General features: G+C 71.9%; 59 protein-coding genes, 4 tRNA genes and 1 riboswitch (2 of these 64 cut by a window edge). Of the genes, 23 read left to right on the forward strand and 40 right to left on the reverse strand.

Annotated features, from left to right (window positions below):
- Together PZ894_RS22625 and chrA are read right to left on the reverse strand one after the other, a co-directional pair.
- On the reverse strand, positions 1 to 73 hold the 5' end (the start) of the coding sequence (locus tag PZ894_RS22625; protein WP_275748266.1) for a DsbA family protein. 533 nt of this gene lie to the left of the window's left edge; 73 of the gene's 606 nt are visible here — the first part of the coding sequence; the start codon lies at positions 71 to 73; its stop codon lies beyond the left edge, outside the window.
- Entirely contained in the window at positions 70 to 1,209 is a 1,140-nt protein-coding gene (chrA, locus tag PZ894_RS22630) for a chromate efflux transporter (protein ID WP_275748267.1), read from the reverse strand. Before chrA ends, PZ894_RS22625 begins: the two co-directional genes overlap by 4 nt.
- 18 nt (positions 1,210 to 1,227) lie before the next feature.
- On the opposite strand from chrA, the gene pepN reads away from it, so the two are divergent.
- Positions 1,228 to 3,771 (forward strand): aminopeptidase N, encoded by a 2,544-nt coding sequence (pepN, locus tag PZ894_RS22635; RefSeq protein WP_275748268.1) that lies wholly within the window; start codon positions 1,228 to 1,230, stop codon positions 3,769 to 3,771.
- A gap of 55 nt (positions 3,772 to 3,826) precedes the next feature.
- Here pepN and PZ894_RS22640 read toward each other — a convergent pair whose 3' ends face one another.
- Positions 3,827 to 4,213 carry a DUF5130 family protein gene (locus tag PZ894_RS22640; RefSeq protein WP_275748270.1) on the reverse strand — a complete coding sequence of 129 codons (387 nt, stop codon included), beginning with the start codon at positions 4,211 to 4,213 and terminating at the stop codon, positions 3,827 to 3,829.
- Positions 4,200 to 4,553: a hypothetical protein gene (locus PZ894_RS22645; protein WP_275748272.1), complete on the reverse strand. Its 354-nt coding sequence runs from the start codon at positions 4,551 to 4,553 to the stop codon at positions 4,200 to 4,202. Before PZ894_RS22645 ends, PZ894_RS22640 begins: the two co-directional genes overlap by 14 nt.
- Positions 4,554 to 4,660: 107 nt before the next feature.
- Here PZ894_RS22645 and PZ894_RS22650 point away from each other — a divergent pair, with 107 nt between their 5' ends.
- Positions 4,661 to 5,713 carry a mechanosensitive ion channel family protein gene (locus PZ894_RS22650; RefSeq protein ID WP_275748274.1) on the forward strand — a complete coding sequence of 351 codons (1,053 nt, stop codon included), beginning with the start codon at positions 4,661 to 4,663 and terminating at the stop codon, positions 5,711 to 5,713.
- A gap of 13 nt (positions 5,714 to 5,726) precedes the next feature.
- Here PZ894_RS22650 and PZ894_RS22655 read toward each other — a convergent pair whose 3' ends face one another.
- Positions 5,727 to 6,152, reverse strand: a complete 426-nt coding sequence (locus PZ894_RS22655) for an OsmC family protein (protein ID WP_275748275.1) — start codon at positions 6,150 to 6,152, stop codon at positions 5,727 to 5,729.
- A gap of 109 nt (positions 6,153 to 6,261) precedes the next feature.
- Between PZ894_RS22655 and PZ894_RS22660 the strand changes: the two genes are divergently transcribed.
- Entirely contained in the window at positions 6,262 to 6,633 is a 372-nt protein-coding gene (locus tag PZ894_RS22660; protein WP_275748277.1) for a globin, read from the forward strand.
- A 4-nt stretch (positions 6,634 to 6,637) separates the two neighbouring features.
- Here the strand turns inward: PZ894_RS22660 and PZ894_RS22665 are convergent, their stop codons facing one another.
- Both PZ894_RS22665 and PZ894_RS22670 read right to left on the reverse strand, forming a co-directional pair.
- Positions 6,638 to 7,465, reverse strand: a complete 828-nt coding sequence (locus PZ894_RS22665) for an acyl-CoA thioesterase (protein WP_345799169.1) — start codon at positions 7,463 to 7,465, stop codon at positions 6,638 to 6,640.
- A gap of 62 nt (positions 7,466 to 7,527) precedes the next feature.
- On the reverse strand, positions 7,528 to 7,707 hold the full coding sequence (locus PZ894_RS22670; RefSeq protein ID WP_275748279.1) for a hypothetical protein: 180 nt from the start codon (positions 7,705 to 7,707) through the stop codon (positions 7,528 to 7,530).
- 115 nt (positions 7,708 to 7,822) lie between these two features.
- Here PZ894_RS22670 and PZ894_RS22675 point away from each other — a divergent pair, with 115 nt between their 5' ends.
- Both PZ894_RS22675 and PZ894_RS22680 read left to right on the forward strand, forming a co-directional pair.
- Complete coding sequence (locus tag PZ894_RS22675; RefSeq protein ID WP_275748280.1) at positions 7,823 to 8,452, forward strand: TetR/AcrR family transcriptional regulator; 630 nt, start codon at positions 7,823 to 7,825, stop codon at positions 8,450 to 8,452.
- Between the two features lie 88 nt (positions 8,453 to 8,540).
- Positions 8,541 to 9,755: an acetyl-CoA C-acetyltransferase gene (locus PZ894_RS22680; protein ID WP_275748281.1), complete on the forward strand. Its 1,215-nt coding sequence runs from the start codon at positions 8,541 to 8,543 to the stop codon at positions 9,753 to 9,755.
- A gap of 3 nt (positions 9,756 to 9,758) precedes the next feature.
- Here the strand turns inward: PZ894_RS22680 and PZ894_RS22685 are convergent, their stop codons facing one another.
- Positions 9,759 to 10,850, reverse strand: a complete 1,092-nt coding sequence (locus PZ894_RS22685; RefSeq protein WP_275748282.1) for a winged helix DNA-binding domain-containing protein — start codon at positions 10,848 to 10,850, stop codon at positions 9,759 to 9,761.
- A gap of 50 nt (positions 10,851 to 10,900) precedes the next feature.
- Here PZ894_RS22685 and PZ894_RS22690 point away from each other — a divergent pair, with 50 nt between their 5' ends.
- Entirely contained in the window at positions 10,901 to 11,407 is a 507-nt protein-coding gene (locus PZ894_RS22690; RefSeq protein WP_275748284.1) for a MarR family transcriptional regulator, read from the forward strand.
- Positions 11,408 to 11,446: 39 nt separating this feature from the next.
- On the opposite strand, the gene PZ894_RS22695 is transcribed toward PZ894_RS22690, so the two are convergent.
- Complete coding sequence (locus tag PZ894_RS22695) at positions 11,447 to 12,790, reverse strand: hypothetical protein (RefSeq protein ID WP_275748286.1); 1,344 nt, start codon at positions 12,788 to 12,790, stop codon at positions 11,447 to 11,449.
- A 186-nt stretch (positions 12,791 to 12,976) separates the two neighbouring features.
- On the opposite strand from PZ894_RS22695, the gene PZ894_RS22700 reads away from it, so the two are divergent.
- On the forward strand, positions 12,977 to 14,392 hold the full coding sequence (locus PZ894_RS22700) for an ISL3 family transposase (RefSeq protein WP_275748287.1): 1,416 nt from the start codon (positions 12,977 to 12,979) through the stop codon (positions 14,390 to 14,392).
- Here PZ894_RS22700 and ettA read toward each other — a convergent pair.
- The 5 genes from ettA to PZ894_RS22725 all read right to left on the reverse strand — a co-directional run bounded on the left by ettA (position 14,379) and on the right by PZ894_RS22725 (position 21,374).
- A complete protein-coding gene (gene ettA, locus PZ894_RS22705) occupies positions 14,379 to 16,061 on the reverse strand; it encodes an energy-dependent translational throttle protein EttA (RefSeq protein ID WP_275748288.1) in 1,683 nt (560 codons plus the stop codon). The genes PZ894_RS22700 and ettA overlap by 14 nt on opposite strands.
- Positions 16,062 to 16,178: 117 nt before the next feature.
- The gene (gene ssb / locus PZ894_RS22710; RefSeq protein ID WP_275748290.1) at positions 16,179 to 16,601 is read right to left on the reverse strand and encodes a single-stranded DNA-binding protein; all 423 of its coding nucleotides are present in this window, start codon (positions 16,599 to 16,601) and stop codon (positions 16,179 to 16,181) included.
- A 173-nt stretch (positions 16,602 to 16,774) separates the two neighbouring features.
- Entirely contained in the window at positions 16,775 to 18,430 is a 1,656-nt protein-coding gene (locus PZ894_RS22715; protein WP_275748291.1) for a GTPase, read from the reverse strand.
- Between the two features lie 89 nt (positions 18,431 to 18,519).
- On the reverse strand, positions 18,520 to 20,247 hold the full coding sequence (locus PZ894_RS22720; RefSeq protein ID WP_275748293.1) for a dynamin family protein: 1,728 nt from the start codon (positions 20,245 to 20,247) through the stop codon (positions 18,520 to 18,522).
- Positions 20,244 to 21,374 carry a PrsW family intramembrane metalloprotease gene (locus PZ894_RS22725; RefSeq protein WP_275748295.1) on the reverse strand — a complete coding sequence of 377 codons (1,131 nt, stop codon included), beginning with the start codon at positions 21,372 to 21,374 and terminating at the stop codon, positions 20,244 to 20,246. The genes PZ894_RS22720 and PZ894_RS22725 overlap by 4 nt, the downstream gene beginning before the upstream one ends.
- A gap of 81 nt (positions 21,375 to 21,455) precedes the next feature.
- On the opposite strand from PZ894_RS22725, the gene PZ894_RS22730 reads away from it, so the two are divergent.
- Positions 21,456 to 22,880, forward strand: a complete 1,425-nt coding sequence (locus tag PZ894_RS22730; protein ID WP_275748297.1) for an aminopeptidase P family protein — start codon at positions 21,456 to 21,458, stop codon at positions 22,878 to 22,880.
- 98 nt (positions 22,881 to 22,978) lie between these two features.
- On the opposite strand, the gene PZ894_RS22735 is transcribed toward PZ894_RS22730, so the two are convergent.
- Positions 22,979 to 23,317 (reverse strand): transglycosylase family protein, encoded by a 339-nt coding sequence (locus tag PZ894_RS22735; protein WP_275748299.1) that lies wholly within the window; start codon positions 23,315 to 23,317, stop codon positions 22,979 to 22,981.
- A riboswitch (cyclic di-AMP (ydaO/yuaA leader) is annotated at positions 23,316 to 23,461 on the reverse strand. Its footprint overlaps the gene before it by 2 nt.
- A 146-nt stretch (positions 23,462 to 23,607) precedes the next feature.
- Between PZ894_RS22735 and PZ894_RS22740 the strand changes: the two genes are divergently transcribed.
- A complete protein-coding gene (locus tag PZ894_RS22740; protein WP_275748301.1) occupies positions 23,608 to 24,006 on the forward strand; it encodes a PGPGW domain-containing protein in 399 nt (132 codons plus the stop codon).
- Positions 24,007 to 24,027: 21 nt separating this feature from the next.
- On the opposite strand, the gene PZ894_RS22745 is transcribed toward PZ894_RS22740, so the two are convergent.
- Entirely contained in the window at positions 24,028 to 25,461 is a 1,434-nt protein-coding gene (locus PZ894_RS22745) for a lytic transglycosylase domain-containing protein (protein ID WP_275748303.1), read from the reverse strand.
- A gap of 172 nt (positions 25,462 to 25,633) precedes the next feature.
- On the opposite strand from PZ894_RS22745, the gene PZ894_RS22750 reads away from it, so the two are divergent.
- Positions 25,634 to 25,707: transfer RNA gene (locus PZ894_RS22750), tRNA-Arg, on the forward strand.
- Between the two features lie 12 nt (positions 25,708 to 25,719).
- Here PZ894_RS22750 and PZ894_RS22755 read toward each other — a convergent pair.
- From PZ894_RS22755 to PZ894_RS22775, 5 genes are all read right to left on the reverse strand, one after another.
- Positions 25,720 to 26,577: a hypothetical protein gene (locus PZ894_RS22755; RefSeq protein WP_275748305.1), complete on the reverse strand. Its 858-nt coding sequence runs from the start codon at positions 26,575 to 26,577 to the stop codon at positions 25,720 to 25,722.
- 23 nt (positions 26,578 to 26,600) lie between these two features.
- On the reverse strand, positions 26,601 to 27,254 hold the full coding sequence (locus tag PZ894_RS22760; RefSeq protein ID WP_275748306.1) for a response regulator transcription factor: 654 nt from the start codon (positions 27,252 to 27,254) through the stop codon (positions 26,601 to 26,603).
- Between the two features lie 140 nt (positions 27,255 to 27,394).
- A complete protein-coding gene (locus PZ894_RS22765; RefSeq protein WP_275748308.1) occupies positions 27,395 to 28,441 on the reverse strand; it encodes an adenosine deaminase in 1,047 nt (348 codons plus the stop codon).
- A 21-nt stretch (positions 28,442 to 28,462) separates the two neighbouring features.
- Complete coding sequence (locus PZ894_RS22770) at positions 28,463 to 29,200, reverse strand: thioredoxin domain-containing protein (protein WP_275748309.1); 738 nt, start codon at positions 29,198 to 29,200, stop codon at positions 28,463 to 28,465.
- Entirely contained in the window at positions 29,200 to 29,673 is a 474-nt protein-coding gene (locus PZ894_RS22775; RefSeq protein WP_275748311.1) for a MauE/DoxX family redox-associated membrane protein, read from the reverse strand. Before PZ894_RS22775 ends, PZ894_RS22770 begins: the two co-directional genes overlap by 1 nt.
- A gap of 100 nt (positions 29,674 to 29,773) precedes the next feature.
- Here PZ894_RS22775 and orn point away from each other — a divergent pair, with 100 nt between their 5' ends.
- From orn to PZ894_RS22790, 3 genes are all read left to right on the forward strand, one after another.
- A complete protein-coding gene (gene orn / locus PZ894_RS22780; protein ID WP_275748313.1) occupies positions 29,774 to 30,427 on the forward strand; it encodes an oligoribonuclease in 654 nt (217 codons plus the stop codon).
- A 42-nt stretch (positions 30,428 to 30,469) separates the two neighbouring features.
- Positions 30,470 to 30,545, forward strand: a tRNA-His gene (locus PZ894_RS22785).
- 93 nt (positions 30,546 to 30,638) lie between these two features.
- The gene (locus PZ894_RS22790; RefSeq protein WP_275748314.1) at positions 30,639 to 31,499 is read left to right on the forward strand and encodes a helix-turn-helix domain-containing GNAT family N-acetyltransferase; all 861 of its coding nucleotides are present in this window, start codon (positions 30,639 to 30,641) and stop codon (positions 31,497 to 31,499) included.
- A 65-nt stretch (positions 31,500 to 31,564) separates the two neighbouring features.
- On the opposite strand, the gene PZ894_RS22795 is transcribed toward PZ894_RS22790, so the two are convergent.
- Positions 31,565 to 33,619, reverse strand: a complete 2,055-nt coding sequence (locus PZ894_RS22795; RefSeq protein ID WP_275748315.1) for an ATP-binding protein — start codon at positions 33,617 to 33,619, stop codon at positions 31,565 to 31,567.
- 89 nt (positions 33,620 to 33,708) lie between these two features.
- On the opposite strand from PZ894_RS22795, the gene PZ894_RS22800 reads away from it, so the two are divergent.
- From PZ894_RS22800 to PZ894_RS22810, 3 genes are all read left to right on the forward strand, one after another.
- On the forward strand, positions 33,709 to 35,280 hold the full coding sequence (locus tag PZ894_RS22800) for an NAD(P)/FAD-dependent oxidoreductase (RefSeq protein WP_275748316.1): 1,572 nt from the start codon (positions 33,709 to 33,711) through the stop codon (positions 35,278 to 35,280).
- Between the two features lie 86 nt (positions 35,281 to 35,366).
- Positions 35,367 to 35,439 (forward strand) — tRNA-Lys (locus tag PZ894_RS22805).
- 80 nt (positions 35,440 to 35,519) lie between these two features.
- The gene (locus PZ894_RS22810) at positions 35,520 to 37,010 is read left to right on the forward strand and encodes an FAD-dependent oxidoreductase (RefSeq protein ID WP_275748317.1); all 1,491 of its coding nucleotides are present in this window, start codon (positions 35,520 to 35,522) and stop codon (positions 37,008 to 37,010) included.
- Positions 37,011 to 37,056: 46 nt separating this feature from the next.
- Here the strand turns inward: PZ894_RS22810 and PZ894_RS22815 are convergent, their stop codons facing one another.
- From PZ894_RS22815 to PZ894_RS22840, 6 genes are all read right to left on the reverse strand, one after another.
- On the reverse strand, positions 37,057 to 37,356 hold the full coding sequence (locus tag PZ894_RS22815; protein ID WP_275748399.1) for a co-chaperone GroES: 300 nt from the start codon (positions 37,354 to 37,356) through the stop codon (positions 37,057 to 37,059).
- Positions 37,357 to 37,394: 38 nt separating this feature from the next.
- Complete coding sequence (locus tag PZ894_RS22820) at positions 37,395 to 37,649, reverse strand: DUF3618 domain-containing protein (RefSeq protein ID WP_275748318.1); 255 nt, start codon at positions 37,647 to 37,649, stop codon at positions 37,395 to 37,397.
- Between the two features lie 68 nt (positions 37,650 to 37,717).
- Positions 37,718 to 38,467: an ABC transporter ATP-binding protein gene (locus PZ894_RS22825; RefSeq protein ID WP_275748320.1), complete on the reverse strand. Its 750-nt coding sequence runs from the start codon at positions 38,465 to 38,467 to the stop codon at positions 37,718 to 37,720.
- Positions 38,464 to 39,132, reverse strand: a complete 669-nt coding sequence (cbiQ, locus tag PZ894_RS22830) for a cobalt ECF transporter T component CbiQ (protein WP_275748321.1) — start codon at positions 39,130 to 39,132, stop codon at positions 38,464 to 38,466. The genes PZ894_RS22825 and cbiQ overlap by 4 nt, the downstream gene beginning before the upstream one ends.
- Positions 39,132 to 39,476 (reverse strand): PDGLE domain-containing protein, encoded by a 345-nt coding sequence (locus PZ894_RS22835; protein ID WP_275748322.1) that lies wholly within the window; start codon positions 39,474 to 39,476, stop codon positions 39,132 to 39,134. The genes cbiQ and PZ894_RS22835 overlap by 1 nt, the downstream gene beginning before the upstream one ends.
- On the reverse strand, positions 39,473 to 40,180 hold the full coding sequence (locus PZ894_RS22840; protein WP_275748324.1) for an energy-coupling factor ABC transporter permease: 708 nt from the start codon (positions 40,178 to 40,180) through the stop codon (positions 39,473 to 39,475). Before PZ894_RS22840 ends, PZ894_RS22835 begins: the two co-directional genes overlap by 4 nt.
- Positions 40,181 to 40,270: 90 nt before the next feature.
- Here PZ894_RS22840 and bcp point away from each other — a divergent pair, with 90 nt between their 5' ends.
- The 3 genes from bcp (at position 40,271) to PZ894_RS22855 (ending at position 41,188) form a co-directional block, all read left to right on the forward strand.
- Positions 40,271 to 40,762 (forward strand): thioredoxin-dependent thiol peroxidase, encoded by a 492-nt coding sequence (gene bcp, locus PZ894_RS22845; RefSeq protein WP_275748325.1) that lies wholly within the window; start codon positions 40,271 to 40,273, stop codon positions 40,760 to 40,762.
- A 36-nt stretch (positions 40,763 to 40,798) separates the two neighbouring features.
- Positions 40,799 to 40,880 (forward strand) — tRNA-Leu (locus PZ894_RS22850).
- Between the two features lie 146 nt (positions 40,881 to 41,026).
- Complete coding sequence (locus tag PZ894_RS22855; protein ID WP_275748326.1) at positions 41,027 to 41,188, forward strand: hypothetical protein; 162 nt, start codon at positions 41,027 to 41,029, stop codon at positions 41,186 to 41,188.
- Here the strand turns inward: PZ894_RS22855 and rdgB are convergent.
- Genes rdgB through PZ894_RS22880 form a run of 5 tightly spaced genes read right to left on the reverse strand, consistent with a single transcriptional unit; the run spans position 41,176 to position 45,060 of the window.
- The gene (gene rdgB / locus PZ894_RS22860) at positions 41,176 to 41,805 is read right to left on the reverse strand and encodes an RdgB/HAM1 family non-canonical purine NTP pyrophosphatase (protein WP_275748327.1); all 630 of its coding nucleotides are present in this window, start codon (positions 41,803 to 41,805) and stop codon (positions 41,176 to 41,178) included. The two genes, PZ894_RS22855 and rdgB, sit on opposite strands and share 13 nt — an antisense overlap.
- Positions 41,802 to 42,527, reverse strand: a complete 726-nt coding sequence (gene rph, locus PZ894_RS22865) for a ribonuclease PH (protein WP_275748328.1) — start codon at positions 42,525 to 42,527, stop codon at positions 41,802 to 41,804. The genes rdgB and rph overlap by 4 nt, the downstream gene beginning before the upstream one ends.
- A gap of 19 nt (positions 42,528 to 42,546) precedes the next feature.
- Positions 42,547 to 43,350, reverse strand: a complete 804-nt coding sequence (locus PZ894_RS22870) for an ABC transporter permease (RefSeq protein WP_275748329.1) — start codon at positions 43,348 to 43,350, stop codon at positions 42,547 to 42,549.
- 1 nt (position 43,351) lies between these two features.
- Positions 43,352 to 44,161 carry an ABC transporter permease subunit gene (locus PZ894_RS22875; protein ID WP_275748331.1) on the reverse strand — a complete coding sequence of 270 codons (810 nt, stop codon included), beginning with the start codon at positions 44,159 to 44,161 and terminating at the stop codon, positions 43,352 to 43,354.
- Positions 44,158 to 45,060, reverse strand: coding sequence for an ATP-binding cassette domain-containing protein (locus PZ894_RS22880; protein ID WP_275748333.1), 903 nt, complete (start codon positions 45,058 to 45,060; stop codon positions 44,158 to 44,160). The genes PZ894_RS22875 and PZ894_RS22880 overlap by 4 nt, the downstream gene beginning before the upstream one ends.
- A 128-nt stretch (positions 45,061 to 45,188) precedes the next feature.
- On the opposite strand from PZ894_RS22880, the gene PZ894_RS22885 reads away from it, so the two are divergent.
- On the forward strand, positions 45,189 to 46,352 hold the full coding sequence (locus PZ894_RS22885; RefSeq protein WP_275748335.1) for a histidine kinase: 1,164 nt from the start codon (positions 45,189 to 45,191) through the stop codon (positions 46,350 to 46,352).
- The gene (locus PZ894_RS22890) at positions 46,331 to 47,026 is read left to right on the forward strand and encodes a response regulator transcription factor (protein WP_275748336.1); all 696 of its coding nucleotides are present in this window, start codon (positions 46,331 to 46,333) and stop codon (positions 47,024 to 47,026) included. The genes PZ894_RS22885 and PZ894_RS22890 overlap by 22 nt, the downstream gene beginning before the upstream one ends.
- A 159-nt stretch (positions 47,027 to 47,185) precedes the next feature.
- Here the strand turns inward: PZ894_RS22890 and PZ894_RS22895 are convergent, their stop codons facing one another.
- Positions 47,186 to 47,941, reverse strand: coding sequence for an MBL fold metallo-hydrolase (locus PZ894_RS22895; RefSeq protein WP_275748338.1), 756 nt, complete (start codon positions 47,939 to 47,941; stop codon positions 47,186 to 47,188).
- Positions 47,938 to 48,789: a glutamate racemase gene (gene murI, locus PZ894_RS22900; protein ID WP_275748400.1), complete on the reverse strand. Its 852-nt coding sequence runs from the start codon at positions 48,787 to 48,789 to the stop codon at positions 47,938 to 47,940. The genes PZ894_RS22895 and murI overlap by 4 nt, the downstream gene beginning before the upstream one ends.
- 111 nt (positions 48,790 to 48,900) lie before the next feature.
- Here murI and PZ894_RS22905 point away from each other — a divergent pair, with 111 nt between their 5' ends.
- Positions 48,901 to 49,905: an alkaline phosphatase family protein gene (locus tag PZ894_RS22905; RefSeq protein ID WP_275748340.1), complete on the forward strand. Its 1,005-nt coding sequence runs from the start codon at positions 48,901 to 48,903 to the stop codon at positions 49,903 to 49,905.
- Between the two features lie 3 nt (positions 49,906 to 49,908).
- Here the strand turns inward: PZ894_RS22905 and PZ894_RS22910 are convergent, their stop codons facing one another.
- Genes PZ894_RS22910 through PZ894_RS22920 form a run of 3 tightly spaced genes read right to left on the reverse strand, consistent with a single transcriptional unit; the run spans position 49,909 to position 51,600 of the window.
- On the reverse strand, positions 49,909 to 50,859 hold the full coding sequence (locus PZ894_RS22910; protein WP_275748342.1) for a pyridoxal-phosphate dependent enzyme: 951 nt from the start codon (positions 50,857 to 50,859) through the stop codon (positions 49,909 to 49,911).
- 11 nt (positions 50,860 to 50,870) lie between these two features.
- A complete protein-coding gene (locus PZ894_RS22915; protein WP_275748343.1) occupies positions 50,871 to 51,155 on the reverse strand; it encodes a MoaD/ThiS family protein in 285 nt (94 codons plus the stop codon).
- A 13-nt stretch (positions 51,156 to 51,168) separates the two neighbouring features.
- Complete coding sequence (locus PZ894_RS22920) at positions 51,169 to 51,600, reverse strand: M67 family metallopeptidase (protein WP_275748345.1); 432 nt, start codon at positions 51,598 to 51,600, stop codon at positions 51,169 to 51,171.
- A 97-nt stretch (positions 51,601 to 51,697) separates the two neighbouring features.
- On the opposite strand from PZ894_RS22920, the gene gdhA reads away from it, so the two are divergent.
- The gene (gene gdhA / locus PZ894_RS22925) at positions 51,698 to 53,044 is read left to right on the forward strand and encodes an NADP-specific glutamate dehydrogenase (RefSeq protein ID WP_275748347.1); all 1,347 of its coding nucleotides are present in this window, start codon (positions 51,698 to 51,700) and stop codon (positions 53,042 to 53,044) included.
- A gap of 55 nt (positions 53,045 to 53,099) precedes the next feature.
- On the opposite strand, the gene PZ894_RS22930 is transcribed toward gdhA, so the two are convergent.
- Both PZ894_RS22930 and PZ894_RS22935 read right to left on the reverse strand, forming a co-directional pair.
- Positions 53,100 to 53,567 (reverse strand): NUDIX domain-containing protein, encoded by a 468-nt coding sequence (locus tag PZ894_RS22930; RefSeq protein ID WP_275748348.1) that lies wholly within the window; start codon positions 53,565 to 53,567, stop codon positions 53,100 to 53,102.
- On the reverse strand, positions 53,567 to 54,060 hold the 3' portion of the coding sequence (locus PZ894_RS22935; RefSeq protein WP_275748349.1) for a DUF2017 domain-containing protein. The gene runs 91 nt beyond the window's last position; the window shows 494 of its 585 coding nt (coding positions 92-585); its start codon lies off the right edge, out of view — the gene reads right to left on this strand; it ends in the stop codon at positions 53,567 to 53,569. Before PZ894_RS22935 ends, PZ894_RS22930 begins: the two co-directional genes overlap by 1 nt.

Consider the following 54,060-nt stretch of genomic DNA (forward strand, 5'->3'; position numbering starts at 1 on the left):
GGATCCAGCGGGACGTGATCCACGCGAACGGGCAGGCCGGGTCGAACCAGAAGTCAGCGTTGGTCTTGGTCATGTCCATTGAAATCCGGACAGGCCGAGACCTATTCCCACGACGGCGCCCCCGGCGACGTACCACGCGCTGTTGAGGCGCGTGCGCCACAGCAGCACCAGCGTCACCGCGAAGATCGCGACCCCCCAGACGTCGGTGACAGAAGCGCGGGCGAGCTGCCACGAGACGCCGGCCATCAGCGCAAGCGACGCGGCGTTGAGGCCGTCGAGCACCGCTGCGGTCCACGCCGAGGACCGCAGCCGGCTCGTGATCCTGGTGAGCAGCCCGACGAAGACGAACGACGGCAGGAAGATCCCCACGGTGGCCAGGAACGCGCCCGGCAGGCCGGCGACGAGGTAGCCCAGAAACGTTGCGGTCGTGAACACCGGCCCCGGCGTGACCTGACCGATCGAGACCGCGTCGACGAGCTGCTGCTGGGTCACCCAGCCGAGCCGGCCGACGAGGTCGCCCTCGAGGAAGGCGAGCAGCACGTAGCCGCTGCCGTACAGAACCGAGCCGATCTTGAGGAACGTCAGGAAGAGCTGGGCGAGCTGGGCGGCGGTCGGGTCCGGGAACAACACGGCCAACGGGGTCAGCAGTGCCCCCGCACCTGGCCGCCGACGCGCGAACACGTGGGCGGCGGCTGCGACGCCCGCGCCGGCGACGAGCACGGCGAGCTCGTTCACGCCGAGGAGGTACGCCGTCAACGCGCCGGCGGCGAGCAGCCCCAGCCACCGGTTCCTCACCGCGACCGGCAGCAGACCGACGAGCGCCCAGGCGACGATCGCCAGCACCGCCGGCACCACGCCGTGCAGCACCCACTCGGCGCCGGGCGTCTCGCCGTGCTCGACGTACAGCCATGCGAGTGCGGTGACAACGACCGCCGCGGGCAGGATGAAGCACACGCCGGCGGCGAGCAGGCCGCGCCACCGCGCGCGGTCCCAGCCGAGGTGGATCGCGAGCTCCGTGGAGTTCGGACCGGGGATCAGGTTGGTCGCGCTCATCAGGTCGACGAATCGCTCGTCGGACACCCAGCCGCGACGCCGCACGACCTCCTCGCGCATCATCGCGACGTGTGCCACCGGCCCGCCGAAGGCGATCGTGCCGAGTCTCAGGAAGACCAGGGCGACCTCGCGGCCTTTTCCGGTCGGGGGAAGCACAGTGCAAGGATGACGCACATGCCTGGAACCAACCTGACCCGGGACGAGGCCGCCACCCGCGCCGCACTCCTGGACGTCACGTCGTACTCCATCGACCTGGATCTCACGACGGACGACAAGACCTTCGGCTCGACCACCACGATCCGGTTCACCTGCGCCGAGCCCGGCGCGGAGACCTTCGCGGACCTCGTCGAGGCCACCGTCCACGAGATCACGCTGAACGGGGTGCCGCTCGACCCGGCCACGGCGTACGCCGACAGCCGGATCGCGCTGTCCGGCCTGCAGGCCGACAACGAGCTCGTGGTGCGGGCGGACTGCACCTACTCCCGCACGGGCGAGGGGCTGCACCGCTTCGTCGACCCCGCCGACGACCGGGTCTACCTCTACTCGCAGTTCGAGGTGCCGGACGCCCGGCGCGTCTACACGACCTTCGAGCAGCCCGACCTCAAGGCGCCGTTCGCGTTCACCGTGACCGCCCCCGAGCACTGGAAGGTCGTCTCCAACTCGCCGACGCCGAAGCCGGAGGCCGTCGGGGAGAGCAAGGCCGTCTGGCGGTTCGCGCCCACCAAGCCGATGTCGACCTACATCACCGCGATCGTCGCGGGTGAGTACCACGAGGTCCAGCACGTCTACCACGGCAAGCACGGCGAGATCCCGCTCGGGCACTACTGCCGCCAGTCCCTCGTCGAGCACCTCGACGTCGACGAGCTCGTGAAGCTGACCGAGCAGAGCTTCGCGTTCTTCGAGGAGCAGTTCGACTACCCGTACCCGTTCGGCAAGTACGACCAGCTCTACGTGCCGGAGTACAACATGGGCGCGATGGAGAACGCCGGCTGCGTGACGCTGCGCGACGAGTACCTCCCCCGCAGCCGCCAGCCGCGCTCGTTCTACGAGTTCCGCGCCTCCGTCATCACCCACGAGATGGCGCACATGTGGTTCGGTGACCTGGTCACCATGAAGTGGTGGGACGACCTCTGGCTCAACGAGTCGTTCGCCGAGTGGGCCTGCTACTTCTGTGAGGCCGAGGCCACCGAGTTCACCGACGCGTGGACCGGCTTCACCAACGCCCGCAAGCAGACCGGCTACCGCCAGGACCAGATGCCGAGCACCCACCCGATCGCCGCGGACAACTACGACCTGCGCGCGGTCGAGGTCAACTTCGACATGATCACCTACGCCAAGGGCGCGTCGGTGCTCAAGCAGCTGGTCGCCTGGGTCGGACTGGAGCCGTTCCTCGCGGGCCTGCGCCAGTACTTCAAGGACTTCGAGTACTCCAACTCCGAGTTCAGCGACCTGCTCGCCGCGCTCGAGAAGTCCTCCGGCCGCGAGCTCACCGGCTGGGCCGCCGAGTGGCTGCAGACCGCCGGAGTCAACACCCTCGCGCCGTCCTTCGAGCTCGACGCCGACGGTCGCTACACCTCGTTCGCGGTCACCCAGGCCGCGCACCCCGAGTGGCCGACGCTGCGCCGGCACCGCATCGGCATCGGCCTGTACGACGAGGTGGGCGGCCGGCTGGTCCGTCGCACGTCGTTCGAGATCGACGTCGAGGGCGCGCGCACCGAGGTGGCCGAGCTGGCCGGCCAGCAGCAGCCCGACCTGCTGCTCCTCAACGAGGGCGACCTGACCTACGCCAAGATCCGTCTCGACGAGCGGTCGCTTGCGACCGTGGTCGGCGGGCTGTCGAAGCTCGACGACTCGCTGGCCCGGGCACTGGTCTGGGGCTCGACGTGGGACATGACCCGCGACGCGGAGATGTCGGCCACCGACTACGTCGCGCTGGTGCTCGCCAACATCGGCCAGGAGACCGATGCGTGGGGCGTGAGCCGCATCCCGACGTACGCCCTGCAGGCGGTCAACCAGTTCTCGGCACCCGCCAACCGCGCCGCGCTGCGCGCACGATTCGAGACCGGCCTGCGTGAGCTGCTGCTGGCGGCCGAGCCCGGCAGCGACCAGCAGCTCACCTTCGCCCGCACCTACGCGGCCGTCGCGCACAGCGACGAGGCGATCGCCGACCTGGAGGCGCTGCTCGACGGCGGCCTGGAGGTCGAGGGCCTCGCGGTCGACCAGGACCTCCGCTGGTCGCTGATCACCGCCCTCGCGGTCAACGGCCGCGAGGGCGACCGCATCGAGTCCGAGGCGGCCGCCGACAACACCATCTCCGGCCAGGAGCACGCCGCCGCCGCCCGCGCCTCCCGCCCGACCTCGGAGGCCAAGGCCGAGGCGTGGGACGTCGCGATGGTGCGCGACGACGTCGCCAACGAGACCCAGCGCAGCGTGGTGCTCGCCTTCCAGCGGGTCGGCCAGGACGACGTGCTCGCGCCGTACGTCGAGAAGTACCTGACCGCGGCCGAGACGATGTGGGAGGAGAAGGGCACCCAGCGGGCTTCGACCGCGCTGGAGTTCATCTTCCCGCGCCAGCTGGCCAGCCAGCACCTCCTCGATCGCGTCGACGCGTGGCTCGAGTCGTCGCCGGCCAACCCGGCCGCGAAGCGCTACGTCCGCGAGGGTCGCGCCGACGTGGCCCGCGCGCTCGCCGCCCAGGCTGCTGACGCCCGGGGCTGAGTCGGCGGGGCGTGCAGGAATCCCCGGTGCACCGGGGATTCTGGCACTCCCGGCCTCAGACCGTGTCGCCGTGCAGCGTCTCGGGCGTGCGCGCGTGGTCGGCCAGCATCTGGATGCCGCGGCGCAGGCCGCCGACCAGGTCGCCCTCGGCGAACGACGACCGCATCTGCAGTGCGGTGAGCTCGACCTCGTGATCGGTCAGCGAGCGGCGTACGACGCCGCCGGTGACGATCTCGAGGACGCGGGAGGCCGGATCGAGCAGGATCAGGATGCTGCGCGCCGGAGCGACCAGGGAGTTGTGCAGCTGCGTGGCGAACGCGCGGGAGTCGGCGGTCGCGCGACCGACGAAGACGCTGAACTCGAAGCGCGAGACCAGCTCGGCCCTGCGGATCGCCTCGTCGATCTGGAACCGCTCGGCCTCGTTGAACTCACCAACGCCCACTTGCGCCACCCGCCTTCGACTCCTCGCTGTCCGGGGCGGGCAGCTGGGCGGTGCCGGAGCGCGGTCCACCGAACCACTGGTCCTGGGTGGCGTGGCCACCCGGGGTGAAGCGCTCCCCCTTGACGATGCCGGGGATCACGACGAGCGCAGTGATCACGAGGAAGATCAGCAGCGGGACACCCACGAGGAGCAGCAGCGCCTCGGTGGGGTCGACCTCGGTCTCGGGAGCCCAGTTCTCCGGCACGTCGGCGCCGGCCGGCCCACCGGCGGCGAGGACGAGCGCCCCGGCGAGGAGCACGACGGAGGTACGACGGACGCGGCGGGCGAGCTTCGTGGTCACGCGAGGATCGTATCGGGTCAGACCGGTCACACCGGCCGCGGGGAGCGCCGTGAGCGGCACCGTCCGGCACTGCCGCAGTCTTGTCCGGTGCGGTAGACATGGGGCCCATGTTCGGCTTCCAGATGAGCGATCCCTGCGAGAGCGGCCAACAGCTGTGTGACGTCGTGGAGGACTGGACCGGCAACCAGACGCTCGCGAACATCTCCGACGTCGTGATCGGCAAGCCGCTCGCGCTGCTGTGGCTGCTGATCCTGTTCGTGGCCGTCCGCTGGGTCCTGCACCGGGTGGTGGACCGGCTCGTGGCGCGCGCCGAGGACGGCATGCTGCCGGACAAGATGAGCCGGTTCGGCCTGCGCGGCAAGGCGGCCCGCAACGCCGAGGCACGCGACCTGGCCACGCAGACCCGCCGGGTCCAGCGCGCCAAGACGATGGGCGACCTGCTCAAGAGCGTCATCACCGGCCTGCTGATCGCGATCTTCGGCACGATGGCGCTCAGCGAGCTCGGCGTGAACATCGCCCCGATCATCGCCTCCGCCGGCATCATCGGCCTGGCGCTCGGCTTCGGCGCCCAGTCGCTCGTGAAGGACTTCCTGTCCGGCATCTTCATGATCTTCGAGGACCAGTACGGCGTGGGCGACGTGGTCGACGTCGGCGAGGCCAGCGGCACCGTGGAGGCCGTCAGCCTCCGGGTCACCCGGCTGCGCGACCTCAACGGCACGGTGTGGTACGTCCCGAACGGCGAGATCCTGCGCGTCGGCAACATGAGCCAGAACTGGTCGCGTGCCGTGGTCGACGTCAACGTCGGCTACCACGAGGACATCCCCCGCGTCGAGGGCGTCCTGCGCGAGCTCGCCCACGACCTGTGGGAGGACGAGGACTTCCGCGGCCTCGTCATCGAGGAGCCCGAGGTGACCGGTGTCGAGATGTTCACCCCCGACGGCATCACGCTGCGCGTGCTGCTGAAGACGGCCCCGATGGAGCAGTGGGGAGTCGCCCGCACGCTGCGTCAGCGCATCAAGGCGCGCTTCGACCACGAGGGCATCGAGATCGCGCTCCCCCAGCGCGTCATCTGGCACCGCGAGCAGCCGACCCCCGACGCGCCCCCGAAGACGACGGCGGGCCCCTCCCCCGAGGGGAAGGAGCCCGCCGCCGGCGGCTGAGCTGCGCCGACTGTCAGGACAGCGCGGCGTCCAGCGTGATCGTGGTGCCCGCGAGCGCCTGGCTGACCGGGCAGCCCTCCTTGGCGGCCTCGGCGGCGGCGACGAAGTCCTCGTTGCTGATGCCCTCGACGACGCCCCGGACGGTCAGCTTGATGCCGGTGATGCCGGTGCCGGGCGTGAAGTCGACGGCGGCCCGGGTGTCGAGCGAGGTCGCCGGCGTACCCGCCTTGGCGAGGCCGTTGGAGAAGGCCATCGAGAAGCAGGACGAGTGCGCGGCCGCGATCAGCTCCTCGGGGCTGGTCTTGCCGTTCGCCTCCTCGGCGCGCGCGGGCCAGGACACGTCGTAGGTGCCGACGCCGGAGGACTCCAGCGTGACCTGGCCGGCGCCCTCGAACAGGGTGCCCTCCCAGTGCGTGGTGGCGGTGCGGGTCGTGGCCATGTGCTGATCACTCCTCGTGCAGTGGGGTGCGTGTGTGCTCGGAAGACCTTCGGCGCGAGTCTTGCACGCCGGTGTCGGAGCCTCACCGGGGCACCGTCAGAATGGACGCGTGACGTTCTACGAGGAGATCGGTGGCTTCGAGACGTTCCGGCGCATCGTCTCGAAGTTCTACGAGGGCGTCGCCGAGGACCCGGTGCTCCGGCCGATGTACCCCGAGGAGGACCTCGGACCGGCCGAGGAGCGCTTCCTGCACTTCCTGGTGCAGTACTGGGGCGGCCCCACGACGTACTCGGACAACCGGGGCCACCCGCGGCTCCGGATGCGGCACGCGCCGTTCGCCGTCACCCCCGACGCGAAGGAGCACTGGCTCCGCCACTTCCGCGCGGGCCTCGACGAGGTGGACCTGACCCCGGAGCAGGACCAGCAGTTCTGGGACTACGTCACGCACGCCGCCCAGTTCATGGTCAACACGTTCGAGTGACCGGTCAGCCCGGCTGCAGCGCCCTGAGCCGGTCGAGATAGGCGTCCGCGGGCGCCACAGAGCGCTCGGTGGCGCCGTCGAAGAACACGATCGTCACGCGGGCGCGCGCCAGGACGGTGTCGCCGTCGCCGATCACGGACTCGATGGTCGCCGAGCGCTGCCCGACGCGGGCGACCCAGCTCCACGCGTCGTACGCCTCCGGCCGGAAGAGGATCGGCACGCGGTAGTCGACGTCGGTCTGCGCGACGACCAGCGAGACGTGGTCGAGGCCCTCCCAGATCCGGGCGAAGCCGGAGATCCGGGCCTCCTGGAAGTACTCGAAGTACTTCACGTTGTTGACGTGGCCGTAGACGTCCACGTCGGAGAAGCGCACCTGCACCGGGTAGTGGAGCGCGTGGTCCGGTCGCATCGCGAGCGCCGGGCGCGGAGCGGGCTCCTCGGGCTCGAGGAAGAGGGAGAGCGACTCGCGCTCGCGGTCCCCGAGCCGGCGGGGGCGCTCGGTGGCGAAGACGTACGGCGTGAGCACGGTCTTGGCGCGCGCGTAGACCCTGCGGTCGCCGGCGGCGTCCTCGTGGAAGATCTCGTAGGAGATCGTGAACGCCGCGGCCCGGATCTCGGTCACCCACGACTCGATGCTGACCGGCCGGAACCCGAAGTGCAGGGGCGAGACGTAGGTGACCTCGTGCCGGACGACCACCACCCCCTCGGCCAGCGCGCCGGTGCTGGCCGCGGGCCCGTGGGTGCGGAGCATGTCGACGCGGGCCTCCTGGAGGTAGTCCACGTAGACGACGTTGTTGACGTGCCCGAGCAGGTCCATGTCGGCCCAGCGCATCGGGCATTCATAGCGGTGCCGCACGTGCCCGATGCTGCCAGACGCGGGCGTCGGTCCCGCCCTCAGTGGCTGGCGACGAGACCGCGGTAGTAGCTGCGGAACGACTCCCGCCGGGCGAGGCGGCTGCGGCGGTTGGTCACGACGAAGTCCGCGATGACGCCGACGGAGACGGCCGCCAGGACCGCGGCGAGCACGATGAACGCGATCGCGAGGGCGACGAGGGTGCTGCTGACGAGGGTCATGCCGAGACCTTTCTACATCTGTAGTTCTCTACTGATGTAGAAGCTACTCCCGGGCCGCCGCCGGGACAAGCGCGCGGAGTAGTGTCACCAGTCACAGCCGTGGCGAAGGAGCGATGTGCCGAGCACCCGGACCGCAGGGGTCACCGCGCCGGTCGCGCTCTCCCCGCGCCGCCGGGAGCTGCTGGACGCCGCACTGCACGTGATCGCCGACGAGGGTCTCAAGGGCCTCACCCACCGGGCGGTGGACCGCCGCGCCGGTCTCGCGGAGGGCAGCTGCTCGGCCTACTGGCGCACCCGCAGCGCGCTCCAGGCGGCGCTCACCGAGTACGTCGCCCATGCCCTGCTCGCCGACGTCGACCGGCTCGCCGAGCAGATGCGCGCCTGCGGACCCGACGAGCAGACCGGTGTGGAGGCCGCGCTGGAGCTCTTCCTGCGGTGGCTCGACCAGCGCGAACTGCTCGTCGCGCGACTGGAGCTCACCATGGCCGCGAGCCGGGACGCGGGGCTCGCCCGACTCCTCGCCGACCACCGCTCGCGGCTGGTCACGCTGGTCGAGGAGATCATGTCCGCGGCCGGCAAGGAGCACAGCGAGGAGCGCGCCGAGGCCCTGGTGGCGTCGTACGACGGCATCCTGCTCGCGGCCCTGCTCAAGCCGGCGCGGTCGCGCCGCGGGTTCCTCACCCGCTCGCTGGAGCTGCTCGGGACGTCGCTCGCCGGCGAGGCAACGCCCGCCGCGGGCGCGTGACCAACGCCGCACGAGACGGAACTGGAACTCGGTCTACTGTGGCCCGGTAGCAGCACCGACCCGCACGCCCTCGTCCTCAAGGAGACCCATGCCCGAGGCAGTCATCGTTTCCGCGGCCCGCACCCCCATCGGCCGCGCCAACAAGGGCTCGATGACCGAGTTCCGTCCGGACGACCTCACGGCGTTCATCGTCAAGACCGCGCTGGACAAGATCCCCGCCCTCGACCCGACCACGATCGACGACCACTACCTCGGCTGCGGCCTGCCCGGCGGCGAGTCCGGCAACAACATGGCCCGGGTCGTCAACGTGCTCAACGGGCTCGACGACGTGCCCGGCGCGACGATCACGCGCTACTGCTCCTCGTCGGTGCAGACCACGCGGATGGCGTTCCACGCGATCAAGGCCGGCGAGGGCGACGTCTTCGTCTCCTCGGGCGTCGAGACCGTGTCGCGCTTCGCGAAGGGAACCTCGGACCACTGGCCCGACACCCACAACCACGAGTTCGACGAGGCCAAGGCGCGCACCGACAAGACCGCCGAGGGGTGCCAGGGCTGGCACGACCCCCGCGAGGACGGGCTGCTGCCCGACGTCTACATCGCGATGGGCCAGACGGCCGAGAACGTCGCCAAGCTGCGCGGGCTGAGCCGCCAGGAGCTCGACGAGTTCGGCGTTCGGTCACAGAACCTCGCCGAGAAGGCGATCAACGCCGGCTTCTGGGAGCGCGAGATCACCCCGGTGACGACCCCGAGCGGCACCGTGGTCAGCAAGGACGACGGCCCGCGCGCCGGGGTCACCTACGACGGCATCAAGGACCTCAAGCCGGTCTTCCGTCCCGACGGCGTCGTGACCGCGGGCAACTGCTGCGCACTCAACGACGGTGCCGCGGCGGTCGTCATCATGTCGGACACGAAGGCCGCGGAGCTCGGCCTGAAGCCGCTGGCCCGGATCGTCTCGACGGGCGTCTCCGGCCTCTCTCCCGAGATCATGGGGCTCGGCCCGGTCGAGGCGACCAAGCGGGCGCTGGCCAACGCCGGCATGAGCATCGGCGACATCGACCTCGTCGAGATCAACGAGGCGTTCGCCGCACAGGTCGTGCCGTCCTACCAGGATCTGGGCATCGACCTCGACCGGCTCAACGTCAACGGCGGCGCGATCGCGGTCGGCCACCCGTTCGGCATGACCGGCGCCCGGCTCCAGAACACGATGCTCAACTCGCTGGACTGGCACGACAAGACCACCGGCCTGATCACCATGTGCGTCGGTGGCGGCCAGGGCATGGCGCTCATCCTCGAGCGCCTCTGACCCTCACTCCTCGCTGAACCCCGAGAACGCCTGGCCGCGGAACGCGGCCAGGCGTTCTGCTTGCTCCTCGACCCCGTCCGGGACACCGCTGCCATCCCAGACCGTGACCGCGATCTGGACCTTCCTCCCCCTGCTGCGCGGGCGCCAGCTGCCCACCACCTCGCCGTCCACGAGCACTCCCCCGGGGCGCCCGAGCGTGCGCCAGAGATCCTTGCGGGCCGCCTCGTCGGGGACGACGAGCTCACGGTCGCGGCCCTGGAGGAAGAGGTCGAACGGGCCGAGCAGGCGTACGCCGCGAGCCGGTGGCGGGTCGGTCAGCGCATCCAGGTCGGCGGCCAGCACATCGAGCCCGACGCCGTCTACCTCGACCGGCACGACGTCCTCGGGCCAGCGTCCCCGGACGTCGCGCACCGTGCTGTCGACGTACCCGGCGACCAGCTTCGGCGTCGCTGGGCCGAGGAACCTCAGCACCGCGCGCACCGGGTCGAGGTGCTCGGGCACCTGCTTCGCCGCTCCGCGCCAGCGCGGGATGCGGTGGAGCACCGGAGGCGACGTGCCGGGCTCGAGCTCCAGCCCCGCCTGCAGGCCGGCGAGACGGAACGGCTGCTCGTAGGTGTGGGTCGCCCGGCAGGGGTTGCACCAGCGCAGGTAGGGGTCGTCGAGGCGCTCGGTGAGCGCCGCAGACAGGTCGCCCTTCACGACGGGCGTCGCGGCGATGTCGCGCATCTCCCCCGCGATGTGGTCCAGCGCGTCGAGCACCGGGATGCCGGCCTTCTTGAGCTGTCGAGCGGCGTCGAAGATCCGTTTCGAGGCGTCGGCCTCGCTCCACGGCGCGACGGCGGCCGCCACCTGCGCGGCCTCGGGCCGGCGGTAGGCGTGCGGTGCACCGCGAAGCGTCCAGGCCAGGACGAGGTCGTCCGCCGGCAGCTCCGCGCCGCGGATCGCCAGCGCCCACGCGGCGCCGTCGGGGCCGGTGTCCTGGACCCCGAGGTCGAGGATCGCGGCGTCGCCGTGGATGCCCTCGCGGTCGAGCTGCTGCGCCGCCACCCGGAATCGCAGCACCTGTTCACGCGACACAGTCGTCGGCTCGCTCATGGGTCCCATCGTGCGTCATCCCTCGGACAGCCCGCCCTATAGTGCGAAGGGTGATCGACTCGGGGAACGGCCAGACCACGTGGCTGGACGAGGAGGAGCAGCGGTCCTGGCGCGCGCTGCTCATGGGGATGACCCTGCTCCTCGACCGCCTCGACGACGACCTGCGCCGTTGCTGCGCGCTCTCGCTCGTGGAGTACGAGATCCTGGTCCGGCTCTCGGAGCGGGAGGGTCGACAGATGCGGATGGCCCAGCTCGCCGACGCCCTCGCCCACAGTCGCAGCCGGGTCACGCACACCGTGACCCGCATGGAGAAGGCCGGCCTGGTCGAGCGCAGCAGCTCGCCCGAAGATGGCCGCGGCGTCATCGCGAGCATGACCGAGAAGGGCTACGACCTCCTGGCCCGCACCGCACCGATCCACGTCGGCGGCGTGCGCGAGCACCTGGTCGACCTGGCCACGCACGAGGACTTCCTCGCGATCGGCCGCGTCATGAACGCGGTCTCCGACAACCTCGTGGCGGCCCACCCCGAGATGGAGATCCGCGTGAAGGACGCATGAGCGCCGGCCCGCGGGGGTGCCGGCGTCGGAGCGGCCAGCTCAGCCGTGCCAATGCCTGTCGAGGCGTCCGGACTCGGTGAGTCGCATGACGAGGATGCCCTGCCCGAGCCGGTAGTTGCGCGGCGTCGCCGTGCCGACCACCACCACCCGACCGGCGCGGTCGACCGCCACGGCGTACGCACGCGCCTGCTGGTAGCCGCGCAGCGCCCTCACCAGCGCGCCCTTCCCGGCGAAGGCGGTGTCCGCTCGGCCGTCGACATAGCGGACCACGCCGACCCGGCGGCCGGTGTACCCGACGCTGACGATCCCACCGGCGGCGTCGGCGACGACGGCGGTCGAGCGCTCGTCCTGCCCGGCGGCGAGATCGGTGGTGGCGAGCAGACCGCCGGGCGCACCATCCGCGTCGTACCCGAGGAGCGCGAAGCGGCCGGCCACCCCGCCTCCGCTGACGACCGAGCCGTCGGACCGGAGCGCCAGCCCGTCCCCCATGACGTCGGAGCCGCGCGGCCCGTAGGTGACCTCGGTGTGGTAGCCGCCGTCGTAGTACGACGAGTCGAGCCGCCCGTCGGGCAGCAGCCGCGCCACGCCGTTCTCGGCGGGCTGCCCGATGCCCCGGAAGACTCCGACCTCGACCACGTAGCGGCCCTCGGCGTCGACGACGACCGACCCCGCGGACGTCCCGACGACCACCCCCTCCTGGCTGCCGTAGACGGAGAAGCGGGTGATGCCCTTCGCATCTCCGAAGCCCCGGTCGACGCGGCCGGCCGAGGTCAGTCCGATCACCAGTGCCCCCGACGGCCGCAGGCTGCGCCCGGTCACCACGATCCCGCCCGACGCCGTGCTGACGACGTCGCTCGCGGAGCTCCGCGGCCGCGTGTAGCGGCCGTGCCGACCGAACTTGCGGTCCAGCCGACCACTCTGGCCGAGCCGGAGCACCACCAGCTTCGAGCGCCCGACGGCATAGGCGTTGCCGGTGGCCGCGACGAGGATCCGGCCCCGGTCGTCGACCGAGATCGCGCCGGCGGCCGCCTCCTGCCGAGGCGTCGCGACGGCGACCCGGGCGATGCCCTTCCGACCGAACGCGCGGTCGAGGCGGCCGTTGGGCCGGTAGCGCAGGACGAGCACGTCGTTGCCGTCGACGCCGGCGACCAGCACCCTGTCCTTCTCGTCGACCGTGACCGCCGTGCCCTCCGCGTAGTCGCCGCCACCCTTGACCGCGGGCAGATGGGTGACGACGACACCCGGTGGGGTCTTCGGTGGCGTGGCGAGCGCCGCCGGGCGCACCGCCTGAGCCCGTGCCTGCGCCGGCATCGGCGTAGCGGCGAGTCCGGCGGCGACGCTCAGGATGCCGAGCAGGGCGGTGACCAAGCGGAGCCTTCGCATCCGGCGACCATAGTTGCGACCACTGGATCGCGCTCCGAGAACGGACAGGTGGTGCCCGAAATTGGGGCTCTTCCGAGTTGCGGTGGGGATGAGCGGCGCGCCGGTGGCGGCGTGAACGCCGGGTGAGAGGGGTCAAGGCCTCCAAGATCGGGAGCGACCAAGCACCCAAGCCGGAAGGCCTCGACGTTGTCCGAGCCTACGGCGCGTTCTGCTGCGCGCTGCCATCACGACCCCTACTGCTCCCGCTGTGATCTGCTCGTCGGGCTCGGCGGCCTGCACGTCACCGCTGTCGAGTTCGGCCACGACGCGGATGGGGTCGGCCTGCTGACGGTGGGGGTGGAGTCGCTGCCGGCACCGATGGGCTGCACGACTTGCGGGGTGATCGCGCACAGCCACGGCCGCCGCGACGTCACGCTTGTCGACGCGCCCTGCTTCGACCGGCCGGTGAAGTTGGTGTGGCGTAAGCGGACCTGGCGGTGCGGGGAGCCGTCGTGCCCGATCAAGGTCTTCACCGAGCAAGACGACCAGGTCGCTCGTCCACGTGCCCTGTTGACGACGCGGGCGTGCTGGTGGGCGATCAACCAGATCCGCCGCGAGCACGCCTCCATCCGCGGCATCGCCCGGCAACTCGGGACGACCTGGAACACGGTGTGGACCTCCATCGAGCCGCTCCTGGAGGAGACGGCCGACGACGAAACCCGCTTCACCGGCGTCAAGCGCCTCGGCGTGGACGAGCACGTGTGGCACCACGTCTCCGAGTTCCCGATCGAAGACGGCGGCCGCGGCCTCAAGCTGTTGACCGGGATGGTCGACCTCACCCCAGATCCCGAGTCCGGGAAGCCGAAGGCGCGGCTGCTGGACCTGGTCCCGGGTCGGTCGGGGAAGGCGTACAGCGACTGGCTCGCCGCACGTGGCGAGGACTTTCGTGACGGTGTCGAGGTCGCGACCCTGGACCCGTTCCACGGGTACAAGAACGCCATCGACGACCAGCTCGAGGACGCGACCGCGGTGCTCGACGCGTTCCATGTCGGAAAGCTCGGCACCCAAGCCGTCGACGAGGTCCGCCGCCGCGTGCAGCAGGAGATCCACGGCCACCGCGGCCGCAAGAGCGACCCGCTCTACGGGATCCGCACCATCCTGCGCTGCGGCGCCGAGAAGCTCACCGGCCGGCAACGAGCCCGGCTCGACAGGGCGATCGCCGCCGACGAGCGCCACGACGAAGTCCTCGTCGCCGGGCTGTGCGCCCAGAAGCTCCGATCGGCCTACAAGGCCACGAGCCCGGTCGAGGGCCGGCGGATCGCCGAGGAACTCATCCGGTCGCTGCCCACCTGCCCGATCCCGGAGATCAAGCGGCTCGGCAAGACGTTGAAGCAGTGGCGCGAGGCGTTCCTGGCCTACTTTGACACCGGCCGCGCCAACAACGGCTGCACCGAAGCGATCAACGGCCTCATCGAACTCCACCGCCGCGTCGCCCGCGGCTTCCGCAACCGCGAGCACTACCGGCTACGCATGCTCCTCATCGGCGGCGGCCTCGCTCACCCCACCTCAGGTAGGAAGAGCCGAAATGGCTCGACCGCGCTGAGGCCGGTCAGTCGCGGGTGAGGCGCCGGTGGGTGACCCGGTGGGGGCGGGCGGCCTCGATGCCGAGGCGCTCGACCTTGTTCTCCTCGTAGGCCGCGAAGTTGCCCTCGAACCAGAACCACTTCGCGTCGTCCTCGTCGTCGCCCTCCCAGGCGAGGATGTGGGTGGCGATCCGGTCGAGGAACCAGCGGTCGTGGGAGGTCACCACCGCGCAGCCCGGGAAGTCGAGCAGCGCGTCCTCGAGCGACGACAGCGTCTCGACGTCGAGGTCGTTGGTGGGCTCGTCGAGGAGCAGCAGGTTGCCGCCCATCTTCAGCGTCAGCGCGAGGTTGAGACGGTTGCGCTCGCCGCCGGAGAGGACGCCGGCCTTCTTCTGCTGGTCGGGTCCCTTGAAGCCGAACGACGCGACGTACGCGCGGGAGTTCATCTCGAAGTTCGCGACCTTGATGAAGTCCAGGCCGTCGGAGACGACCTCCCAGACGTTCTTGTCGGGCGCGATCCCGCCGCGGCTCTGGTCGACGTACGAGATCTTCACGGTCTGGCCGACGTTGAGCTCCCCGCCGTCCGGCGTCTCGCTGCCGGTGATCATCCGGAAGAGGGTGGTCTTGCCGACGCCGTTGGGCCCGATGACGCCGACGATGCCGGCGCGCGGGAGGGAGAACGACAGGTCGTGCATGAGAGGACGACCCTCGAAGCCCTTCGCCAGGCCCTTCGCCTCGAGCACCACGTCGCCCAGGCGAGGACCGGCCGGGATGTTGATCTCGGAGGTGTCGATCTTGCGGGCGCGGTCGGCCTCGGCGGCCATCTCCTCGTAGCGGGCCAACCGCGACTTGCTCTTGGCCTGCCGGGCCTTGGGGTTGGAGCGCACCCACTCCAGCTCCTTCTCCAGCATCTTGGCGCGCTTCGCGTCCTTCTGACCCTCGATCTTGAGGCGGTCCTTCTTGGTCTCCAGATAGGTGGAGTAGTTGCCCTCGTAGGGGTGGGTCTTGCCGCGGTCGAGTTCGAGGATCCACTGCGCGACGTTGTCGAGGAAGTACCGGTCGTGGGTGACGGCCAGCACGGCGCCGGGGTACGACGCGAGGTGGCCCTCCAGCCACTGCACCGACTCGGCGTCGAGGTGGTTGGTGGGCTCGTCGAGCAGCAACAGATCGGGCTGCTGGAGCAGCAGCTTGCACAGCGCGACGCGGCGGCGCTCGCCACCCGAGAGGTTGTCGACCAGCGCGTCGGGCGGCGGGCAGCGCAACGCGTCCATCGCCTGGTCGAGACGGCTGTCGAGGTCCCAGGCGTTGGCGTGGTCGAGGTCGGTCTGCAGGTCGCCCATCTCGGCGAGCAGCGAGTCGTAGTCGGCGTCGGGGTCGGCGAGCTGCTCGGAGATCTCGTTGTAGCGGTCGAGCTTGCGCTTGATCTCCCCCGCTGCCTCCTCGACGTTCTCGAGCACCGTCTTGCCCTCGCTCAGCGGGGGCTCCTGCTGGAGCATGCCGACCGTGGCGTCCGGGTCGAGGATGGCGTCGCCGTTGTTGGGCTGGTCGAGCCCGGCCATGATCTTGAGCAGCGACGACTTGCCCGTCCCGTTGGGTCCGACGACGCCGATCTTGGCACCGTGCAGGAACGAGAGCGTGACGTTGTCGAGGACGACCTTGTCACCGTGGGCCTTGCGCACGTTGCGCAGCGTGAAGACATAATCCGCCATGGTCCCGACCCTAGTGCGCCGGGCACGCTGAGCCCCGATCGGGGCCGCGGCAGCGGCCCCGTCGAGGGCGCCGTCACGGTCGGATGCGCCGCCCCGGGCTGTCGTCGACGCGGGCGCCTACGCCGCCTGACCCGGCGTCACCTCCTCCCCCGGACCGGACGTCGTCGACGCCGGCTCGGCGGGCTGGGCGCGGGTGAACTGGCTGGTGCCGCGGCTGAGGTCGTGACCGACGTGGACGGCGTCAATCTCGAACGTCAGCACCTCGACGTTGTCGGCGTTGACGTAGGTGCGGGTCTCCAGCCGGCCGTGCACGACGACGGGGTCGCCCCGGCGCAGCGACGCGGCGCAGTTCTCGGCGAGCCCGCGCCAGACGTTCACGGTGTACCACTGCGTCTGGCCCTCCGACCACGACTCGGTGCGTCGGTTGAACTTCCGCGGCGTGCACGCCAGCCGGAAGTTCCCGACGGGCACGCCGGCGGCTGTGCGCAGCGCGACGTCGCCGCCGAGCCAGCCTCGGATGGTGATGGTGCTGTCGGACATGTGGGTCTCCTTGTCTCGATCCAGGTGGACGGTTCGAGACAACGGGGCGGCGCCGACAGCGAGGGGCCGGTCGGAGCGAGCCTGGGGAGAACGCGGTCGCAAGACGACCTGTGGACGAAAAGCGGCTCGGCCCTGTCCGACGAAGCTCCCGCGGCGCTGCCTGCGCGGGGACCTCAGGCCAGCGCGCGTCCGACGCCCGCGCGGACGGCGGCGTACGCCGCGAGCTCGGCCTCGACCGGCTCGACGACCAGCTCGTGCGTGACCTCGTTGACGGCGTCGCGCAGGCGCTCGTCGGCCTGGCGGGACCGGGTGCGGGCGGCGCTGGCGACCGCGATCCGGGCGGCCACGCCGAGGACGATGCCGAGGACCACGCCACCGACGAGGAGCACGAGCGCGGCGGCCACGCCGAGCACCTGCGGGGTGTCGTTGTCCTGCAGCTTGCCCATGCCGGCGAGCGCGCCGGTCCAGCCGAGGCCCGCCAGCGCGGCGAGGAGCAGCAGCCACTGCAGGAGGCGCACCAGGGTGATCCAAGCGGGGAGCTTCGCGACGCCCAGGTCGGTGCCTGCCAGGGCCTGGTCGAGCCGGTCGCCGAGCTCGTCGAGTCGCGATGCCGCGGCCCGGCGCACGGCCGTGACCCAGGGCGGGGTCATCCCCGACGTGAGCTCGTCGGCGAAGGTGCGCACCTCGTCGTCGACCCGGGCGCGCTGCACCTGGGTGGCCTCCGGGAGGGCGGTGCGAGCGCGGCCACTGAGCTGGCGGCCCTCCGCACCGAGGTCGAGCTCGAGGCGCTTGAGCGGGTCGGCCTTGATGCCCGACACCCAGCCCAGGACCGGCCAGCCGGTGGCTCGGTAGCCGCGCTGGCGCACCGACCTGTTGACCGCGTCGACGACGACGGGCACGCCGGCGGCCTCGGCGAAGGCGTCGTCGAGCGCCGCCACCCGCGCGGGCTCGACGACCCGGGTAGGTGCGTCGCCGTTGGCCTCGGCGAGCCTGCCGGCGACAGCGCGGATGTCGGCGTCGAGCCGGCCACGGGTCGCCTTCTTCTCGTCGGCCCGGCGCGCGATCTCCGCGCGCAGCTCGGGGACGCCGGTGCCGAGCCGGGCGCTGACCGGCAGCACCGGGACGCGCTCCAGCCCGTCCTGGTCGAGCAGCCGGCGGATGTCGTCGAGCATCGACTGCCGACGCTCCTCGGGCACCGTGTCGATGTGGTTGAGCACCACGAGCATGATGTCCTGCTGCTCGGCCGCCGGTCTGAGGTAGCGGTCGTGGATCGCGGCGTCGGCGTACTTCTGCGGATCGACGACCCACACGAGGATGTCGGCGAGTGCGATCAGCCGGTCGACCTCGAGGTGGTGGGAGACCTCGGTGGAGTCGTGGTCGGGCAGGTCGAGCAGCACGACGCCGTCGAGCTCGGCCTGCTGGTCGCGGCGCCCGCTGTCGAGCATGGAGTCACGGGTGGTCTGGTGTCGCGGCGGGATGCCCAGCCAGTCGAGGAGCTCGTCGGCACCGTCGCGGCCCCAGACGCAGGCGCTGGCCCACGACGTCGTCGGGCGACGTACGCCGACCGCGGACAGCTCGAGGCCGGTGAGGGCGTTGAACGTCGACGACTTGCCCGAACCCGTCGCACCGGCGATGCCGACCACCGTGTGGTCGGCCGACAGCCGGAGTCGCCCGGCGGCGCGCTCGACCACGTCGGCGCAGTCGTCGACGAGCGAGTCGTCGATGCGACCCCGCGCGGCCCTGGCCGCGTCGTCGAGACCGTCGATGCGGGAACCGATGTCGGTACCACGGGTGACCAGTCGGTCGGTCCCCTCGAGCAAGGACGTCATGTTCTCCCTTGACCCGCCCGCAGCGGGGCGTCGCCGGCGTACTCGTTGCACGCCCAGCCTAGGGCACGGCCCGCGCCCCGAGGCACGTCCTACTGCTCGCGGGTGAGCGGCGTCTCGTCGCGGCGGCTCTGCTCGAAGCGCCGGTCGTCGACCCTGCGGGCGGCGTCACGCACCTGGCGGTCGGCGTCGGGGTCGATCCCGAGCCCGTCGAGGAGGCCGAGGTGACGGCGCCGCTCGGAGTCGAACAGCGACCCGATGCGGCGCTCGAGGTCGCCGCGGCCCCGGGCCACTAGGGTGGCTGCCGACTCGGCGCCGAAGACCGCGTCGAGCAGGGGCCGGCCGACCTCTGCCCCGCCCGTCGCGCCCTCGGGCGCGCGGTCGGCGAGCACGAGCACCCCCAGCGTGACGGCCAGTCCGCGGGCGCCGTACGCGAGGTAGCGGGCGGTGCGCCGGTCGGCGTCGCCCGCCTTGACCAGGTCGGTGAGGTGCTGCTGCCAGGCGCGTACCTCCGCCTCGACGCCGCGGCGCAGGCCGCGGGATGCGCGCGCGAGGTCGTCGTCGGTGGCGGCGAGCAGGGAGCGGGCCGTGCCCAGCTCCTGCCACGCGGCGGTGGCGGTCGCGGCCGCCCGCTCGGCGTGGTCGAGCACCATCAGCTCGACCGCCGACTCGATCGCGACCGCGACCCGGTCTGCCTGCTGGCCGGTGCCCTTGACCGCGCTGACGAGGCGGTCGCGGATCAGGCCGACGCGTCCCTCGAGCGAGCGCAGCAGCTCACCGGTGCCGGCGAACTCCCGCCACCGCGCCGACACCTCGCCACGCAGCAGCGTGCCGTCGGTGGCCGCGGCGACCGCACGCTGCGCGGCCTCGTCGTACGCCGCGGTCGCGGCGTCGCGCAGCCCCGCCTCCGCTGCGATCTGGTGGGACACGGCGTCGGCGATCGTGTGCGCGTGGCGGGCGTGGCTGCGCACTGTGCCGTCGAGGGTCTGGCGCACGACCGCCGACCGGGCGTCGGAGTCCTCGGCGAGCGAGACCAGCCACGCCCGGACGTCGGCGACGGCGGAGGCGTCGAGCAGCCCCTCCGGCGAGACGGTCGACTCCGGCACGGTGAAGAGCGGGGAGTCCTTGAGCCCGCGGCTGGCGAGCATCCGGGCCAGGTGTGCCGCCACGGTCGTCACGGCGTCGGCAGGCGTCCGGTCGAGGACGATCGCCACCGCGGTCGACCGCTCCGCGGCCCGCTTGAGGTGCTCCCACGGGACCTGGTCGGAGTAGCGCGCCGCCGAGGTGACGAAGAGCCACAGGTCCGCGGCCGCCAGCAGCTGCGTGGCGAGCCTGCGGTTGTCCTCCTCGACCGAGTCCACGTCGGGCGCGTCGAGGATCGCGAGCCCGGGCGGCAGCGTGTCGGACGCGACGAGCTGGAGAGCGTGCCGATCGTCGGAGTGCTCCTGGACGCGCACCAGGTCGGGCAGCAACCGGTCCTGGCCGAACCACTGGGCGTCGTCGGGATGGTGCACCAGCACCGCCGAACGAGTCGTCGGGCGCAGCAGGCCGGGGTTGGTGACGCGCCGGCCGACGAGGGAGTTGACCAGCGTGGACTTGCCGGCACCGGTCGAGCCGCCGACGACCGCGAGCAACGGCGCCTCGATGGTCATCTGCCGGGGAAGGACGTAGTCCTCGAGCTGGTCGATCAGCTGCTGACGCGACCCCCGGAGCTCCGCCGCGCCCGCTACGTCGAGGGGCAGCGGAGCGGCCTGCAACGCGTCGTGCAGTCGCACGAGCGCGGTCAGCATGCGGGAGTCGCGGTCGGCGGACGCCGTCATCTCGTGGGTACCACCTGTCCGGGGAAGGCGATCGACGGCCGGAGGGCATCGATCCTCTGGAGGAACTGCTCGCCGCGCGCCGCGTAGTCCGGCGGCGGGGTGCCTCGCAGGTAACGGTAGTGGAGGAAGCCGAGCTCGATCGCGGCTTGCTGGTAGTCGCGCATCGCGCGCTCACCCGCGCGTCCGGCCCGCTCCCGCGCGAAGGCGCGGCTGCGGCGCCGCGCCGACAGGTCGACGACCCACCCGATGTCGGTCGCCGGCACCAGGCCGCGCGCGGCTGCGTCCGACAGCGCCGACGCGAGCATCCGACGCTCGGAGCGCCGCGACCACACGGCGAGTCCGATCACCGACACCAGCGCGGGCGCCATCAGCACGATGTAGGCGACGGCGAAGTGGCCGAGGCCGGAGGCGGTGGACGTGTTCCAGACGGCATGGGCGACCACGGCGGCGACGTACCCGGCCGCCGGCCAGAGCACGCGCCCGCTCCCGCGAGAGCTGACCGCCAGGCCGACGCCGATCCCCAGGAACGTCGTGAAGAGCGGGTGCGCGAAGGGACTGATCAGGCAGCGCAGCACGAACGTCGCGGTCACGGCGTCGACGCCGCCCGGACCCATCCCGTCGGTGCCGTTGTACGCCGCGGCCAGGTAGAGGATGTTCTCGGTGAACGCGAATCCGACGCCCACCATGCCCGCGTAGACGATGCCGTCGAGGACGCCGTCGAGCTCGGCCCGCCGCCACCAGAGCAGGAGGACCAGGAAGAGGCCCTTGCTGGCCTCCTCGGTGACCGGCGCGACGATCTCCAGCGTCTGCCGGTCGGTGAACCCGCCCACGACGCCACCGATGCCCTGCAGCACGATCGCCGCCGCGGTCGCGACGAAACCGCCCCACAGCAGCCCCGCCGCCAGCAGGGCGCGGGGCTCGGGCTCGTAGCGGTCCAGCCAGAGGTAGCAGGCGACGATCGGCCCGACCGGGACGGCCGCGAGCGCGGTCGCGAGCACCACGCTCCTCGGCGCCCCCGAGAGTGCCAGGATCGCCAGGATCACGAGCGCGCCGACGACCACCAGCAGGGTCACCACCACCGTGAACGCGACCGACGACGCGGCGCTGACACGGCGGCTTCCGGGCATGGCGGCAGCCTATCGGTGGCGGCCCCCGCGACCGGTCACGCGCCCGCGGGGCGACGGCGCCCGTCGGCGTACAGTGGCCGCGTGGACCAGAACGTGAGCGACAACGACACCACCCAGCCCCACACCGAGTCCCACGACCCGGCGGTGCCGGCGGCGTACGCCGCGTTCATGCGCGAGGGCTGGGGCGAGCGTGAGCTCGACCTGCCGCGCGCCGGCGTCGCGGGCCCCGCGGCGCTGCGCCGACAGCGCCTGGCCGAGGCGTTCCCGGGCGAGCGGCTGGTGCTGCCTGCCGGCACCTACAAGGTGCGCGCCAACGACACCGACTACCGGTTCCGGCCCGACACCGCCCACACCTACTTCTCCGGCAACCAGACCAGCGACGCCGTGCTGGTCGTCGCCGACGCCGAGGCCGTCCTCTACGCGCGGCCGCGCTCCTCACGCGAGACCGACGAGTTCTTCCGCGATCGGCAGTACGGCGAGCTGTGGGCGGGCCGCCGGCCGTCCCTGCGGGAGATGTCCGACTCGCTCGGGCTCGAGGTGCGGCACATCGACGAGCTCGACCGGGCGCTCCAGGGCACGGGCAAGACCCGGGTCCTGCGCGGGATCTCCACCCACGTCGACCGGATGATCGCCGCCGACGAGACCCGCGACAGCGACTTCGCCCGGGTCGCCTCCGAGCTGCGCCTGGTCAAGGACGACTGGGAGGTCGCCCAGCTCCAGGAGGCCTGCGACATCACCACGCTCGGCTTCGAGGACTCCGTCCGCGAATGGGACCGGGTGCTCGAGTTCGGCGAGCGCTGGATCGAGGGCACCTTCTTCCGTCGCGCCCGGGCGATGGGCAACGACATCGGCTACGACTCGATCGTCGGAGGCGGCCGACACGCGACCACGCTGCACTGGATCGACAACACCGGCCCGATCACGCCGGGCGAGCTCGTCCTCCTCGACATGGGTGTCGAGAACCGCTCGCTCTACACCGCCGACGTCACCCGCACCCTGCCGGTCGACGGCCGGTTCACCGATCTGCAGCGAGACCTCTACGACCTCGTGTACGCCGCGCAGCAGGCCGGCATCGACGCACTCCGTCCCGGGGAGCCTTTCCGCGCCGGTCACAACGCGGCGATGGAGGTGCTCGCGCACGGTCTCGCCGACCTGCGGCTGCTGCCGGTCCCGGTCGAGGAGGCGCTCGACCCGGAGAGCCGCGTCTACGCCCGCTGGACCCTGCACGGCACCAGCCACATGCTCGGCATGGATGTGCACGACTGCGGCCAGGCCGCACCGGAGGCGTACGCCGAGGGCACCCTCGCCGAGGGCATGGTGCTGACCGTGGAGCCCGGCCTGTACTTCCAGGAGGACGACCTGCTCGTCCCCGAGGAGCTGCGCGGCATCGGCATCCGGATCGAGGACGACATCCTCGTCACGGCCGACGGCACCACGAACCTGTCCGCCGCGCTCCCCCGCACCTCCACCGAGGTCGAGGAGTGGATGGGCCGCCTGCGCGGCTGACCCTCACCCACGAGCTGTAACGGGGTGTTGTGACCTCTGCTGACCCGTCACAACGGGCCGGAAGACGCCACAACACCCCGTTACAGCTGCGGTGCGGATCAGCGCAGGCCGAGCCGCGAGGTGCAGGCCGGCCAGGCGCCCCAGCCCTGCCCGCGCTTGATCCGCTCGGCGACCTTGATCTGCTCGCGCTTCGTGGCGCCGTGCGGGAGGCGGGCGAACCGGCGGCCGCCGTACCCCCGCCAGGTGCCGGGACTGATCTGCAGGCCGCCGAAGTAGCCGTTGCCGGTGTTGATGTGCCAGCGACCGCCGGACTCGCAGTGGGCCAGGCGCTCCCAGGTGCGCTTGGTGGCGGCCTCACCCGGCGCCTGGACGGCGACGACCGGGGTCAAGGTGGCCGCCGTCAGGGCGGCCGCGGACGCGAGAGTGCGCATGCGCATGTGATCTCCTCGACGCCTGCGGAGTTAGCTGTCGGGTTCGGGCGGAGTCGTGCCCGGCCGCCAGTGGCGGCTGCACCCCGAGGGTCGTCACGCGACCCGGAGACGTGGGTCCCCCGCTCCCGTCCTGGGTGGTGTCGGTGTCGACCCGGCGCCGGACGGGACTCGGCGTGACGACGGGCCGTCCCGGACTGCCGGGACCCTCACGACCGTAGGTCGGCAGCGGCCGTCGTCCAAACCGGCCACCGCTCGGACTCAGGTCGCTCTCAGGCCCGGCTGTCACCCTGCTCGACATGTCGCACTCGCTGTCCCCGCGCGCCCACGCCCTGCTGACCCGGGTGGAGCGGTGGTCGAACGCCGGCCCCGTGCGTGCCGTCGCCGTCAAGGTGCTCGTGACCGTGGGCGGTCCGCTGATCATCCTCGCGGGCATCGCGATGCTGGTGCTCCCGGGCCCGGGGCTCGTGGTGATCGCGCTCGGGTTCACGCTGCTCGCGCTCGAGTACTCGTGGGCGCGGCAGGTGCTCGGCGTCCTCGGACGCGGTCTGACTCGCCTGCGCGAGGCCGTCTTCCCGCGCGAGGCGACGCGCACCCGTCGTGCGCTCGGCGTGCTGACGACCGGGGCGTTCGTCGCGGGCAGCACCGCCCTGACCTCTGCGGTCACGGCCCTGGTCGGTACGCAGAGGGTGCTCTGACCGGGCCGGTGAGGGGGCCGGTCAGGGGCCGGTCACGGGCTCGCGGTAGGCGGCCTCCTCGATCAGGAGCACCACCGGAAGCTCGCCCTCGGCGGGGACGGACGTGGTGACCGTCACCTCGATGCCCACGAGGCCGGCGAGCTCGTCGGCGTTGGTCTCGACGGCACCGTCGCCGTCGAAGTCGGCCAGCGCGACGGCGGTGAGCACCTCCGCGCGGCCGACCTCCACGCGGACCTCGCCGACGCACCAGGCCGGCTCGACCTCGGTGCCGCACTCGGTGAGCGGCCCGGTGAGCTGCTGGGTCGGCGGCTCCGGCTCGGGAGTCGGGACCGGAGTCGGTGCCGGTGTGGGAGTCGGTGTGGGGACCGGACTGGCCGCAGGAGGCGAGGGCGTCGGTGCCGGCACCGGCGCCGCGGGCGGCACGACGGTCGGGGCCGTCGGTGGAGCCGCGGGCGGAGTCGCGGGTGGAGTCGGTGGCGCCGGCGGAGGGGCAGGCGGAGGGGCCGTGGGCGGAGCCGCCGGGGCGCCGCCCCGGCCGCCCTCGTCATCCGCGCCGCCCTCGTCTCCCGGGCCCTTCGGCTTGTCGGAGCCGCCCTGGGTGCGAGGCCCGTCGTCGCCGGCACCGTCGAGGGTCGGGTCGACGGGGTCGACGGGCAGCACCCCCGCCGCGACCGCGACCGTGTCGACGAGGTCCGGCAGCGCGACCGTCCCGCCGGCGTACTCGTGCGCGAGCACGAGCACGGCTGCGACGTACGACGTCGACGGGTTGTAGCGCAGCAGCGCTTCGCGGAGGTCCGTCGCCGTGGTGAGGTCACCGGGCGCAGCGCACAGGTACACCGCCGCGCCGAGGGCCGCGTCGTCGATGTCGTCGGCGGAGCGCCTGCCGTCGCCGTCGGCGTCCACGCCGATCGTCGCCCACGTCGAGGGCAGGATCTGCATCGGTCCGACGGCACGATCCCAGCGGGTGTTGCCGTCGACGAGGCCGCCGTCGGTGTCCGGCACGGCGGCGACCGCGCCGCGCCCGTTCAGCACCGGCCCCAGGGTGAGGGGATCCGAGACGCCGTCCGCACCCAGCAGCGCGCCGGCGTACCGCCCGTGGTCGGACTCGATCGAGCCGATCGCCGCGAGCAGCGGCCACGCCAGCCCGCAACCGGGGTCGACCTCGGCGACGACCATCGCCGCACGCTGGTACGCCGAGAGCGCGACGCTCGGGACCGGCCCCGGGTCCGTCGTGGTGGCGGCCTCGAGCACCGGTCGCGGGATCGCGGTCTCGATCGCCCCCTCCACCGACGGAATGGCGGGGAGCGGGGCGGTCACGGGATCCGGCGCAGCCACGGCCCCGTCGCTGGAGATCGGGGTGGCGCCGTCCCCGCCGGGGCTGTGGCCGGGCGCCGAGAGGCAGACGGCGACCAGCGTCCCGGTCGCCAGGAGCCTCGAGGTTCGGATCGTTCGCATGGTCTCGTCTGTTCTGTGCTGCGCTCCAGCGTCGCCGACGGCGCCAAGGACCCGGGCGCGCCGGCGAAGGTGTTACCTCATATCGAGGACCCGGCATCGGTGCGGCCCGCCGGTCGCGGTCAGGCATACTTGCGCCCGGTGGGAGCGCCGACGCGGCGTCCTCCCGCCTCCGGCCTCCGTAGCTCAGCTGGATAGAGCAGCGGCCTTCTAATCCGCTGGTCGCAGGTTCGAGTCCTGCCGGGGGCGCTGGTGGTCCTCCTAGCGGCGCACGATGCGTTCGCAGGAGCGCCGGGTCACGATGTCGCCGCGGTCGACCAGCGCCTTGTCGGCGCCGGCGCCGCAGTCGACCCGGTCGCCGCCACGACCGTCCCGCGCGTCCAGGGTGTCCGCGCCGTCGAGTCCGGTGAGGCGGTCGCGGCCGCCCTTGCCGACGAGCCGATCGGCACGGTCGCCCCCGCGGAGGTCGTTGGCCCCGCGGTTGCCGATGATCACGTTGCGTGCGAGCGCCGAGCCGTTCACGTCCTCGATGTCGGCCCGGTAGTTGTCCCGGTCTCCGGGGGTGCCGTCGTCGGCCTTGCCGTCGAGGCTCGCCCTGATCCGGCTGGCGACCACCCCGCCGAGCTGGAGGAGGTCGCGACCGGGGCCGCCCCCCAGCACGTCGCCCCCGTGGGGGTGGTCGCGGTCCGGGACCAGGATGTCCCTGCCCCGGCCGCCGGAAAGGACGTCGCTGCCCTCGTAGCTCTCGAGCGTGTCGTCGCCGTCCTGCCCGAAGATCCGGGTGGTCGTGCCGAGCGACTGGCTGTTGATCGAGGCCCCGTAGTCGTCCCCGTCACCGAGCAACAGCCCGAACCGCGGCGTCCCCGGCGTCGAGCAGTAGACGTAGTCACCGAGGAGCTCGCACTCGCCGTCGACCTGGGTGACGTCGGCGTCGTCGTGGAGGGCCGGGCGGGCGGTGGGGTTGTTGCCCCAGTTGACCCGCATCGTGTTCGGCTCCCCGTCGACGTCGGCGAACGCCACCATGTCGCCGTCGACCGCGACCACGCTGGCCCACGCCGGTACGGCGGACAGAGCCACCGCGGTGACCAGTCCCGCGACGCCCGCGCACCGCCACTTCATCGATCTGTGTCCTTCCACGAGGCTCAGTCCTCCGGCGTGAACCGGCGCATCCGGTCCGGTTCGAAGCCGTGCGTCATGCCCCACGCGACGGCCTGGGCCCGGCGGGTGACCGAGATCTTGCGGTACGCCGTGCGGATGTAGGTCTTGACCGAGTTGATCGAGAGGTAGGTGCGCTCGGCGATCTCCTGGTTGCTCAGGCCCTGGGTGATGAGCGCCAGCACCTCCGCCTCACGGGCGCTGAGGGCGACGTCGCGCCCCGGCCACTCACCACGGACGTCGTCGTCCACCGTCGTCGCGGACGCAGGAGGGGTCACGGTCTCACCGCGGTGCACCGCCTCGATCCCGGCCACGATCTGCTCGGCGTCCAGGCCCTTGGAGAGGTAGCCGGCCGCGCCGCGCTCGAGTGCCTTGCGGACCAGCTCGGGCTGCAGGTTCCAGCTGAAGATCACGATCCGGGCGTCGCCGCCCTGCACCAGGTCGTCGAGGTCGACGCCGTCGCCCTGCACCGCGGCGAACGTGTCGTAGAGCACGACGTCGACGTCGCGGACCACCGACATCGAGGTGTCGAGCTCGACCACCTGGACGCGCTCGCGGTGGGGAGCGAGCATCGTCGCGATGCCGGCGACCACGATCGCGTAGTCGTTGACCACGGCGACGCGGATCGGTGCGGGCGACATGGTCGCCACCCTATTCCTTGCGGCTTCGGCATTGTGACCGGTTCGACACGCGCGCCAATGCGCCCGATCCGGCGGCGCGCGCGATACAAAGGACGTGGCCCCGCTTGGTATGAGCTCGCGGGGCCTATTACTTGCCCGGCCTACCTGTCCGACCCGGCCGCGGACGCGACGTACTCGTCGATCTCGCCGAGGATCCGGTCCTTGACGGCGTCCTCCGCGAACGATGCGCGTACGGCGTTCCGCGCCAGGTCGGCGACGCCGGCCTCGTCGAGTCCGAGCAGGTCCGCGGCGATCTCATACTCCCGGCACAGCGTCGTGTTGAACATCGGCGGGTCGTCGGAGTTGACCGTGATCGTCACGCCCGCGTCGCGGAAGGCCCGGATCGGGTGCTCCTCCAGCCGGGTGACCGCGCGGGTGGCGACGTTGGAGGACGGGCACACCTCGAGCGCGACCCCGGTCTCGGCGAGATGGGCGAGCAGGGCGGGGTCCTGCGCGGACGACGTGCCGTGCCCGATCCGCTCGGCCCCCAGGAGTCGCAGCGCGTCCCAGACCGTCTCGGGCCCGGTCGTCTCGCCGGCGTGCGGCACGCTGTGCAGTCCGGCCGCCCGCGCGGCGTCGAAGTGCGGCTGGAACTGCGGCCTCGGCACTCCGATCTCGGGGCCGCCGAGCCCGAAGCCGACGAGGGCGTCGGTGCGGTGGTCGAGGGCGTAGGACAGCGTCGCGTCCGCCGACGGCAGCCCGGCCTCGCCGGGGATGTCGTAGATCCAGCGCAGCACCAGGCCGAAGTCGCGCTCGACGGAGACTCTCGCGTCCTCGATCGCCTCGGTGTAGGCCTCGATCGGCATGCCGAGGTCGGCGGCGTCGGGTCGCACGGAGGTGTACGGCGTGCAGGTGAGCTCGGCGTACCGCAGCCCCTGCCCGGTCGCCATCTCGCGTCCGATCTCGTGGGTCAGGTAGCGCACGTCCTCGGGGGTGCGGATCAGCCCGACCACCGCGAGGTAGACCTCGATGAAGTGCGCGAAGTCGCGGAACTCGAAGAACCGGCGCATCTCGTCGGGATCGCTCGGGACCGTCCCGGGGTGCCGCTCGGCCAGCTCCGAGACGATCCGCGGCGAGGCGGAGCCGACGTGGTGGACGTGCAGCTCGGCCTTCGGCAGTCGGGCGATGAAGTCGGCGAGGTTGGTCATCGCCGGATCATCGCAGGTGCCTCAGGAGACCCGCTCGACCAGGGCGGAGCCCAGGTCCTCGGCGGTCCGACCCTCCTGGAAGACCTCGCCGTTGAGCAGCACGGTCGGCGTGCTGTTCACGCCCGCCTCGGTCGCGGCGCTGGTGGCCCGGTCGACCCAGTCGCTGCCCTCGTCGCCCTCGATCGCCGCACGCACGGCGGCGTCGTCGGCGCCCGCCTCGACGGCGAGGTCGGCGAGCTCGGAGCTCTCGGGGAACGGACCGCGCTCACTCGGCTGGTTCTCGAAGAGCAGGTCGTGGAACTCCTTGGCGACCTCCGGGCCGGACTCCTCCAGCACGATCGAGAACGCGCCGCTCGCGCGGACGGAGTAGCTCGTGTCGTCGTCGCCGCCGAGCAGGTTGAAGGGGCGGTACTCGACCTGGACCTCTCCGTCACCGGCCAGCCTGGCGAGGTCGTCGCGCGTCGTCCGCTCGAGCTCCCCGCAGTAGGGGCACAGGAAGTCCTCGTAGATCACGATCTTGTTCGGGGCGTCGCCCGGACCGATGGTCAGTCCGAACTCGCTGCCCGCGGCCGGCGCGTCGACGTCCTTGGTGGTGTCGAGGCTGCGCGACAGCAGCCACCCCGCCAGCACGATGACGACGATGCCGGCGATGACGCCGCCGACCATCAGGTTCCGTCGGCGGCGCTCCTGCCGCTGCTGCTCCGCGAGGGCGGCGGCGGCCCGGGCGGCACGGTCGTTGGCGCGGTTCTTCTTCGACATCAGGATCCTTCGGACAACGAGGTACGGCGGAACAGGAGAGCGTCCAGCGAGAGCCGGGTCGACGGCAGCCAGGCGACGAAGACCGACGCGGCGAGCAGGAGCACGTCGCGCGCGATCTCCCACGGATACTGCGATGCGGCGTCCGGGTCGGCACCACCCCCGCCGAAGCACCCGCAGTCGATGTTGATGCCGCGGGCCCAGACCGAGGCGATGCCGACGATGAACGCCACGAACAACAGGGCGGAGATGGCGGCGGCTCCGCGGGTGAGCAGGCCGACGACGAGCATCACCCCGACGACGATCTCGATCACGGGGAGGAGCTGTCCGACCGGCGTCGCCAGGTCGCCCGGCAACAGCTGGTAGGCGCGGACCGCGGCGACGCTCTGGGCCGGGTCCGGGAGCTTGAGCGCCCCGGCGACGATCCAGACGACGCCGACCACCACGCGCAGCAGCAGGCCGAGCCATCCCCTCACGTCCTCGACCCTAGGGCCTGCTCCTGAGCCGGATCTGAGAGGCGAAGGTCCACTTCGCCGGATCACAGGTCCCTCCTGCCTCAGCGTAGGGTGACGTCTCGTGAACGACCGACTCGTCTGGATCGACTGCGAGATGACCGGGCTCGACCTCGGCCCCGATGCGCTCATCGAGCTCGCCGTGCTCGTCACCGACTTCGAGCTCAACGTGCTCGGCCAGGGTGTCGACATCGTCATCAAGCCACCCTCCGAGGCGATCGACCAGATGGGCGACTTCGTGCGCGACATGCACGACAGGTCCGGGCTGCTCCGTGAGCTGGACTTCGGCGTCACGCTCGACGAGGCGGAGGAGCGGGCGCTGGCCTACATCAAGGAGCACTGTCCCGAGGGCAGTCGTCCGCCGCTGGCCGGCAACACCGTGGCCACCGACCGGGCGTTCCTGGCCCGGGACATGCCGGCGCTGGAGACGTTCCTCCACTACCGGATCGTCGACGTCTCCTCGATCAAGGAGCTCTCGCGACGGTGGTACCCCCGGGCCTACTTCCAGGCCCCCGCCAAGGGCGGCAACCACCGGGCGCTCGCGGACATCCAGGAGAGCATCGAGGAGCTGCGCTACTACCGGGACGCCGTCTTCGTGCCGCCGCCCGGGCCGGAGAGCGAGGTCGCCCGGGCGATCGCGCTCCGCCACGGCGGCGCGCTCACCGGCTTCAGCGGTGCGGAGTCCCCGACCGAGACCGATTCCACGAACGCCGACTGATTCCTCTACACTTTCCGACGGCCCGGGATCCCCGGGCCCATGGTGGGTGTAGCTCAGCTGGTAGAGCACCTGGTTGTGGTCCAGGTGGCCGCGGGTTCAAGTCCCGTCACTCACCCCAGACTCTCGGAGCCCCGGTCGTACGACGGCCGGGGCTCGAGTCATTTCGTCGCCAGCCGTCGACACCCGAGATATCTCTGACTAAGGTCAGAGAATGGACGACACGGCGATGCTGCGCCGCTTCAACCGCACCTACACCCAGCGCATCGGCGTGCTGGAGGAGTCGTTCCTCGGCACCGGACGGCCGTTGGGTGTCTCCCGGCTGCTGTTCGAGATCGGGCCGGACGGGGCCGGGGTGCGCGAGCTGCGCGACCGGCTCGGGCTCGACTCCGGCTACCTGACCAGGTTGCTGCGCCGCCTCGACCGCGACGGCCTGGTCCGGGTGGCCGAGGACCCCGCGGACCGCCGGCGGCGGCTGGCGACGCTCACGGCCACCGGCCGGCGGGCCTGGCGAGAGCTCGACCAGCGGTCCGAGGAGCTCGCGGAGCGGCTGGTGGCGCCGCTGACGGCGCGGCAGCGGGCTCGTCTCACCGACGCGCTGGCGACGGCGGACCTGCTCGTGCGGGCCGCGACCATCGAGCTGCGCGAGGTGCCTCCGACGGACCCGACCGCGGTGGCGGCGGCCGGCCGCTACTTCGCGGAGCTCGACCGACGCTTCCCCGGTGGCTTCGACCCGGGCCGGCCCGACCACGCGGGCACCTTCCTGCTCGCGACCAGCGACGGCCGACCGGTGGCGTACGGCGGCGTCCGCGAGCTCGACGACGACCTGCTGGGAGTCGCCGAGATCAAGCGGATGTGGGTCGACGAGGCCTGGCGCGGCGCGGGCCTGGGTGCGCGGATGCTGCGCGAGCTCGAGGCATTGGCCCGCCGGCTCGGCCACGACCGGGTCGTCCTCGACACCAACGGCACCCTGACCGAGGCGATCGCGATGTACGCGCGCGCCGGCTACCGCCCGATCGCCCGCTACAACGACAACCCGTACGCCGAGGCCTGGTTCGAGAAGGACCTGTCCTAGACGACTCACCCAAGGGCTCGCACGCTGCGCGACGCTCGCCGGCACGACCCCTGGGAACAACTCGTCTAGGCGGGGACGAGGATCGGCAGCCGCACCCGGAAGGTGGTGCCTGCGCCGGGCTCGGACTCCACGGACATCGAGCCGCCGTGCTGCTCGACGATCGCGTGCGCGATCGACAGGCCGAGCCCGCTGCCCGGGATCGCCCGCTCCTGCGCGAGGGAGGAGCGGAAGAACCTGCTGAACAGCCGGTCCTGCTCGTGCGACGGGATCCCGATGCCGGTGTCCGCGACCTCGACGTCCACGGTCTCGGAGCCGACCCGCAGGCGCACGTCGACGCGCCCCTCCTCCGGCGTGAACTTCACGGCGTTGCCGACGAGGTTGATCACCACCCGCTCCAGCATGTCGCGATCACCGAGGAACGGCACCGGCTCGTCGGGGAGATCGACCTCGAGCACGAGCTCGCGCTTCTCCAGGGACGGGGCGACGACGGCGCAGGCGGCGGCCACCACCTTGCGCAGGTCGACGAGCCGGTCGGCCGTCCCGAGACCGCCCTCCTGGAGCCGGGAGAGCGTGAGCAGGTCGTCGATCAGCGACAGCAACCGCGAGCTGTTGGACGCGACCCGCCGGACGGCGGCGAGCTGCGCGGACTCGAGCTCGCCGTACTCCCCGTCCTGCAGCATCTCCAGGTAGCCGAGGATGCTGGTGATCGGCGTCCGCAGCTCGTGGCTTACGCTCGACACGAACGCGTCCTTGACCTGGTCGACCTCGCGGAGCCGCTCGACGGCCTGGCGCTCGGTCTCGAGCGCCTCGACGAGCCGGCCCTCGGCCTCGACGCGCTCGGTGATGTCCTCCGACGTGCTGACATAGCCGATCGTCGCGCCCCGGTCGTCGACCACCCGGTTGAGGGACATCGAGTGGTTGCGCACCTGACCGTCCTTGCGGACGAACTTCATGTCGGTCGGGCCGTAGCCGATGAGGGCGCCGGCGACGGTCGTGAAGTCGTCGGGGATCCCCAGCTCGGCGGCCTTCTCGGCGACGCCGTCGGCGTCGTGGAAGATCCGGGTCGGCAGCCCGTCGACCTCGTCGGCCGTGTAGCCGAGCAGCCGCTCCGCGCCGGGGTTGAAGAGCGTGACGCGGCCGAGCTCGTCGGTGCCGATGATCGCCACACCCTTGATGCCGTTGACGATCCGCTGCACCTTGTCGCGCTCGGCCGCGGTCTGGCGCGCGTTCTCGAGCTGCTCACCCACGCTGAGCACGAACGGGACGACGACCAGCGCGGAGGCGATGATGAAGGCGGCCAGCAGGACGCCCTGGACGTCGACGGGCAGGTCGTAGCGAGCGTCGACCTGCGCGAAGGGTCCGTGGTGGCGGGTCGTCAGCGCGATGGCGATCCCGAGCACGGTGAAGAGCTGCGCGATCGCCTCGTACGCGCCGCTGCGCATCGCACCCCACGCGAGCAGCGGCACCAGGAGGAACACCATCGCCGGAGAGTCGTCGAGCATGAAGACGACCGGTGTGACCGTGACGATCAGGATCCACTGCGCGAGCCGCTCGACGGTCCCGGCGAGCCCGCGGTGCGGCCGAAGCCGGCAGAAGAACGGCGTCACCGAGAGCTGCGACCCGAGGCTCGGCGTGCCGACGGCCAGCGCCAGAAGCCACGCGTCGCCCCAACCGGTCGCGAGGCTCGTGACGAGGGTCGCGACGACGACCACGAGCGCACCTGCGGTCGACGCGACGATGTAGCGAGCCAGGTCGGTGTTCGTGTAGAGCTCCGGCCGCCGGCGTACGCCGCCGGTCAGGATCCGCCACACGACCCAGGTCTCCGCCGTGATGCCGGCCGCGAGCCCCAGGGCGACCTCCGGCGGCCGACCGGTCCAGATCGTCAGGAACGCGATCGCCATCACGAGGGCCAGCACGACCGGCGTGGTCGGCCGACGGGACACCAACAGGGTCGAGGACGCGAGCGCGACCGGCCAGACGCCGATCGCGTAGCCGTCCTCGGGTGCGCCGTAGACGGCGAGCAGGCCGAAGAACGCGGTGAGCGCCAGCATGCCGAAGGCGGGCAGCAGCGACGGCTTCGGCGTCACCCCCACCTCGGAGATCTCGTGCAAGGTCGACATGTCGGGGCTGATCCTCTCGCGACTCGGCGGGATGTGCGGGCAAATCGCCGGTGCTCGGGCGGACGACCTTCATGGCCTAGGTTGGGCGGATGAGCGCACAGCGGAGGGCGTACGACGTCGTGGTCGTCGGCGCCGGACACAACGGGCTGGTCGCGGCGGCGTACCTGGCGCGGGCCGGGCTCTCGGTCCTCGTCCTGGAGCGCCTCGACCACACCGGCGGCGCCGCGGTCTCGGCGCGCGCGTTCTCCGGGCACCCCGCGCGGCTGTCGCGCTACTCCTACCTGGTCTCCCTCATGCCCCAGCGGCTGATCGCCGACCTCGGCCTCGACCTGCGACTCGCCTCACGATCGGTGGCGTCGTTCACCCCGACGGTCCGCGACGGCCGGCCGGGGGGCCTGCTCGTCGAGCGGCCGGAGGGCGCGCGCACCGCGGAGTCGTTCCGCCGGCTGACCGGAGGCTCGGTCGAGCACGAGGCCTGGGACCGCTTCTACGCCGAGGTCGGCGAGCTCGCCGCCGTCGTCGCCCCGACCCTGCTGGAGCCGCTCCCGCTCGAGAGGGAGGTCCGTGACCAGGTCACCCCCGGGATCTGGCGTGACTTCGTGACCACGCCCCTCGGCGAGACGATCGAGGCCCGGTTCGCCGACGACACGGTGCGCGGCGTGGTCGCGACCGACGCCCTGATCGGCACGTTCGCGTCGCTGCGAGACCCCTCGCTGGTGCAGAACCGCTGCTTCCTCTACCACCTCGTCGGCAACGGCACCGGCGAGTGGCGGGTCCCGGTCGGCGGGATGGGCTCGGTCACCGACGCGCTGACGCGGGCGGCGATCGACGCGGGCGCCGAGATCCTGACCACGGCCGGGGTCAGCGGGATCCACGCCGGCGACGGCGGGGCCGAGGTGGGCTGGGACGACGCAGACGGCCCGCACCGGGTGGAGGCCCGCCACGTGCTCTCCAACGTCGCCCCGTGGGTGCTCCGCATCCTGCTCGGCGAGGGCGAGGACCCGGCGAGCAAGCCCGTCGGCTCCCAGCTGAAGATCAACATGCTGCTCGAGCGGCTCCCGCGGCTGCGCTCGGGGGTCGACCCCGAGGTCGCCTTCGCCGGCACCCTCCACCTCGCGGAGGACTACAGCCAGCTCGAGGCGGCGTACGACGACGCGGCCGCCGGCCGGGTCCCCGCCGTCCTGCCCGGCGAGATCTACTGCCACTCGCTCACCGATCCCTCGATCCTCGGGGACGCGGCGGCGGGCACGCACACGCTCACCTACTTCGGGGTCCACACGCCCGCGCACCTGTTCGACGCCGATCCCGTGGCAGCGAAGGACCTCGCCGTACGCCGCGCGATCGAGTCGCTCGACCAGCACCTCGTCGACCCGATCGAGTCCTGCCTGGCCACCGACGCCTACGGCCGGCCCTGCCTCGAGGCGAAGATCCCCCAGGACATCGAGCGCGACCTCGCGATGCCCGGCGGACACATCTTCCACGGCGACCTCGACTGGCCGTGGGCGCCCCACCGCACCCGGCTCGACACGCCCGCCCAGCAGTGGGGCGTGCAGACCGACGTCGACTCCGTGCTCGTGTGCGGCTCCGGATCGAGGCGGGGCGGCGCCGTCTCCGGGCTCGGTGGACACTCCGCAGCACAGGCCGTCCTCGCGTCGATCTGACACCGTCCGCCAGGGACGCCCGCCGATTTTTTTCGAGGGTTCCGCGCTGGTAGAGTTCACGTCGCTCCCGGGCGACCAGGGGCAGGGCGCCATTAGCTCAATTGGCAGAGCAGCTGACTCTTAATCAGCGGGTTCGGGGTTCGAGTCCCTGATGGCGTACGGAGAGCCCGGCAGACCACGTCTGCCGGGTTTCGTCGTTGCAGCAGCATGACCGCCCACCTCGGGGGAACTGCTCGGGCATGGTGCTGAGATCCGTCTGGTGGGACCGCAACGAGCTACCCGAGGTCGAGCCCGGACGGCTCAGCGGCGAGTGGGACGTCATCGTCGTGGGCGCCGGGATCACGGGCGTGACCACCGCGGCGCTGCTGGCGCGCGCCGGGCGCTCGGTCGCGCTCGTCGAGGCGCGACGCGTCGGCTCGGGCACCACGGGCGGCAGCACCGCCAAGGTCAGCATCCAGCAGGGCACCCACTTCTCCCGGATCGCCCGGCGCCACAGGCCGTCGGTGCTGCGGTCCTACGCCGAGGCCAATCGCGAGGGCCTCGCCTGGCTCGACCGGTTCTGTCGCGAGCACGACGTCGCGTGCGAGGCCCGGACGTCCTACACCTATGCGACCACCGCCAAGGGACGGCGCTCCGTCCGCGCCGAGCTCGACGCCCTCCACGCAGGGGGCGTGGCCGAGGCCGCATGGACCGACGGCCCGCCGCTCCCCTTCCAGACGACCGGCGCCGTGCTCCTCCCCGACCAGCGCCAGGTCGACCCGGTCGCGCTCGTGGCCGCCCTGGCCGCGGACGCACGGCGACACGGCGCCGTCGTGATCGAAGGCGACCGGGTCCGCCGCGTCCACGGGCGGCACCCCGTCCGGGTCCGGACCGAGCACGGCGGCGCGAGCGCGCGGACGGTCGTCGTGGCGACCAACATGCCCATCCTCGACCGCGGCGGGTTCTTCGCCCGGGCGACCCCGCAGCGGTCGTACTCGATCGCCTTCCGCACGGACCGGCCGGCCGTCGACGGCATGTTCCTGTCGGCCGACGGCCCGACCCGGTCCCTGCGCGACGCCGACGGGGGCCGGCTGCTCCTGGTCGGCGGTGACGGGCACCGCACGGGTGCGGCCACCTCCGAGCAGCAGCACCTCGAGTCGCTGCGCGCCTGGACCCACGAGCACTTCCCCGGCGCCGAGGAGACCCGGGCCTGGTCGGCCCAGGACTACGCGCCGGCCTCGGGCCTGCCGTACGTCGGCCCGCTGCTGCCCGGCGCCGAGCACCTGCTCGTCGCGGGCGGCTACTCCAAATGGGGCTTCACCAACGGGGTGGCCGCCGCGCTGGCCGTCGCCGGACGGTTGCTCGACGGCCACCAGCCGTGGGCGAGCGTCTTCGACCCGTGGGCGACCCGCCGGCTCACCGGCCTCCCGGGAGCCGCGCTGGCCAACGGCGAGGTCGGCCTCGAGATGGCCGGCGGCTGGCTGCGTCCGCTGCGCCCACGACCAGGCTCCGGGCCGGCCGAGGGCGCGGGCCGGGTGCGCTACGACCGCCCGGGGCGGCCCACGGCGGCGGCCCGCGTCGACGGCGTCGAGCGCGACCTGTCGGCGGTCTGCACCCACTTGGGCGGCGTGGTCCGCTGGAACGACGCCGAGCACAGCTGGGACTGCCCGCTCCACGGCTCCCGGTTCGACGCCGACGGCGCGGTCCTCGAGGGTCCCGCGACCTGCGGGCTGCGGCGGCAACGGTCGTGACGCCGCCGGGCGCCGCGACGTGCGCCGCGACGTGCGCCGGCCCGGGCTACAGGTAGAGCCCGGTCGCCTCGTCGCCGACGCGCTCGGCGGCGACGGCGTGGACGTCGCGCTCGCGCATCACGACGTACAGCTCGCCGTGCACCTCGACCTCGGCCTTGTCGTCGGCGTCGAAGAGCACCCGGTCGCCGACCTCGACGGCACGGGCGTGCGGTCCGACGGCGACGACCCTCGACCAGGCGAGCCGGCGGGCGCCCATCGCGGCCGTGGCCGGGATGACGATGCCGCCGGAGGAGCGGCGCTCGCCGGAATCCTTGTCGAGCTCGACGAGGATCCGGTCGTGCAGCATCTTGATCGGGGTCTTGCTGGTCACCTGCACATCACCGGTCAGCTGACGACCTTCCGGACGACCACGAACAGCGCCACGACCCCGACCACGCCGCCGGCGACCGCGAGGATGTTGCCGGTGCGGGGCTGACCGGTGCGCGTGTCGACGAAGTGCGCCTTGATGCTGCTCACCTCGCGGCTCACGATGGTCTTCGGGTGCGCGCGGTAGAGGAGCTGGTCGATCGTCGTCGCCAGGCGCTCCCTGGTCTGCTCGATCTCGTGCTCGAGCGCGGACAGCTGCTGGTCCTGGCCCACCTGGTCTCCTCAAGTCCTGACGGCGTCGTGCGTCGCGTGGAAACGCTACCAACCAGCAGGTACCCGCACTACGGGCGGGGCATCGCGGTGCGCGGGTCGAACCCGAACGGCAGCTCCAGCCGGTGCGCGCGCATCAGCGCGTCGTCGGTGAGCACGTCGTACGTCGTGCCGTCGGCCACGACCGTCCCGCCACTGAGCACCACGGAGCGCGGACAGAGCTCGAGGGCGTACGGGAGGTCGTGGGTGACCATCAGGACGGTCACGTCGAGCGAGCGCACGATGTCGGCCAGCTCGCGGCGCGAGGCCGGGTCGAGGTTGGACGACGGCTCGTCGAGCACGAGGATCTCGGGCTCCATCGCGAGCACCGTCGCCACGGCGACCCGGCGCCGCTGACCGAACGAGAGGTGGTGCGGCGGGCGGTCGACGTACTCCTCCATGCCGACCTGCTCCAGCGCGCTCATCACCCGGCGGTCCAGCTCGGCGCCCGCGACGCCGAGGTTGCTCGGCCCGAACGCGACGTCGGCGCGGACCGTGCCCATGAAGAGCTGGTCGTCGGGGTCCTGGAAGACGACGCCGACCCGGCGCCGGATCTCGGGGAGGTTCGCCTTCTCGACCGGCAGGCCGCTGACCGCGACACTCCCCGCGCCCGCGGCGAGGATGCCGTTGAGGTGCAGCACGAGCGTGGTCTTGCCGGCGCCGTTGGGGCCGAGCAGCGCGACCCGCTCGCCACGATGGACGTGCAGGTCGACGCCGAAGAGCGCCTGGTGGCCGTCGGGGTAGGCGTAGGCCAGGCCGTGGACGTCGAGGACGGGAGTCACCGCGGCATTCTCCCGGTGTAGCCCCGGGAGAGCATCGCCAGGTGCACTCGCTCACCGCGCTCGTAGGACCGGATGAACAGCGCACCCGCCGAGCGCGCGAGCACCGGCCAGTGCCTGGGGTTGCGGGCGGAGAAGCCGCGCGACTCCCGAGCGACCTTCATCCGCCTCATCTCGTCGGTGACGACGTCGAGGTAGCGGACCATGAACGCCATGATCTGCACGAGCTGCTGCGGCAGCCGCAGCCGCTCGAGCCCGACGAGCAGGTCCTGGGGCTCGGTGGTCGCCGCGAGAGTGAGGCTGGCGAGCACGCCGAGCGTGCCCTTGACCAGCAACGCGATGCCGGCCTCGAGGCCGTGCTGGCTGACGCTGACGCCGAGCACCTCGGTCTGCGGCCCGGTGGCGACGAACGGCAGCAGCACCGCGAAGAGGACGAACGGCACCTCGACGACCGTGCGCTTGAGCAGGTACGTCGGGGGCACGCGGCTCACCCCGACCACGACGATCAGCGCGGCGAGGTAGACCGCGAACGCGGCGTACCAGTCCCGCGGCGTCGCCACCACCACGAGCATGAACCCCAGCAGCGCGAGGACCTTCAGGTGCGCCGGGGCGCGGTGGACCGGCGAGTGACCGTGGAAGTGCAGCGTGTGGCCGTGACCGGCGCCCATCAGTCCACCGGCTCGTGCTCCCGGTCGGTCGACCTGTCGGACGCAGGCGTCCGCCGGCGCACGACGTAGACGAGCCCGGCACCGAGCGCCAGCACGACGACGACTCCCACCACGCCGGCGAGCCCGCCGGAGAGGCGCTCGTTGCCCACGTCCTTGGTGGCGTATCCCGCGAACGGGCTGTCCTTCGACCCGTGCGCGGTCTCGGTGTCGGCGAAGCCCTTGTCCTCGGAGACCTTCGTCAGGCCGTCGGGTGATCCGGACGCGTAGAAGCTGACGATGCCGGCGAGGACGAGCGCGGCGACACCGACGCCGACGAGGACCCACTTGGTCGGCACGTTCTTCATGCGGAGGCTCCCGTCGTCTTCGTCGCGGTGCTGCGGATCTCGAGCTCGCGGCGCGCCAGGATCGGGCGGGCGCCGTACACCAGGTCGGGGCGCACGGCGAGGATGGCACCGACGGCGAGGAAGGTGATGATCCCCTCGCCGATGCCGATGAGCACGTGCACGCCGACCATCGCGGTCGCCAGCGTGTCGAGCGGGATGTCGGCGGTGCCGCCCGCGGCGTACAGCAGCACGAAGAGCAGCGACGCCACCGGGACCGAGACGAACGCGCCGATGCCGGCCTGGATCGCCGTCAGCGAGAGCCGCTTGGGCATCACGAGCTGGAGACCCTTGAAGACCAGCCAGCCGACGGCGACGGTCGTGATGCCCATCAGGGTGATGTTGGTGCCGAGCGCCGTGATGCCACCGTCGGCGAAGAGCAGGCACTGCACGATGAAGACGACGCTCAGGCAGAGCAGGCCCGTCCACGGACCGACCAGCACGGCCGCGAGCGCGCCGCCCATCAGGTGGCCGCTGGTGCCGGCGCCGACGGGGAAGTTGAGCATCTGCACGGCGAACACGAAGGCGGCGACCAGCCCGGCCATCGGGGCGGTGCGGTCGTCGAGCTCCTTGCGAGCCTTGACCAGCGCGACGCCGACCGCGGCCGCGGCGACCACGCCGGTCGCCACGGAGGTGGGTGCGTCGAGGAAGCCGTCGGGGACGTGCATGTGCGCTCCTGTCGGCGGGATAGGTTTGCGGGGCCGAGTTCGTGCCCAGCCTACGTTATTGCACATCGTTTGCGACAAGGAGTCCGCACCGTGACCGAGCGCCTCTCCCCCGGCGACACCGCCCCCGAGTTCACGCTGACCGACGACAGCGGCGCCGAGGTCGCCCTGGGCGACTTCCTCGGCCGCAAGGTGATCGTCTACTTCTACCCGGCGGCGATGACCCCCGGCTGCACCAAGCAGGCCTGCGACTTCACCGACACGCTCGACTCGTTCCGGACCGAGGGCTACGAGGTCGTCGGCATCTCGCCCGACAAGCCCGAGAAGCTCGCGAAGTTCCGGGCCCGCGACGGGCTCACGATCACCCTGCTGTCGGACCCGGACAAGACCGTGCTGAAGGAGTACGGCGCGTACGGCGAGAAGAAGCTCTACGGCAAGACCGTCGAAGGAGTCATCCGCTCGACGGTCGTCGTCGACGAGGACGGCAAGGTCTTCCTCGCGCAGTACAACGTCAAGGCCACCGGCCACGTCGCCAAGCTCCGCAAGGACCTCGAGCTCAACCTCGCCGACGAGGAGCCGCGCTGACTCCTCGGTCGGCGCGGAACTAGGCTGACGCTGCTCGCCGAAGTGGTGGAACAGGCAGACACGCGGCACTTAGGATGCCGTGCCTTCGGGCGTGGGGGTTCAAGTCCCCCCTTCGGCACCCGTCCGGACGCGGCGGGGTACGTCGCCGACGTCGGCCTGGCGGCTGCTCTCTTCTGCGCGGTCTCGCTCGTCACCGGATACGTCGTCCCGAAGGTCGCGGGCGTCCCGAAGTCACAGGCCGTCGCGTCGTCGATGGAGATCGGGGTGCACAACGCGACGCTGGCGATCTACGTCGCCGTCGAGGTCCTCGACAGCACCAGGATCTCGGTGCCGGCCCCGGTCTACTCGATCTTCATGTTCGCGTTCGCGACCATCTGGGGCCTCGTGCTCACCCGGCGACTGGTGCGCGCGCCTCAGGCGGTCTGACCCTCGGTCTCACCGAGGATCCGGGCGACGATCGGCGCCATCCGCCGCAGCGCCCAGCCGCGGTGGGAGATGGCGTCCTTGTCCTCGCGCGACAGCTCGGCCGTGGTCATCCCGGGCCGGTCGTCGGCCTCGAACAGCACGTCGTACCCGAAGCCACCGGCGCCCCGACACTCCCGGATCACCCGACCGGGCATGACGCCGGAGGCGCACTCCTCCCCGTCGTGGCCCTCGGCGTGCACGAACGCGACCGCACACATGAAGTGGGCGCAGCGACGCTCGTCCGGCACGTCGGCGAGCTGGGCGAGCAGCAGCCGGTTGTTGCGGGCATCGTCCTTCGGCGGGCCCGACCACCGGGCCGACAGCACGCCCGGCATGCCGTTGAGCGCGTCGACGCACAGCCCGCTGTCGTCGGCGAGCGACGGCAGCCCGGTGGCGGCGAACCCGGCTCGCGCCTTGAGCAGCGCGTTGCCCTCGAACGTCGCCCGGTCCTCGACCGGCTCGTCGTAACCCTCGACGTCGTCGATGCCGAGCACCTCGATGTCGGGAGCGTGCTCGCGGAGGATCCGCGCCATCTCCTCGATCTTCTTGCGGTTGCGCGAGGCGAGGAAGACCTTCACCGCGCCAGCGCCTCCTCCTGGAGCCGCGTCAGGTCGGCGCAGCCCTTCTCGGCGAGCGCGAGCAGCGCGTCGAGCTCGGACCGGTCGAAGGCCACTCCCTCCGCGGTGCCCTGGACCTCGACGAACTTGCCGTCGCCGGTCATCACGACGTTCATGTCGGTCCCGGCGCGGACGTCCTCGACGTAGGGCAGGTCGAGGCGGGGCGCGCCGTCGACGATACCCACGCTGACTGCCGCGACCGAGCCCGTGAGCGGCTCGCCGGCGAGCGCCCCGGTGGCACGCAGGTGCGCGACGGCGTCCGCCAGCGCGACGTACGCCCCGGTGATCGCGGCGGTGCGGGTGCCGCCGTCGGCCTGGAGCACGTCGCAGTCGAGCTGGATGGTGTTCTCACCGAGCGCCTTGTAGTCGACGACCGCACGCAGCGAGCGGCCGATCAGTCGGCTGATCTCGTGGGTGCGGCCGCCGATCCGGCCCTTGACCGACTCCCGCTCCGAGCGGGTGTTGGTGGAGGCGGGGAGCATCGCGTACTCCGCCGTCACCCACCCCAGGCCGGAGCCCTTCCGCCAGCGCGGGACCCCCTCCGAGGCCGACGCGGCGCAGAGCACCTTGGTGCGGCCGAACTCGACCAGCACGGAGCCGGCGGCGTGGTCGAGCCAGTGGCGCGTGATCGTGATCGGCCGCAGCTCGTCGTCGGCGCGGCCGTCCTCGCGGGAAGATCTCATGGGACAACCCTAGGGCCGCTCACTTCACCTCGGCCCGCAGCACCCGCCAGATGCCGAACGCGAGCGGCAGACCCAGCCAGACGACTCCCGACACGACCAGGTTCGCCCAGTCCTCGCCGGAGCTCGACCACTCCCAGATCGCGTTCTGCGCCGACTGGAAGTCCAGCCACGGCCGCAGGTCGCCGAACCAGCCGACCAGCTGCGCGCCGAGCTCGAACAGGCCGGGCAGCACCCACTTGTAGACGAAGAACACCACGATCGCCGCGGGGGTGTTGAGCAGCAGCGCCGCGAGGGCGAAGCCGCCGAGCATCGCCAGGACCTGCGTGAGGAGGAACGCCCAGAAGTCGGACCAGCCGAAGGTCCAGTCGGCGCTGCCCTCGATCACGCCGTAGAGCGCGTTGCACACCGCGCCGATCACGATCGACACCGCCACGGTGGCCAGCGTCAGGAGCACGCCGACGAGGGCCTTCGCCGCGATGACGAGCGGGCGCCGCGGCTCGAGGGCGAACGTCACCATCGCGGTGCGCTGCGACCACTCCGTGGTCAGCACCATGATGCCGAGGACCGGCAGCAGGAACGACGTGAGGAAGGCGGCCACGGCGACGAAGTCGCCGAGGGCGATCGACTCGTCCTGGGTCGTGACGACCGCGAGCACGATGATCTCGGCGGCCAGCACGATCAGGCCGATGACGGCGAGCAGCCAGAAGCCGGCGCGGGTGTCGTAGGACTTGCGCAGCTCGACGCGCACCAGACGCCAGAAGGGCGTCGGACTGGTGGAGGAGATGTCGATGGCGTGCCCGAGGTGGTGCGCGTCCGCGACCATCTCACTTCACCTCCGCGCGGAGCACCCGCCAGAGGCCGATCGCGAGCGGGATGACCAGCCAGATGAAGCCGGACACCGCGAACTGGGCCCAGTCCTCGCCGGTCATCGACGCGTCGATCAGCGGCGTCTGGGCGTCGGCGAAGTCGATCCACGGCTGCAGGTCCTCGAACCACCCGATCAGGGCGGCGCCGATGCCGAAGATCGTCGGCAGGACGAACGAGTAGACCATGAACAGCACGATCGCGGCCGGCGAGCTCAGCAACAGGGCCGCGAATGCGAAGCCGGTCAGCATCCCGACGACCTGGAAGAGCACGAAGGACAGCGTCTGGAGGACGCTGACGTCCCACTCGACCGCGAAGTCGGACAGCGCACCGTAGACCAGGTTGCAGACGAGGGCGAGCACGAGCGCCACGACCACGGCGACGACCGCCAGGGCGACACCCACCGCCAGCTTGGCGGCGATCACCCGCGGACGCCGCGGCTCGAGCGAGAACGTCACCATCGCGGTGCGCTGGCTCCACTCGCTGGTGAGCAGCAGGATGCCGATGACCGGCAGCAGGAGCGCGATCGAGAAGTTCGTCGACGTCAGGAAGTCGTTGTAGGTCAGCTCGAGGTCCTGGGCGACCGCCACGATGAGCTGGATGACCATCACCAGCCCGGTCAGGGCGGCGGTGGAGATCAGGAGCCAGGAGCCCGCGCGGGTGTCCCACGTCTTGCGCAGTTCCGTCGTGACGAGGCGGGAGAACGGCGTCGGTGCGGTGCCCGAGACGTCGAGCGTCGGCACGGAGGCAGCGGCGGTCGGGGTGCTCATACGACGGCCTCGCGCTGGGTCTCGGCGGTGAGCGCGAGGAAGAGGTCCTCGAGCCCGCCCTCGGCGGCGCGCAGGTCGGTCAGCACGATGGCGTTCTCGGCGGCGACCCGGCCGACGTCGACGGTCGCGGCGTCCACCCGCAGACCCTCACCCGCGCCGGTGACGGCGATGCCCTTCGCGGCCAGCGCGTCGGCGAGGACCTGGTTGTCCAGCGCGGTGACGAGCGTCGAGGCCGTCGTGGCGTCGCCGGCGAGCAGCGTCTTCTTGTCGCCCTGGGCGACGATCCGGCCGTTGCCGATGAGGATCATCTCGTCGGCGATCTGCTCGACCTCGTGCAGGAGGTGGCTGGAGAGCAGGACGGTCCCACCGCGCTCGGCGTACCCCTTGAGCAGGCCGCGCATCCACCGGATGCCGGCCGGGTCGAGGCCGTTGGCGGGCTCGTCGAGGATCAGCACGGACGGGTCGCCGAGCAGCGCGTGGGCGATGCCGAGGCGCTGCTTCATCCCGAGCGAGTAGTTGCGCAGCCTCCGCTTCGCCTCACCCGAGGTGAGCGAGACCATCTCGAGCATCTCGTCGACGCGCGAGGACGGCAGGCCCATCGTGCGGGCGCCGATCTCGAGGACCTCGCGACCGGTGCGACCGCCGTGCTGGGCGGAGGCATCGAGCAGCACGCCGACGTGGCGGCCGGGGTTCGGGATGTGCTGGTAGAGGTGGCCGCCGATCGTCGCGCGGCCCGACGTCGGCGGCGTGAGCCCGACCATGACGCGCATCGTGGTCGTCTTGCCGGCGCCGTTCGGACCGAGGAAGCCGGTCACCCTCCCGGGCTGGCAGACGAAGCTGACGTTGTCCACCGCGGTGAAGCTGCCGTACTTCCGCGTGAGTCCTTCAACCGTGATCATGGCGTCAGCCTGCCGCACGCCGACGGCCGGCGCATCGTCCCAGCGGCGCGTCGGCGATGACGAAAGTAGGGGGTCGGCGCCGCCCCGGGGCGACCCCGGTCCCGACCGATGGCTCCTAGAGTGACCGCGTGGACCGACCCACCCCCGAGGAGTACCAGCCGCCGCTGCGGCTGTGGAGCCACGTCTGGCGGGTCCTCCTCATGCTGGTGATGAGCGCGGTCGTGTGGCTGCCGGTGGCGGAGCACCAGGGCCACGTCTACGGGTGGTGGTGCTTCCTCGATGTCCTGCTGGGCGCCGCGGCGTACGTCGTCGTCTTCTTCCGGCGCCGCCATCCCCTGGCCATCGCGTCGGCCCTCGCCGTCGTCGGCGCGGTCTCGGGGGTGGCGGCGGGGCCCGCGACGCTGGCCGCCGTGTCCCTCGCCACCCGACGGCGATGGCGCGAGATCGCCCTGGTCGGTTCACTGAACTTCGCGTCGGCCCAACTCTTCTCGACCCTGACCAACCCCGCGGACGACCCGACGTGGCTGATGGTGGCCGCGAACGCCATCGCCACCGGCGCGATGCTCGGTTGGGGCATGTACATCGGGTCGCGCCGTGAGCTGATCTGGACGCTGCGCAACCGGGCCGAGCGCGCCGAGGAGGAGCAGGAGCTGCGGGTCGCGCAGGCACGCAGCAACGAGAAGGCCCGGATCGCCCGCGAGATGCACGACGTGCTCGCACACCGGATCTCGCAGATCTCGATGCACGCGGGGGCCCTCGCCTACCGGGAGGACCTCAGCGCCGAGGAGACGCGCGCCAGTGCGTCGGTGATCCGAGACCGTGCGCACGAGGCGTTGACGGACCTCCGCGACGTGCTCGGCGTGCTCCGCGACGACAGCGGCGAGCGCCGCAGCGCCCCGCAGCCGACGTACGCCGATCTCGCCTGCCTGGTCGCGGAGGCCCGGGAGGCCGGCATGCGGATCGAGCTGGAGGACCTGGTCGCGGACGGACCCGGCTCCACGATGCCCGACGCGGCCGGGCGCACGGTCTACCGGATCGTCCAGGAGGGCATGACCAACGCCCGCAAGCACGCGCCCGGCGCGCTCCTGACCGTCCGCATCACCGGCTCGCCCGCCGACGGGGTCGACGTGCTGCTGCGCAACCCGCTGGGCTTCGGCCCGACCCACACGCCGGGCTCGGGACTCGGACTGATCGGGCTGACCGAGCGGGCCGAGCTGCGTGGTGGGCGGTTGGAGGCCGGGCGCGACGGTTCGACGTTCGTGCTGCACGGATGGATACCCTGGGGCTCGTGACGGGCACGACGAGGGTCCTCGTGGTCGACGACGACCCGCTGGTGCGCTCGGCGCTCGGGCTGATGCTCGGCGGCCAGGGCGATCTCGAGGTCGTCGGCGAGGCGGCGGACGGGCACGAGGGCCTGCGCCTGGCGCGGGACCTGCGGCCGGACGTCGTGCTCATGGACATCCGGATGCCACGGCTCGACGGCCTCGCCGCCACGCGCGAGCTGCACGCCCGGCCCGACCCGCCCCGCGTCATCGTGCTCACGACGTTCGACGCCGACGAGCACGTCGTCGAGGCGCTCGCCGCCGGCGCCGACGGCTTCCTGCTCAAGGACACACCGCCGCCGGAGATCGTGGCCGCGATCCACAAGGTCGTCGGCGACGAGCCGATGCTGTCGCCGTCCGCCACGCGCACGCTGATCCGTCGGCTGCGCGACGAGCCGGAGGACACCGCCAGCGCCGCCGCCGCCCGAGCCGCCGACGCCGAGGCCCGGCTGGCGCTGCTCACCGACCGCGAGCGAGACGTCGCCCTGGCGGTCGGCAAGGGGCTCAGCAACGCCGAGATCGCCCGCACGCTGCACCTCTCCGTGCCGACGGTGAAGGCGCACGTGTCCCGGTTGTTCGACAAGCTCCAGGTCACCAACCGCGTCCAGATCGCCATCTGTGTCCACGACGCGGGACTCAGCTGAGGGCCCTGGGACTGAGCTCGCGAAGTCCAGACCCACCGCGCGCCGTCTCGGTGGTTGAGGAAGGCGCCCCGGCGCCTGTCTCGAAACCACCGCAGTTGACCGGGTTTCGGTGGTTTCGAGCGTCGGTTGCTAGCGCAACCTCATCAATCGCCGACGCTCTCAGATCTCGTAGACCGCCCCCGGTCGCGCGAGGTCGAGCGGCCCGGCGTACGTCGTGCGCGCCTCGGCCAGCGCGTCCTGCGGGTCGTACCACGGCGGGATGTGGGTGAGGACGAGACGCTTGGCGCCGGCGCGCGTGGCGGCGGCTCCGCCGTCGGCGCCGGTGAGGTGCAGGTCGGGCGGGACCGGCTCACCGGTGCGGAACGACGCCTCGGCCAGGAAGAGGTCGACGTCGCGGGCCAGGTCGTCGAGCACCGGCGTCGGGCCGGTGTCACCGGTGTAGGCGAGCGTCCCTCCACCGTCCGAGACGCGGAGCCCGTAGGCCGACACCGGGTGGGCGACCGGCACCGGCGTGACCGCGAAGGGTCCGATCCGCACCGGAACGTCCCACGCGCGGAAGTCGAACTCCGCCGTCATCCCGGGATCGGCCGGGAGGTCGTAGGCCCGGGCCATCCGCTCGGCGGTGCCGGCCGGTCCCCAGACCGGGATCCGCGGCTGGGCGCCGGCCGGGTGGTACTTGCGCATCACGTAGTAGCCGCACAGGTCGAGGCAGTGATCGGCGTGCAGGTGGCTGAGCAGGACGGCGTCGATCGCGAGCGGGTCGGCGTACCGGTGCAGCGCCCCGAGCGCGCCGTTGCCGAGGTCGAGCAGTAACCGCCAGGTGCGGCCCTCGTGCTCCTGCTCCAGCAGGTAGCAGCTCGCGGGCGAGTCCGGGCCGGGGTAGGAGCCGGAGCACCCGATGACGGTGAGCCTCATGCGAGGCCTCCGACGTACTGCGACGCCGCGACCATCTCCGGGCCGAGGAAGCGGCGGCCGATCGACTCGAACTCGCCCGGCGAGCCGGTGGTGAGGAACGTGTACGCCGGGTCGCCGCCGGGCCGCATCAGGTCGGTGGCGACGAGCATCTTGTAGACGTCCTTGGCGCACTCCTCGGCGCTGCTGACGAGCGTCACGTTGTCGCCCATCACGTAGGAGATCACGCCGGTGAGCAGCGGGTAGTGGGTGCAGCCGAGGATCACCGTGTCGACGCCGGCGGACGTGAGCGGGTCGAGGTACTCGTGGGCCACCGCGATCAGCTCGTCGCCGCCGGTGACCCCGGCCTCGACGAAGTCGACGAACCGCGGACACGGCCGGGTGACGAGCTCCACGTGCGGGGCGGCGGCGAACGCGTCGTCGTACGCCATCGACTCGGCCGTCGCGTGGGTGCAGATCACGCCGATCCGGCCGGTGCGGCTGGCCGCGACGGCACGTCGGGTGGCCGGCAGGATCACCTCGATGACGGGTACGTCGTACCGCTCGCGCGCGTCACGGAGCATCGCCGCGCTGGCGGAGTTGCAGGCGATGACCAGCGCCTTCACGCCGAGTGAGACCAGGTGGTCGAGGCACTCGAGTGCGTACTCGCGGACCTCGCTGATCGGCTTGGGACCGTAGGGCTGCCGGGCCGTGTCGCCGACGTAGACGATCGACTCGTGCGGGAGCTGGTCGATCACCGAGCGCGCGACGGTGAGGCCGCCGAAGCCGGAGTCGAAGATGCCGATGGGGGCATCCCGGCGCGGCAGGGCGTCTGCGAGTCGCTGGCGCGCCTCGACGTCGGCGTGGGTCAGGTCGTGCACGCACGCAAGGCTAGAGCGTCGGACCCCCGGCGCGGCGCGGCACGCGACCGACGTCACGCGGAGACGCGGGTCACGGCGCGCGGAGCAGGTAGCGTCACCGCCATGGCTCGTCGCTCCCTCCTCCTCCCCTCGTGCGCCCTGGTGGCGGCACTGCTCGCACCCGTCGGCGCCACGCACGCGGCGCCAGATCGTGGTGAGCCGGCCTCGGGCGCCCGCGTGCTCGCGATCTCCGTCGACGGCCTGAACCCGACCGCGATCAAGCGGCTCGGTGAGGACGGGACGCCGACGTTCCACCGGCTGCTGACGGAGGGCGCCGCCACGCTCAACGCCCGCACCGAGCGGGAGCAGAACGTCACCCTGCCCAACCACACCTCGATGCTGACCGGCCGCCGCATCGACGCGCGCCGCGGCGGCCACGGCGTCACCTGGGACGACGACCGGCCGTTCATGACCGTGCAGCGGGCCGCCCGGCACCCGGTCGGGTCGGTGTTCAGCGTCGTGGACGGCTCCGGTGGCGAGAGCGCGCTCTTCAGCACCAAGGAGAAGTTCCGGCTCTACGAGCGGTCGTGGTCGGGGGGCATCGACCGCGCCGAATACGACGTGAAGCAGCGGCGTCTGGTGCGCACGGCGGTCGCGGACCTGGTCGACAACGACCGGCCGTTCACCTTCCTGCACGTGTCGCTCCCCGACCGGTTCGGGCACGCGTACGGCGGGCTGTCACGCCAGTACCTCTCCGCCGTCCGCAAGACCGACCGGCAGCTCGGCACCGTGCTCGACACGATCGAGGCCAACCCGACCCTCGACGAGCACCTGACCGTGATCCTCACCGCCGACCACGGCTTCGTGCCGGGTCGCAGGACGCACACGCCCCGCGTGCTCGCCGACTTCCGCGTCCCGTTCCTGGTCTGGGGCGCCGGCGTGCAGCCCGGCGACCTCTACGCGCTCAACCCCGACTACCGGAACCCTCGGAAGACGCACCCGGGGTACGCCGCGGCGCGGCAGCCGGTCCGCAACGGCGACCTCGCCAACCTCGCGCTCGACCTGCTCGGCCTCGACGCCGTCCCGGGCAGCGAGCTGAACGCCGACCAGGACCTCGACGTCAGCTGACGCTCACGCCCAGAGCTGGCCCTCGAGGCGGTCCTCGGCCTCGTCGATCGTGCCTTCGTAGGCGCCGGTCGAGAGGTACTTCCAGCCTCCGTCGGCGACCACGAACGCAATGTCGGCGCTCTCGCCGGCCTTGACCGCCTTGGCGGCCTGGCCGAGGGCGGCGTGCAGGATCGCGCCGGTCGAGATGCCGGCGAAGATGCCCTCGAGCTCGAGCAGCTCGCGCACCCGGCGTACGGCGTCGCGCGGTCCGACCGAGAAGCGCGCGTCGATCAGCGACGCGTCGTACAACTCGGGGACGAAGCCCTCGTCGAGGTTGCGCAGGCCGTAGACGAGCTCGCCGTACCGCGGCTCGGCGGCGACGATCCGCACGTCGGGTCTGGTGGAGCGGAAGAACCGGCTGACGCCCATCAGCGTGCCGGTGGTGCCGAGCCCCGCGACGAAGTGGGTGATCGAGGGCAGGTCGGCGAGCAGCTCCGGTCCGGTGCCGCGCTCGTGGGCGAGGGCGTTGGCGGCGTTGCCGTACTGGTAGAGCATCACCCAGTCGGGGTGCTCGGCGGCGACCTTCTTCGCGACCCGGACGGCCTCGTTCGACCCGCCGGCGGCCGGCGACGACACGATCCTCGCGCCCCACATTTGCAGCAGCTGGCGGCGCTCCTCGGAGGTGTTCTCCGGCATCACGCAGACGATGCGGTAGCCCTTGAGCTTCGCGGCCATCGCCAACGAGATGCCGGTGTTGCCCGACGTCGGCTCGAGGATCGTGCAGCCGGGACGCAGGGTGCCGTCCTTCTCGGCCTCCTCGATCATCATCAGGGCCGGGCGGTCCTTGATCGATCCGGTCGGGTTGCGGTCCTCGAGCTTCGCCCAGAGGCGGACCTCGGGGCTCGGCGACAGCCCCGGGAGCCCGACCAGCGGCGTGTTGCCGACGGAGGCGAGGAGGTTGTCGTAGCGGACCATCCTCTGCTCGATCAGTGGGGGCCGGAGCCGCCGGCGACGGCCGGCAGCACGACGACCTGGTCGCCGTCGCTGAGCTCGGCGCCGAGCCCGCCGATGAACCGCACGTCCTCGTCGTTGACGTAGACGTTGACGAAGCGGCGCAGGTCGCCGTTCTCGATCAACCGGTCCTTGATGCCGGGGTGGTTGCCATCCAGGTCGTCGATGAGCGCGCTCAGGCTGCCGCCTTCGGCGGTGACGGCCTTCGCACCGTCGGTGTAGGTGCGCAGGATGGTCGGGATGCGGACCTCGATGGCCATGGTGTGTGACTCCTCAGTTGCTGAGCTCGTCCACGACGGTGACCTCTTCCTCGGTCACCTCGCCGTCGACGATCCTGTACGACCTGAACTCGACGGGGCCGTCGTTATTCCCTCCGTCGCGGGTGCTCACCAGCACGTAGTGCGCGCCGGGCTCGCTCGCGAGGCCGATGTCGGTGCGGCTGGGGAAGGCCTCGGTCGCCGTGTGTGAGTGGTAGATCACGACCGGCTCCTCGTCGCGGTCCCACATCTCCTTGTAGAGCTCGAGCAGCTCGGTCGAGTCGAACTCGTAGAACGTCGGGGACCCGGCCGCGTTGACCATCTCGACCAGCCGCTCCGGGCGGTCGCTGCCCTCGGGCCCCGCGACGATCCCGCAGGCCTCGTCGGGGTGGTCGCGCCTGGCGTGCGCGACGATGGCGTCGTACGTCGCGCGGTCGATGGTCAGCACCGTTCCAGCGTAGAGGGGCCGGACCGGCCCACCGGCACCGTGCCCGCCTTCCGGACCGGCCGGTCGCCGCGCTCGGCCCGGCTCGTAGAGTGCACTGGTGCCGAGCCTCGACCCAGCCCTCCAGTCGCACTACGACACCGTCTTGAACCGGAACCCCGGGGAGCGGGAGTTCCACCAGGCCGTCGCCGAGGTGCTCGAGTCGCTGGCGCCGGTCGTGCGGCGCCACCCGGAGTACCTGGACCAGGCGGTCATCGAGCGCATCTGCGAGCCCGAGCGGCAGCTGATCTTCCGCGTCCCGTGGGTCGACGACAGCGGGCAGGTCCAGGTCAACCGGGCGTTCCGGGTCGAGTTCAACTCCGCGCTCGGCCCGTTCAAGGGCGGCCTGCGGTTCCACCCGTCGGTCTACCTGGGCATCGTGAAGTTCCTCGGCTTCGAGCAGATCTTCAAGAACGCCCTCACCGGCCTCCCGATCGGCGGAGGCAAGGGCGGCTCCGACTTCGACCCGAAGGGTCGCAGCGACGCCGAGATCATGCGGTTCTGCCAGTCGCTGATGACCGAGCTCTACCGGCACCTCGGCGAGTACACCGACGTCCCCGCCGGTGACATCGGCGTCGGCGAGCGCGAGATCGGCTATCTCTTCGGGCAGTACAAGCGCATCACCAACCGCTACGAGTCGGGCGTGCTCACCGGCAAGGGCCTCGCGTACGGCGGCTCGCGGGTCCGCAAGGAGGCCACCGGCTACGGCACGGTGTTCTTCACCGAGCAGATGCTCGCCGCGGCGGGCCAGAGCCTCTCGGGGCGTCGCGTCGTCGTCTCCGGCTCGGGCAACGTGGCGATCTACGCGGCGGAGAAGGCCATCGCGCTCGGCGCCCAGGTCGTCGCCGCCTCCGACTCCTCGGGCTACGTCGTCGACGAGGCCGGGCTCGACCTCGACCTGCTGCGCCAGGTCAAGGAGGTCGACCGGGCCCGCATCTCGGCGTACGCCGAGCAGCGGGGTTCGGCGAAGTACGTCGAGGGCGAGTCGGTCTGGGACGTCCCCGCCGAGGTCGCACTCCCCTGCGCGACGCAGAACGAGCTCGACGCCGACGCGGCACGTGCCCTCGTCGACGGCGGCGTGGTGGCGGTCGCCGAGGGCGCGAACATGCCGTGCACGCCGGAGGCGACCCGGATCTTCCAGGAGGCCGGCGTGAAGTTCGCGCCCGGCAAGGCCGCGAACGCCGGCGGCGTCGCCACCAGCGCGCTGGAGATGCAGCAGAACGCCTCGCGCGACTCCTGGACCGCCGACTACACCGAGCGCCGACTGCAGGAGATCATGACCGGCGTGCACGACCGCTGCCTCGCGGCGTCGGAGGAGTTCGGCGCGCCCGGCAACTACGTCGCCGGCGCCAACATCTCCAGCTTCATCCAGGTCGCCGACGCGATGCTCGCGCTCGGCGTCGTCTGAGCGCCCCGGTGGTTGAGGAAGGCGCGCTAGCGCCTGTCTCGAAACCACCCGGTCCTCAGACCCGGAAGCGCGCCGCGGCCTCCTCGGCGAGGACGTCGTCGATGCGCCGGCGGATCGACGACGACATCGCCGGCAGGTCCGAGATGGGCCACCACCGCACGTCGACGTTCTCGTCGTCGGCCACCCGCGCCTCGCCCGAGACCCAGGTGCAGCCGAAGGTCAGGTCGAGGTAGGCGGCGCGGTCGCCGTTCTCGTAGACGACGTCGGGGATCGCGCCGACCGAGGCGAGCCGGTCCACGGTCACCTCGACGCCCGCCTCCTCCAGCGCCTCGCGGGCCGCCGAGACCGCCGGCTCCTCCCCCGGGTCGACGATGCCGGTGACCGGTGACCACTCGCCGTTGTCGGCCCGCCTGGTGAGGAGCAGCTCGTCGCCGCGACGGATGACGGCCGTGACACCGGGCAGCCACAGCTCGTGGGTCCCGATCATCGAGCGCAGCTCGACGACGAAGGGCGGGATCGGCATCAGGAGCTCAGCGCTCCGACGAGGGTCTCCTGGAGGTAGCCGACCCATTCGTAGATGTCGTGCGCCTGAGCGCGGGGGTCGTCGTCGGGCAGCGAGTGCCAGTAGCCCTCGTCGCCCTCCTCGACCTCGAGCCGGGTCGCGAGCGCCAGCCGCAGGTCGGTGAAGGATCGCAGCCAGGTCTCGGCGGTCGGCTCGTCGAGCTCGACGTCGATCATCAGCCCGTCCTCGGTGAGCTCCTGCGGCAGCCCGGCCTCCTCGAGCGCGTCGATGATCGTGATCGCCGCCGCGGCCTTGCCGTCGCGCAGGGTGCCCTCGGTGAACCTGCGGAACTCGGCGGCCGCCTCCTCGTCGTGGGGGTACGCCGTCGGGAAGAGCCGCGCCAGCACCGGGTCCTCCGGCTCCTGCGTCGGCCCGGAGAAGTCCATCAGCGCCTCGAGGGGGTCGACGTCGTCGCGGGGCTCGGCCGCCTCGTTGCGGAGCAGCTCGACGAGCT

Origin of the sequence: Nocardioides sp. YIM 152315, assembly GCF_029210375.1 — a bacterium.
Taxonomy (GTDB): Bacteria; Actinomycetota; Actinomycetes; order Propionibacteriales; family Nocardioidaceae; genus Nocardioides.

Excerpts from the sequence above, each read along its gene's own strand:
- PZ894_RS22875 (WP_275748331.1), bottom strand. The coding sequence starts at position 44,161 with ATGAGCACCCCGACCGCCGCTGCCTCCGTGCCGACGCTCGACGTCTCG.
- PZ894_RS22810 (WP_275748317.1), top strand. The coding sequence starts at position 35,520 with ATGGTGCTGAGATCCGTCTGGTGGGACCGCAACGAGCTACCCGAGGTC.
- PZ894_RS22770 (WP_275748309.1), bottom strand. The coding sequence starts at position 29,200 with ATGTCGAAGAAGAACCGCGCCAACGACCGTGCCGCCCGGGCCGCCGCC.
- PZ894_RS22910 (WP_275748342.1), bottom strand. The coding sequence starts at position 50,859 with ATGGTCCGCTACGACAACCTCCTCGCCTCCGTCGGCAACACGCCGCTG.
- PZ894_RS22765 (WP_275748308.1), bottom strand. The coding sequence starts at position 28,441 with ATGACCAACCTCGCCGACTTCATCGCCCGACTGCCGAAGGCCGAGCTG.
- PZ894_RS22880 (WP_275748333.1), bottom strand. The coding sequence starts at position 45,060 with ATGATCACGGTTGAAGGACTCACGCGGAAGTACGGCAGCTTCACCGCG.
- PZ894_RS22735 (WP_275748299.1), bottom strand. The coding sequence starts at position 23,317 with ATGCGCATGCGCACTCTCGCGTCCGCGGCCGCCCTGACGGCGGCCACC.
- PZ894_RS22670 (WP_275748279.1), bottom strand. The coding sequence starts at position 7,707 with ATGACCCTCGTCAGCAGCACCCTCGTCGCCCTCGCGATCGCGTTCATC.
- ssb (WP_275748290.1), bottom strand. The coding sequence starts at position 16,601 with ATGTCCGACAGCACCATCACCATCCGAGGCTGGCTCGGCGGCGACGTC.
- PZ894_RS22815 (WP_275748399.1), bottom strand. The coding sequence starts at position 37,356 with ATGCTGCACGACCGGATCCTCGTCGAGCTCGACAAGGATTCCGGCGAG.
- PZ894_RS22680 (WP_275748281.1), top strand. The coding sequence starts at position 8,541 with ATGCCCGAGGCAGTCATCGTTTCCGCGGCCCGCACCCCCATCGGCCGC.
- PZ894_RS22790 (WP_275748314.1), top strand. The coding sequence starts at position 30,639 with ATGGACGACACGGCGATGCTGCGCCGCTTCAACCGCACCTACACCCAG.
- PZ894_RS22840 (WP_275748324.1), bottom strand. The coding sequence starts at position 40,180 with ATGCACGTCCCCGACGGCTTCCTCGACGCACCCACCTCCGTGGCGACC.
- ettA (WP_275748288.1), bottom strand. The coding sequence starts at position 16,061 with ATGGCGGATTATGTCTTCACGCTGCGCAACGTGCGCAAGGCCCACGGT.
- PZ894_RS22915 (WP_275748343.1), bottom strand. The coding sequence starts at position 51,155 with ATGGCCATCGAGGTCCGCATCCCGACCATCCTGCGCACCTACACCGAC.
- pepN (WP_275748268.1), top strand. The coding sequence starts at position 1,228 with ATGCCTGGAACCAACCTGACCCGGGACGAGGCCGCCACCCGCGCCGCA.
- PZ894_RS22725 (WP_275748295.1), bottom strand. The coding sequence starts at position 21,374 with ATGCCCGGAAGCCGCCGTGTCAGCGCCGCGTCGTCGGTCGCGTTCACG.
- PZ894_RS22905 (WP_275748340.1), top strand. The coding sequence starts at position 48,901 with ATGGCTCGTCGCTCCCTCCTCCTCCCCTCGTGCGCCCTGGTGGCGGCA.
- PZ894_RS22720 (WP_275748293.1), bottom strand. The coding sequence starts at position 20,247 with ATGACGGCGTCCGCCGACCGCGACTCCCGCATGCTGACCGCGCTCGTG.
- PZ894_RS22740 (WP_275748301.1), top strand. The coding sequence starts at position 23,608 with ATGTCGCACTCGCTGTCCCCGCGCGCCCACGCCCTGCTGACCCGGGTG.
- PZ894_RS22755 (WP_275748305.1), bottom strand. The coding sequence starts at position 26,577 with ATGAAGTGGCGGTGCGCGGGCGTCGCGGGACTGGTCACCGCGGTGGCT.
- rph (WP_275748328.1), bottom strand. The coding sequence starts at position 42,527 with ATGAGATCTTCCCGCGAGGACGGCCGCGCCGACGACGAGCTGCGGCCG.
- PZ894_RS22890 (WP_275748336.1), top strand. The coding sequence starts at position 46,331 with ATGGATACCCTGGGGCTCGTGACGGGCACGACGAGGGTCCTCGTGGTC.
- PZ894_RS22800 (WP_275748316.1), top strand. The coding sequence starts at position 33,709 with ATGAGCGCACAGCGGAGGGCGTACGACGTCGTGGTCGTCGGCGCCGGA.
- PZ894_RS22650 (WP_275748274.1), top strand. The coding sequence starts at position 4,661 with ATGTTCGGCTTCCAGATGAGCGATCCCTGCGAGAGCGGCCAACAGCTG.
- PZ894_RS22745 (WP_275748303.1), bottom strand. The coding sequence starts at position 25,461 with ATGCGAACGATCCGAACCTCGAGGCTCCTGGCGACCGGGACGCTGGTC.
- PZ894_RS22685 (WP_275748282.1), bottom strand. The coding sequence starts at position 10,850 with ATGAGCGAGCCGACGACTGTGTCGCGTGAACAGGTGCTGCGATTCCGG.
- PZ894_RS22930 (WP_275748348.1), bottom strand. The coding sequence starts at position 53,567 with ATGCCGATCCCGCCCTTCGTCGTCGAGCTGCGCTCGATGATCGGGACC.
- PZ894_RS22715 (WP_275748291.1), bottom strand. The coding sequence starts at position 18,430 with ATGACGTCCTTGCTCGAGGGGACCGACCGACTGGTCACCCGTGGTACC.
- PZ894_RS22760 (WP_275748306.1), bottom strand. The coding sequence starts at position 27,254 with ATGTCGCCCGCACCGATCCGCGTCGCCGTGGTCAACGACTACGCGATC.
- PZ894_RS22655 (WP_275748275.1), bottom strand. The coding sequence starts at position 6,152 with ATGGCCACGACCCGCACCGCCACCACGCACTGGGAGGGCACCCTGTTC.
- cbiQ (WP_275748321.1), bottom strand. The coding sequence starts at position 39,132 with ATGGGCGCCGGTCACGGCCACACGCTGCACTTCCACGGTCACTCGCCG.
- PZ894_RS22795 (WP_275748315.1), bottom strand. The coding sequence starts at position 33,619 with ATGTCGACCTTGCACGAGATCTCCGAGGTGGGGGTGACGCCGAAGCCG.
- PZ894_RS22835 (WP_275748322.1), bottom strand. The coding sequence starts at position 39,476 with ATGAAGAACGTGCCGACCAAGTGGGTCCTCGTCGGCGTCGGTGTCGCC.
- PZ894_RS22695 (WP_275748286.1), bottom strand. The coding sequence starts at position 12,790 with ATGCGAAGGCTCCGCTTGGTCACCGCCCTGCTCGGCATCCTGAGCGTC.
- PZ894_RS22665 (WP_345799169.1), bottom strand. The coding sequence starts at position 7,465 with ATGCGCTGGGCCGACATGGACCTGCTCGGGCACGTCAACAACGTCGTC.
- PZ894_RS22895 (WP_275748338.1), bottom strand. The coding sequence starts at position 47,941 with ATGAGGCTCACCGTCATCGGGTGCTCCGGCTCCTACCCCGGCCCGGAC.
- PZ894_RS22870 (WP_275748329.1), bottom strand. The coding sequence starts at position 43,350 with ATGGTCGCGGACGCGCACCACCTCGGGCACGCCATCGACATCTCCTCC.